This window comes from Pseudomonas sp. Irchel 3E13 (assembly GCF_900187455.1).
In the GTDB taxonomy this organism is placed as follows: domain Bacteria; phylum Pseudomonadota; class Gammaproteobacteria; order Pseudomonadales; family Pseudomonadaceae; genus Aquipseudomonas.
Map to the genome: position 1 here is coordinate 228869 of NZ_FYDX01000004.1, position 56199 is coordinate 285067.

At 65.5% G+C, this 56199-nt stretch carries 51 protein-coding genes (2 of these 51 only partly in view); 16 read left to right on the forward strand and 35 right to left on the reverse strand.

What is annotated here, in order from left to right; genetic code table 11:
- Together CKW37_RS07955 and CKW37_RS07960 are read left to right on the forward strand one after the other, a co-directional pair.
- Positions 1 to 940, forward strand: partial view of an ammonium transporter gene (locus tag CKW37_RS07955; RefSeq protein WP_095155139.1) — the 3' portion only. The gene continues 422 nt to the left of window position 1, outside the view; the window shows 940 of its 1362 coding nt (coding positions 423-1362); its start codon lies beyond the left edge, outside the window; its stop codon occupies positions 938 to 940.
- Positions 941 to 951: 11 nt separating this feature from the next.
- Complete coding sequence (locus tag CKW37_RS07960) at positions 952 to 1131, forward strand: hypothetical protein (RefSeq protein WP_095155140.1); 180 nt, start codon at positions 952 to 954, stop codon at positions 1129 to 1131.
- Between the two features lie 115 nt (positions 1132 to 1246).
- On the opposite strand, the gene CKW37_RS07965 is transcribed toward CKW37_RS07960, so the two are convergent.
- Together CKW37_RS07965 and CKW37_RS07970 are read right to left on the reverse strand one after the other, a co-directional pair.
- The gene (locus tag CKW37_RS07965) at positions 1247 to 1588 is read right to left on the reverse strand and encodes a multidrug efflux SMR transporter (RefSeq protein WP_095155141.1); all 342 of its coding nucleotides are present in this window, start codon (positions 1586 to 1588) and stop codon (positions 1247 to 1249) included.
- A gap of 66 nt (positions 1589 to 1654) precedes the next feature.
- Positions 1655 to 2974, reverse strand: a complete 1320-nt coding sequence (locus tag CKW37_RS07970) for an ammonium transporter (RefSeq protein WP_095155142.1) — start codon at positions 2972 to 2974, stop codon at positions 1655 to 1657.
- A 403-nt stretch (positions 2975 to 3377) separates the two neighbouring features.
- On the opposite strand from CKW37_RS07970, the gene CKW37_RS07975 reads away from it, so the two are divergent.
- Entirely contained in the window at positions 3378 to 4031 is a 654-nt protein-coding gene (locus tag CKW37_RS07975) for a hypothetical protein (RefSeq protein ID WP_095155143.1), read from the forward strand.
- Between the two features lie 214 nt (positions 4032 to 4245).
- Positions 4246 to 6378 (forward strand): TonB-dependent siderophore receptor, encoded by a 2133-nt coding sequence (locus tag CKW37_RS07980; protein ID WP_095155144.1) that lies wholly within the window; start codon positions 4246 to 4248, stop codon positions 6376 to 6378.
- Positions 6379 to 6545: 167 nt separating this feature from the next.
- Here CKW37_RS07980 and CKW37_RS07985 read toward each other — a convergent pair whose 3' ends face one another.
- Complete coding sequence (locus tag CKW37_RS07985) at positions 6546 to 8507, reverse strand: DUF262 domain-containing protein (protein ID WP_095155145.1); 1962 nt, start codon at positions 8505 to 8507, stop codon at positions 6546 to 6548.
- Positions 8500 to 9858, reverse strand: a complete 1359-nt coding sequence (locus tag CKW37_RS07990) for a DUF262 domain-containing protein (protein ID WP_095155146.1) — start codon at positions 9856 to 9858, stop codon at positions 8500 to 8502. Before CKW37_RS07990 ends, CKW37_RS07985 begins: the two co-directional genes overlap by 8 nt.
- Positions 9859 to 10006: 148 nt before the next feature.
- Between CKW37_RS07990 and CKW37_RS07995 the strand changes: the two genes are divergently transcribed.
- The gene (locus CKW37_RS07995) at positions 10007 to 10447 is read left to right on the forward strand and encodes an NADAR family protein (protein ID WP_095155147.1); all 441 of its coding nucleotides are present in this window, start codon (positions 10007 to 10009) and stop codon (positions 10445 to 10447) included.
- A 65-nt stretch (positions 10448 to 10512) separates the two neighbouring features.
- On the opposite strand, the gene CKW37_RS08000 is transcribed toward CKW37_RS07995, so the two are convergent.
- The 10 genes from CKW37_RS08000 to CKW37_RS08045 form a co-directional block, all read right to left on the reverse strand.
- Positions 10513 to 11667 (reverse strand): iron-containing alcohol dehydrogenase, encoded by a 1155-nt coding sequence (locus CKW37_RS08000; protein ID WP_095155148.1) that lies wholly within the window; start codon positions 11665 to 11667, stop codon positions 10513 to 10515.
- 10 nt (positions 11668 to 11677) lie between these two features.
- Positions 11678 to 12832 carry an iron-containing alcohol dehydrogenase gene (locus tag CKW37_RS08005; protein ID WP_095155149.1) on the reverse strand — a complete coding sequence of 385 codons (1155 nt, stop codon included), beginning with the start codon at positions 12830 to 12832 and terminating at the stop codon, positions 11678 to 11680.
- Positions 12833 to 12838: 6 nt separating this feature from the next.
- Positions 12839 to 13486, reverse strand: coding sequence for an ATP-binding cassette domain-containing protein (locus CKW37_RS08010; protein WP_095155150.1), 648 nt, complete (start codon positions 13484 to 13486; stop codon positions 12839 to 12841).
- Entirely contained in the window at positions 13483 to 14253 is a 771-nt protein-coding gene (locus tag CKW37_RS08015) for an ABC transporter ATP-binding protein (protein ID WP_095155151.1), read from the reverse strand. Before CKW37_RS08015 ends, CKW37_RS08010 begins: the two co-directional genes overlap by 4 nt.
- Complete coding sequence (locus tag CKW37_RS08020) at positions 14250 to 15209, reverse strand: branched-chain amino acid ABC transporter permease (protein WP_095155152.1); 960 nt, start codon at positions 15207 to 15209, stop codon at positions 14250 to 14252. Before CKW37_RS08020 ends, CKW37_RS08015 begins: the two co-directional genes overlap by 4 nt.
- Positions 15209 to 16108, reverse strand: a complete 900-nt coding sequence (locus CKW37_RS08025) for a branched-chain amino acid ABC transporter permease (RefSeq protein WP_095155153.1) — start codon at positions 16106 to 16108, stop codon at positions 15209 to 15211. The genes CKW37_RS08020 and CKW37_RS08025 overlap by 1 nt, the downstream gene beginning before the upstream one ends.
- A gap of 68 nt (positions 16109 to 16176) precedes the next feature.
- Positions 16177 to 17511 (reverse strand): ABC transporter substrate-binding protein, encoded by a 1335-nt coding sequence (locus CKW37_RS08030; protein WP_095155154.1) that lies wholly within the window; start codon positions 17509 to 17511, stop codon positions 16177 to 16179.
- Between the two features lie 27 nt (positions 17512 to 17538).
- Positions 17539 to 18861, reverse strand: a complete 1323-nt coding sequence (locus CKW37_RS08035) for an ABC transporter substrate-binding protein (RefSeq protein ID WP_095155155.1) — start codon at positions 18859 to 18861, stop codon at positions 17539 to 17541.
- Between the two features lie 250 nt (positions 18862 to 19111).
- Positions 19112 to 20440, reverse strand: a complete 1329-nt coding sequence (locus CKW37_RS08040) for a sigma-54 dependent transcriptional regulator (protein WP_095155156.1) — start codon at positions 20438 to 20440, stop codon at positions 19112 to 19114.
- Between the two features lie 7 nt (positions 20441 to 20447).
- Positions 20448 to 22175 (reverse strand): PAS domain-containing sensor histidine kinase, encoded by a 1728-nt coding sequence (locus CKW37_RS08045; protein ID WP_095155157.1) that lies wholly within the window; start codon positions 22173 to 22175, stop codon positions 20448 to 20450.
- 251 nt (positions 22176 to 22426) lie between these two features.
- On the opposite strand from CKW37_RS08045, the gene CKW37_RS08050 reads away from it, so the two are divergent.
- Positions 22427 to 24010, forward strand: a complete 1584-nt coding sequence (locus CKW37_RS08050; RefSeq protein WP_095155158.1) for an ABC transporter substrate-binding protein — start codon at positions 22427 to 22429, stop codon at positions 24008 to 24010.
- 57 nt (positions 24011 to 24067) lie between these two features.
- Here the strand turns inward: CKW37_RS08050 and CKW37_RS08055 are convergent, their stop codons facing one another.
- Positions 24068 to 26311 carry a TonB-dependent receptor gene (locus CKW37_RS08055; RefSeq protein ID WP_095155159.1) on the reverse strand — a complete coding sequence of 748 codons (2244 nt, stop codon included), beginning with the start codon at positions 26309 to 26311 and terminating at the stop codon, positions 24068 to 24070.
- Between the two features lie 253 nt (positions 26312 to 26564).
- Here CKW37_RS08055 and CKW37_RS08060 point away from each other — a divergent pair, with 253 nt between their 5' ends.
- Entirely contained in the window at positions 26565 to 27230 is a 666-nt protein-coding gene (locus CKW37_RS08060) for a hypothetical protein (RefSeq protein ID WP_095155160.1), read from the forward strand.
- Between the two features lie 42 nt (positions 27231 to 27272).
- Here CKW37_RS08060 and CKW37_RS08065 read toward each other — a convergent pair whose 3' ends face one another.
- The 10 genes from CKW37_RS08065 to CKW37_RS08110 all read right to left on the reverse strand — a co-directional run bounded on the left by CKW37_RS08065 (position 27273) and on the right by CKW37_RS08110 (position 37023).
- The gene (locus tag CKW37_RS08065) at positions 27273 to 28196 is read right to left on the reverse strand and encodes an alpha/beta hydrolase (RefSeq protein WP_095155161.1); all 924 of its coding nucleotides are present in this window, start codon (positions 28194 to 28196) and stop codon (positions 27273 to 27275) included.
- Positions 28197 to 28310: 114 nt separating this feature from the next.
- Positions 28311 to 29591 (reverse strand): OprD family porin, encoded by a 1281-nt coding sequence (locus CKW37_RS08070; protein ID WP_095155162.1) that lies wholly within the window; start codon positions 29589 to 29591, stop codon positions 28311 to 28313.
- Positions 29592 to 29639: 48 nt separating this feature from the next.
- Positions 29640 to 30509 carry a hypothetical protein gene (locus CKW37_RS08075; RefSeq protein ID WP_095155163.1) on the reverse strand — a complete coding sequence of 290 codons (870 nt, stop codon included), beginning with the start codon at positions 30507 to 30509 and terminating at the stop codon, positions 29640 to 29642.
- Between the two features lie 90 nt (positions 30510 to 30599).
- Positions 30600 to 31691, reverse strand: a complete 1092-nt coding sequence (locus tag CKW37_RS08080) for a mandelate racemase/muconate lactonizing enzyme family protein (protein WP_095155164.1) — start codon at positions 31689 to 31691, stop codon at positions 30600 to 30602.
- Positions 31688 to 32497, reverse strand: a complete 810-nt coding sequence (locus CKW37_RS08085) for an NAD(P)-dependent oxidoreductase (protein ID WP_095155165.1) — start codon at positions 32495 to 32497, stop codon at positions 31688 to 31690. The genes CKW37_RS08080 and CKW37_RS08085 overlap by 4 nt, the downstream gene beginning before the upstream one ends.
- A 165-nt stretch (positions 32498 to 32662) precedes the next feature.
- Positions 32663 to 33952 (reverse strand): MFS transporter, encoded by a 1290-nt coding sequence (locus tag CKW37_RS08090; protein ID WP_095155166.1) that lies wholly within the window; start codon positions 33950 to 33952, stop codon positions 32663 to 32665.
- Between the two features lie 85 nt (positions 33953 to 34037).
- Positions 34038 to 34331 (reverse strand): Dabb family protein, encoded by a 294-nt coding sequence (locus CKW37_RS08095; protein ID WP_095155167.1) that lies wholly within the window; start codon positions 34329 to 34331, stop codon positions 34038 to 34040.
- Between the two features lie 14 nt (positions 34332 to 34345).
- Positions 34346 to 35752 (reverse strand): aldehyde dehydrogenase (NADP(+)), encoded by a 1407-nt coding sequence (locus CKW37_RS08100; RefSeq protein ID WP_095155168.1) that lies wholly within the window; start codon positions 35750 to 35752, stop codon positions 34346 to 34348.
- Positions 35753 to 35763: 11 nt separating this feature from the next.
- Positions 35764 to 36210, reverse strand: coding sequence for a nuclear transport factor 2 family protein (locus tag CKW37_RS08105; RefSeq protein WP_095155169.1), 447 nt, complete (start codon positions 36208 to 36210; stop codon positions 35764 to 35766).
- 3 nt (positions 36211 to 36213) lie between these two features.
- Positions 36214 to 37023: a ribonuclease activity regulator RraA gene (locus tag CKW37_RS08110; protein ID WP_095155170.1), complete on the reverse strand. Its 810-nt coding sequence runs from the start codon at positions 37021 to 37023 to the stop codon at positions 36214 to 36216.
- Positions 37024 to 37199: 176 nt separating this feature from the next.
- Here CKW37_RS08110 and CKW37_RS08115 point away from each other — a divergent pair, with 176 nt between their 5' ends.
- From CKW37_RS08115 to CKW37_RS08120, 3 genes are all read left to right on the forward strand, one after another.
- Positions 37200 to 38807, forward strand: coding sequence for an IclR family transcriptional regulator C-terminal domain-containing protein (locus CKW37_RS08115; RefSeq protein WP_095155171.1), 1608 nt, complete (start codon positions 37200 to 37202; stop codon positions 38805 to 38807).
- Positions 38808 to 38937: 130 nt separating this feature from the next.
- The gene (locus CKW37_RS32950; RefSeq protein WP_175650037.1) at positions 38938 to 39102 is read left to right on the forward strand and encodes a hypothetical protein; all 165 of its coding nucleotides are present in this window, start codon (positions 38938 to 38940) and stop codon (positions 39100 to 39102) included.
- A gap of 4 nt (positions 39103 to 39106) precedes the next feature.
- Positions 39107 to 39748: a helix-turn-helix domain-containing protein gene (locus tag CKW37_RS08120; RefSeq protein ID WP_095155172.1), complete on the forward strand. Its 642-nt coding sequence runs from the start codon at positions 39107 to 39109 to the stop codon at positions 39746 to 39748.
- Positions 39749 to 39767: 19 nt separating this feature from the next.
- Here the strand turns inward: CKW37_RS08120 and CKW37_RS08125 are convergent, their stop codons facing one another.
- Complete coding sequence (locus CKW37_RS08125) at positions 39768 to 40268, reverse strand: hypothetical protein (RefSeq protein WP_095155173.1); 501 nt, start codon at positions 40266 to 40268, stop codon at positions 39768 to 39770.
- A 364-nt stretch (positions 40269 to 40632) separates the two neighbouring features.
- Here CKW37_RS08125 and CKW37_RS08130 point away from each other — a divergent pair, with 364 nt between their 5' ends.
- Complete coding sequence (locus CKW37_RS08130) at positions 40633 to 41454, forward strand: IclR family transcriptional regulator (RefSeq protein ID WP_256587709.1); 822 nt, start codon at positions 40633 to 40635, stop codon at positions 41452 to 41454.
- 134 nt (positions 41455 to 41588) lie between these two features.
- On the opposite strand, the gene CKW37_RS08135 is transcribed toward CKW37_RS08130, so the two are convergent.
- A complete protein-coding gene (locus CKW37_RS08135; protein ID WP_095155174.1) occupies positions 41589 to 43070 on the reverse strand; it encodes a class I adenylate-forming enzyme family protein in 1482 nt (493 codons plus the stop codon).
- 2 nt (positions 43071 to 43072) lie between these two features.
- Positions 43073 to 44095, reverse strand: a complete 1023-nt coding sequence (locus CKW37_RS08140; RefSeq protein WP_095155175.1) for an alcohol dehydrogenase catalytic domain-containing protein — start codon at positions 44093 to 44095, stop codon at positions 43073 to 43075.
- 148 nt (positions 44096 to 44243) lie between these two features.
- On the opposite strand from CKW37_RS08140, the gene CKW37_RS08145 reads away from it, so the two are divergent.
- From CKW37_RS08145 to CKW37_RS08165, 5 genes are all read left to right on the forward strand, one after another.
- The gene (locus tag CKW37_RS08145; protein WP_095155176.1) at positions 44244 to 44945 is read left to right on the forward strand and encodes an enoyl-CoA hydratase/isomerase family protein; all 702 of its coding nucleotides are present in this window, start codon (positions 44244 to 44246) and stop codon (positions 44943 to 44945) included.
- 91 nt (positions 44946 to 45036) lie between these two features.
- Complete coding sequence (locus CKW37_RS08150) at positions 45037 to 47544, forward strand: TonB-dependent siderophore receptor (protein WP_095155177.1); 2508 nt, start codon at positions 45037 to 45039, stop codon at positions 47542 to 47544.
- A 4-nt stretch (positions 47545 to 47548) separates the two neighbouring features.
- The gene (locus tag CKW37_RS08155; RefSeq protein ID WP_095155178.1) at positions 47549 to 48895 is read left to right on the forward strand and encodes an MFS transporter; all 1347 of its coding nucleotides are present in this window, start codon (positions 47549 to 47551) and stop codon (positions 48893 to 48895) included.
- 21 nt (positions 48896 to 48916) lie between these two features.
- The gene (locus CKW37_RS08160) at positions 48917 to 50101 is read left to right on the forward strand and encodes an acyl-CoA dehydrogenase family protein (protein WP_095155179.1); all 1185 of its coding nucleotides are present in this window, start codon (positions 48917 to 48919) and stop codon (positions 50099 to 50101) included.
- Between the two features lie 15 nt (positions 50102 to 50116).
- Entirely contained in the window at positions 50117 to 51445 is a 1329-nt protein-coding gene (locus CKW37_RS08165) for a M20 family metallopeptidase (protein WP_095155180.1), read from the forward strand.
- Between the two features lie 59 nt (positions 51446 to 51504).
- Here the strand turns inward: CKW37_RS08165 and CKW37_RS08170 are convergent, their stop codons facing one another.
- The 7 genes in view from CKW37_RS08170 to CKW37_RS08200 are tightly spaced (at most 26 nt apart) and all read right to left on the reverse strand, a layout consistent with a single transcriptional unit that may run on beyond the window.
- Positions 51505 to 52344 carry a CsgG/HfaB family protein gene (locus CKW37_RS08170; protein ID WP_095155351.1) on the reverse strand — a complete coding sequence of 280 codons (840 nt, stop codon included), beginning with the start codon at positions 52342 to 52344 and terminating at the stop codon, positions 51505 to 51507.
- 26 nt (positions 52345 to 52370) lie between these two features.
- Positions 52371 to 52784 (reverse strand): curli assembly protein CsgF, encoded by a 414-nt coding sequence (locus tag CKW37_RS08175; RefSeq protein ID WP_095155181.1) that lies wholly within the window; start codon positions 52782 to 52784, stop codon positions 52371 to 52373.
- Positions 52781 to 53176 carry a curli production assembly/transport protein CsgE gene (gene csgE, locus CKW37_RS08180; RefSeq protein WP_095155182.1) on the reverse strand — a complete coding sequence of 132 codons (396 nt, stop codon included), beginning with the start codon at positions 53174 to 53176 and terminating at the stop codon, positions 52781 to 52783. The genes CKW37_RS08175 and csgE overlap by 4 nt, the downstream gene beginning before the upstream one ends.
- Positions 53173 to 53706, reverse strand: a complete 534-nt coding sequence (locus tag CKW37_RS08185) for a type II secretion system protein (protein WP_095155183.1) — start codon at positions 53704 to 53706, stop codon at positions 53173 to 53175. The genes csgE and CKW37_RS08185 overlap by 4 nt, the downstream gene beginning before the upstream one ends.
- Positions 53681 to 54055 (reverse strand): type II secretion system protein, encoded by a 375-nt coding sequence (locus CKW37_RS08190; protein ID WP_095155184.1) that lies wholly within the window; start codon positions 54053 to 54055, stop codon positions 53681 to 53683. Before CKW37_RS08190 ends, CKW37_RS08185 begins: the two co-directional genes overlap by 26 nt.
- 5 nt (positions 54056 to 54060) lie before the next feature.
- A complete protein-coding gene (locus tag CKW37_RS08195) occupies positions 54061 to 54534 on the reverse strand; it encodes a type II secretion system protein (protein ID WP_095155185.1) in 474 nt (157 codons plus the stop codon).
- Between the two features lie 3 nt (positions 54535 to 54537).
- Positions 54538 to 56199: the 3' portion of a secretin N-terminal domain-containing protein gene (locus CKW37_RS08200; RefSeq protein WP_095155186.1), read on the reverse strand. The gene runs 171 nt beyond the window's last position; only the last 1662 of its 1833 coding nucleotides appear in the window; its start codon lies beyond the right edge, outside the window; its stop codon occupies positions 54538 to 54540.

The following is a 56199-nucleotide window of genomic DNA, read 5'->3' on the forward strand; positions in this document are numbered from 1 at the left end:
GATGAGCGCCTTCATCATCATGACCATCCTGCTCGGCTCGGTGCTGTGGCTGTTCGGCGCCGCGTGGGGCTGGCACCCGGAAGGCTGGCTGACCGTGAAGTGGGGCTACCATGACGTCGGCGCGGCGGGTGTGGTGCACATGATCGCCGGCTTCTTCGCCCTGGCGGTGGTGATCAACCTCGGCGCCCGCATCGGCCGCTTCAACCCCGACGGCAGCGCCAACGCCATCGTCGGCCACAGCATGCCGATGAGCGTGGTCGGCTTGATGCTGATCATCGTCGGCTTCTTCGGCTTCCTTGGCGGCTGCATCATCTACAGCTCGGGCGCGCAGTGGATCAACATCTACGGCGCACCCACCACCCTCTCCGCCTTCGCCTTCAACACCCTGATGGGCTTCGCCGGCGGCCTGATCGGCGCCTACCTGACCAGCCGCGAGCCGTACTGGATGATGTCCGGTGGCCTGGTCGGGATCATCTCCGTGGCCCCCGGCCTTGACCTCTACCACCCCGGCCTTGCCTACCTGATCGGCATGGGCGTGGCCGCCGTGGCGCCGCTGGTGAACAACCTGCTGCTGAAATTCCGCCTCGACGACGCCGTCGGCGCCTTCGCCGTGCATGGCTTTGGCGGCTTCGCCGGGCTGGTCATCAGCGGCATCTTCCTTGCTGGCTACCCGAACATGAACGGCATGGCGCCGATCAGCTTCTTCGGCCAACTGGGCGGCGCGGTGGTGATGGCGGCGCTCGGTTTCATCCCCGGCTACCTGGTCTCCTGGGCACTGAAGAAAGCCGGCGTGCTGCGGGTTCCGGCGCATGCCGAAGAGCGTGGCCTGGACCTCACCGAAGTCCCGGCCCAGGCCTACCCGGAATGGAGCGGGATCTATGGTGAGCCGGTCAGCAAACCCAAGGCGAACCTGATCGCCGAAAGCAAAGCCACTGTCTGAGGAGCAACGCCATGAGCATCAGTACCTACGAAGGCGCCAGCGCCGTGTTCACCTTCGCCGACAAACCGGTCGTGCTCGGCTTCATCACCCTGGTGGTGGTGGCGGCTACCCTGTATGCCCTGGTGACGACGTTTGTGCATGAGAAACACAGCTATGCGATGCCGGATGAGGAGTTGCCGAAGCTGAAGTGACGCCCGAAAAATCGCGAGCGAGCTCGCTCCTACAGGACCCTGTGGGAGCTGGCTTGCCAGCGATGGTGCCGGCCTCATCGCTGGCAAGCCAGCGCCCACAGAGCGCCTGCATCGTTCAAACAGCCTGCCCTTCTCCCACCAGCTTCAACCCGACAATCCCGCCAACAATCATCAACAGACACAACCCCTTCAGCACTCCCAGCGATTCCCCCAGAAACAGGCTGCCATACACCACCGTCCCCAGCGTGCCGATCCCCACCCATACCGCATACGCCAGGCCCAGCGGCAACTCGCGCACCGAGAGGCTCAGCAGGTAGATGCTCAGCGCCAGGAAAAACCCGCAATACAGGCTCGGCCACAGCCGGGTAAAGCCTTCGGTGCGGGGGATGATCGAGGCGTAGAACACCTCGCACACGCCCGCGAAAATCAGGTAGCCCCATCCATTCAACCCGCCCATCGCACCACTCCCTCGATCCCAATGAAAACGCCGACGCAAGGCGTCGGCGCGGGGTTTTCGCAACATTCAATTCGAGTACTTGTAGCCCACCTCGCCGTGGGCGGAGAGGTCCAGGCCATCGACCTCGGCTTCTTCATCCACACGCAGGCCACCGCACAGCGCTGCCGCCAGCTTGAAGGCGACCCAGCTTGTGACCGCGGAAACGCTGATGCTGAACAGGATCGCGCCGGCGTTGATCGACAACTGTTCCATCAGGCCACGCCCTTCGGCGAAGCCCTGGCCACCAATCGCCGTCAATGCGAACACCGGAGTCAGCAGGCCACCCAGAATGCCGGCCACGCCATGCACGCCGAACACATCGAAGGCGTCGTCCAGGCCGATCATCGGCTTGAGTTTATCCACCGACCAGACGCACACCGGACCAGCGATCAGGCCCAGCAGAATCGCGCCCATGGGCCCGACATAACCGCACGCCGGGGTGATCGCCACCAGCCCGGCGATGGCGCCGGAGATCGCGCCGAACAGGCTCGGCCGGCCGCGGTGCTGCCACTCGACGAGGATCCAGCCCAGCGCCCCGGCGCAACTGGCGAGCATGGTGTTGACCATCACCAGCATCGCGAAGCCGTTGGCCGCCAGCGCACAACCGCCGCAGAACCCCAGCCAGCCGACCCAGAGCATGCAGCCGCCGGTAAAGGTCATGGTCATGTTGTGCGGCGCCAGCGCCGAGGTGCCGAAACCGCGTCGACGCCCAAGCATCCAGGCCCCGACCAGCGCGGCGATACCGACGTTGAGGTGCACCACATTGCCGCCGGCAAAATCCTGCACGCCAAGGTTGAACACCCAGCCGCCGCCCCAGGCCATGTGCGCCATGGGGATGTAGTTGAGGGTCAGCCAGATCGCCATGAACACCAGCACCGCGCTGAACTTCATGCGTTCGGCGAAGGCGCCGACGATGATCGCCGGGGTGATCGCGGCAAACAGCAGCATGAACAGGAAGTACAGGTATTCGGGGATGGTGCCGACCACCGTGTCCTTGGTCACGCCGCTCATGAACAGCTTGTCGAGACCGCCGAGCACCGCTTGCAGCGAGCCGCCGTCGGCGAAGGTCAGGCTGTAGCCATAGACGGCGAACAACACCGCCATCAGCGACGAGGTGCAGAACACCTGCATCATGATCGACAGCACGTTCTTGCTCCGCGCCATGCCGCCATAGAACAGCGCCAGACCCGGCAGCATCATCAACAGCACCACCAGCGAGCACAACGCCACGAAGGCGGTGTCGCCACTGTTGATCGCGGGCGGCGCGTCCTCGGCCAGGGCCGCAGTCGCGCTCAACATCAGGGAAAGGCCCAAGGTACCGCGGACCACAGGTGAAAACCGGATCATTGCCCACTGCCTCCAATCGATGGGGATGCCTGCACCCCGTGCTCGGATGACGGGTCGGCATTCGGGTGCCTCGGGAAGAGCATCCTTCCGCGTGGCTGTTGAGTTGCCCCATGGACAAGGCAATTGGCCTGCCAAGTTCTTCGCTCAGCTTTCATCAAGATTCAAGCAGATGATTTAAAAGACTTTTATTTGAAATTTCGGCGGGAAGACGGTCTTTTTAGTATTTCCCTGAGGGAAAGTTAGTTTCTTTTTGTGCAACTTTTAAGTGCACTTCACCGTGAAGGTGCTTCACTCCGGACGGCCCGCTTCAGCCTCGTGCACCGCCGCTCGAATTCCCGAGGCAGCCGAAGAGGCATCACCTTGATATCATCGTCCAAAACCAAGGACTGGAGAGTCTTGAGCAATGACTACGAACGTTGATATCGCCGCCACGCTACACCGTAAATATGGCGTGCTGGTCGAGCCCTCCTCGCTGAGCGACGAGGTGGTCCAGCGGCTGGCCAAGAAGATCAACTACCCGCGAATCACGTCCTGGCAAACGCTGAAGGACTGGAGTGACCGGGTGCTCGGCGAAGGCGAGTCCGTGCGTTTTCTGCTTCCGCAGTCGCCAGGCCGCAACACCCATTTCGGCACGCTACGCTTCCTCAGCGAAGAAGCCCGGGAATTGGTCGAGCATATCGCCGAGCGTCAGGTGGACCAGGCGATCGGTCAACTGGAGGAAGCCGAAGAGGACGTCGATTTCGACGATGAAATCGAGGCCGAAGTCGCCGTCTTCGCACCCGGCGCTGCGGAAGTTGAAGCCATCACCTCGAGCGCGCAACGCGGGCTGAATACCTTGCACGCCCTGCTCGAAGAAAGTGACCGCTGGGAACCGGTGATTGCCGCACGCATCGAAGACCTGCTCAAGCAGCACCGCGGCACAGAAGAAGTGGACACGCTGAGCGTGATGAGCGCGCTGCTGGACCAACTGAACAAGCCGATCAAGGCGATCCGCGAACTGAACGAAAAGCGCTCGGCTGACGTAGCCCGTTCGATGGCGCCCACCGTAAGCAACTAAGCCAAAACGCCTCCCGCCAGGCCGGTAATCCGGCCTGGCATCTCTACGCTAGAACCGCGTAACACCCTCTATTCCAAGACATTTTTCTGTCTGACCCATCAAGTTTTCTGGCATACCATCAGTTTAAAAAGTATTTGCAAATGCGAATTATACGCAGATACTATCGCCCGCCTTTCTCGTTGTCCTATAACCTCCCGCCAGGATTTCAAACTCGATGCGTCGCACGATCGTCTCGCTGTGCCTGCTCCACGCCATTCCTTCGCTGGCTTTGGCTGCCCAGTCCCCCGAAAACGCCACCGGCAACGTCCAGCTCGACGCGGTGAACATCAACGCCGACGCCGCCGACTACGAGCGCGCCGACGGTCCGGTGCAAGGCTACAAAGCCACCCGTTCCGCCAGCGCGACACGCACCGACACGGCGCTGCACGAAACCCCGCAATCGATCAGCGTGGTGCCGCGGGATGTGCTGGAAGACACCGCGTCCACTCGCCTGCAGGACGCCCTCGACTACGCCGGCGGCGTGGGCCGGGCCAACAACTTCGGCGGCCAGGGGCTGACCACCGTGACGGTGCGCGGCTTTACCACCGGCGAGTACTACCGCAACGGCTTTCCGATGAACCGCGGCTACCCCAACGCCCCGGACGCCAACAGCGTCGAGCGCCTGGAAGTGATTCGCGGCCCGGCCACCAGCCTGTACGGCCGTGGCGATCCTGGCGGCACCTTCAACGTGGTCAGCAAGCAGCCACTGCCGGAAAGCAAAGTCACCCTCGGCAGCCAGTTCGATGACCAGGGCATGCACCGCGCCACCCTCGACGCCACAGGCCCGCTGAACCAGGACGGCAGCCTCGCCTATCGCCTGAACATCCTCGGCGAAGGCGGCGACAGTTTCCGCGACGATGTCGAGAGCGAGCGCTACGAAGTCGCGCCGGTGCTCAGCTGGCAGGTCAACGACGCCACGAAGATCATCTTCGAAGGCGACTTCATGCGGAACAACCACCCGCTGGACCGTGGCCTGACCCGCTACACCACCCAGACCGGCAGCGCCTCGCGTGACACCAACATCTGGGAAAAAGGCAGCGACAACCTGCTGCACAACGACAACGACATGGCCCAGTTGCGTTTCGAACACGCCCTGAACGACAACTGGACCCTCGGCGGTGGCTTCCAGTGGCTGGACGGCACCCTGCAAGGCAACGCCGTCGAAGCCAACGGCGCGCCGGCGGACGGCCGCACCCTGCAGCGCAACTTCAACTGGCGCAAGCTGGACTGGACCGACCGCGATTACCAACTGAACCTCACCGGCCACTTCGACACCGGCGGCTTCGCCCACACCTTGCTGACCGGCGTGGAATACGAAGACTACGACTACCAGTCGATCATCCTGCGTTCGTCCGCCGCCGTCGGCACCTACCCGATCGATATCTACAACCCGGTGCTGGGCCAGCCGCGCCCGGCCCTGACCCGCACCACCACCCACGACCAGGAAAACCTCAAGACCTGGGCCTACTTCCTGCAGGATCAGGTAGCGCTGACCGAGCGTCTCAAGGCGCTGGCGGGTGTGCGCATCGAACGCTTCGAGCACCACTACGACAACTACCTGCCGGGCACCAAGGGTTGGGAAGCTGCCGAGAACGCGGTGACACCGCGCTTCGGCCTGATCTACGACCTGACCGACAGCCTCGCGGTCTACGCCAACACCGCGCGCTCGTTCAAGCCCAACAGCGGCGCCAGCCTGCAAGGCGACGGCTTCGAGCCGGAAAAGGGCAAGTCGTATGAACTGGGAATGAAGTGGGAAGCGCTGGACCGCCAGCTCAGCGTCGACGGCGCGATCTACCACATCGTCAAGGAAAACGTGCTGACCCGCGACCCGACCGACCCGAACTACAGCATCGCCGCAGGCGAGATACGCAGCCGTGGCCTGGACCTCAACATCGCCGGCAACCTCACCCCCGAGTGGCGCGTGATCGGTGGCTACGCCTACGTCGATGCCGAAGTGAGCAAAGACAACCGCCTGCCGACCGGCACCCGCCTGGCCAACATCCCGCGCAACAGCTTCAGCCTGCTCAACACCTACGAATTCCAGGACGGCGTCGCCAAGGGTCTGGGCCTGGGTGTGGGAGTGAAATACGTCGGCGACCGCAACGGCCAGACCGAAGCCGTGACCTACACCATGGAACGCTACAGCGTGGTTGACCTGTTGAGCTTCTACAAAGTCAACGAGCACGTGCGGCTGAACCTGGATGTGAAGAACGTCTTCAACAAGGGGTATGACGAAGGCGCGTTCAACACCTACGCCTATCCGGGTGCACCGCGGACGGTGCAGGTGGGGGTTGCGTATACCTTCTGAGTAGGCTGATGGCCTCATCGCCGGCAAGGCCGGCTCCCACAAGAGGGTGGCTGACCTCGCAATAGAGGCCAGACAAAACCTGTGGGTGCTGGCTTGTCGGGCGCCGAACCGCAGCGATTGCGCCAGTCCATTCACCACCGCTATCGCTGGCGACCACGCCTTCTGAATCACCGCACCAGGCTGTTGCGCAACACCGCCAGCATCTCGTCCTCATGGTTCTCGATCGTAAGCTTCGCACCCCAGTTATCCGACACCATCATCAGGTACTGCTTGATACTGTCGATCCCTTGCTGGTGGTAGTGATCCTTCTTCGCCTTCGGCATGTAGTTACTCAGCTTCGAGTTTTTGCTGTGGCTGATCAGGCACAGGTTGCCGAAAGCGTTGACCCGGCTTTTCGGCAGCCTGAGCTGCTCTGAGAGCGGGTTCTGCGGATAGTAATGCTCCACCGAACTGCGGAAGGTGAACACGAAGTCGCGGATCTTCTGGTCGCTGCCTTTCTTCTGCTCCCACAGCAGATAGTCGAGGTAGTTGAACACCAGGTTGTTCTCGATGACGCCGTACGTCAGCCGGCTAGCGAGCACCTGGTTTTGTTCCACTCCCTCCCGACACGTTTCCTCGTTCGCGTAGATCAACGCGTAGTAACCCGCCTTGTCTTCCGGCGCCGCGAGCACCCGGTCGAACACGAATGAGCAGGCGATCATTCGCAATGCCGCCAGGTATTCACCCGCCTCCACTGGGTCTCGTTGCCGATACAGATAGCGCAACGCGGCGGTCAACCAGTACTTGTAGACCTGGCTCGGAGCGGACACATGCAGCGCGCTCGACAGCATCAGGATGCTGCGATTGATGCCGATATCCTCCTCGTCTTCACCAAAGGTGTTGACGTAGCTGATCGCACGCTTGTCCGAGTACTTGAAGCGTTTCAGGCTCCAGCCGTCCGTTGCATTGTGAAATTCGCGCTTGATCACGTAGTGGTCGTAAAGCCATTTGCAGCGCAACAGGGCAAGCACGAAACCCTTTACCCGGTCCGGGTCACTGCCTTCGAGTACATGCGCCTCGAATGCGGGCAGCAATTGCTTGTCATCCAGCGTCAACCGTACCGAACCCGATTCGCCCATCCAGACCTGCAACACCTGCAAGAGGAAGTTGGGGAAGTTGATGACCGAACTGAAACGTTCGGGCGCGCCGTCGTCTTGCTCTTCCTTGTGCTTGTCACTGGTGCTGACAGGCATTTCGAGAATGCTGGTCAGCGTCAGCCTGACGCCCTGATCGAGGGTATCGGAATGCGTGTCCGCTACCGCCAGCAAGGCGCTCAGATCATCGAAGCGCTCGACATTCAGCAGGCCACCTTCATTGATGAACAGCCGTTCTCGCACCACCGGACCGAAGCCCATTTGCACGTACTTTTCCATGTTCGCGCAGGCTTCCCAGACCTGGTGCAGGCAGGTTTGGGCAGCAGGCTCTTTCTCCAGCACCTTGAGCAACCGCGCCTTGAGCACTTCGTGTTTCTCAAGCTGCTCACCGCGGTTGTTCATGACTTCGAAGTAATGGTTCAGATCAGTACCTACGGGCACCTCGACCCGCATGATCTGCACATGGGTGAAGAGGTAATCGGCAAATGCCGACAGCTCCACCGCGTCGCCCAACAACCTTGGCACCAACTCGCGGATCAGCCGATAGCCCGCTAGGATGCCACTGTTGATTGCCTCGGCCGGCATGCCCTCGGTGCCATCGGCATCACCTTGTGCTGCGGCAATGGCGGCGAAGGTATCGGTGGAGCGCGGGCGGTTCTCGAACTCGATTCGAGGTGCATCCAGCCAGTCCAGCGCCGTCGGCAAACGCTTTTTCAGGTACAGCATCAACAGGGACAGGGTGGTCAGCCGCTGCTGGCCGTCGAGCGTCTCGAACAGCGCCGTACCGGCCCTTTCGCGGCGGTCGACCACCAGCGAGCCCAAGTAGTAGTTCTTCGTGCTACGGCCCCGGTCCTGCATGGCATCGAGGACGTCCTGAATCAGTTGCGAGATCTCCGCCTCTTCCCACGCGTAATTACGCTGGTACATGGGGATCAGGTAGTGCGCGCTGCCATCGAGCAGTTGCCGAGTGGACAGCTGGAGAATGGGCTCACTCATGGAAATTCATGTCCTTGAACAGTTGCAGCAACTCAGGTTCCTTTCTTGTGCTCACCACCATCGGCAACGGATGGGCAAGAAAATCCCGGGGCCGTGACAAGTTCTGAATCACCCGAAACAGATTGTTGGCCAGTGCATGGTTGTCCACCGTGGCCAGGTGCACCGCGTGCCGCTCCAGGCGCAGGCGATAAGCCCAGACGAACGCCTTCTCGATCGCACGGGAGATGTCCTCCAGGCCGAAGGTGTCGATGTAGTAGACAAGCAGGCAGTCGAACAACCCGCGCACATAGCGATCGCCGGTGCGGCTGCGGCCTTTGTAGGTGGCGAGGGTGGCGAGAATGGCGCGGGCCTGAGGCGCCAGCTCCGCCGTCGTTTGCAGCGCCTTCAACTGCCGCAGCGCGCCGACCTGGCGCTGGTAATGCACGGCCATTTCGAAAAAACGCCGGCCGTTGATGATGGTCTGGTCGAGGTGGAAGGGAAACGCAAGCGCATCGTCGGAGCCGGCTGGCAGCGCACGGTTCTGCTGGTCCACCCACTGGTGGGTCATGCGCAGTTGTGCCGCGTAGGGATACTGCGCCGGGTCGGCAAGGTTGACGCCCTTGAACAGGCCCACATCCTCCTTGCCGAAGTAGCGCGCGGATTCACCCTTGGCCCAGCGCCGGATCCGGTACAGGTAGTTCTCGAACAAGCGGGCCAGTTGGTCGCTGTCGTTGGCCTCCCAGCCGGCGACCACACTGGCCTTGAACGCATCATCAGCCTGATCGAATTCCCGCAGGTGATACGCCTTGAGCAGGTCATGGGGTTCGAGGTCGCGCCCACGGGCATTCTGCGAATCGAAGAACTGAAAAGCCTCGGAGATATCACCCAGGGAGAAGCACACCACCTCGCAGCGGTTCAGCAGGAAATCGATGTGCGCCTCGCTGAAGTCGCCGGACTGCACCAGGCGGCAAATCGCCTGGTAGTTGCGCTGGAGATTGCGAATCGAGGTCTGGCTGGTGAATTCGGGATTGCTCAACCCGTCCTTGAGCTGGACGAGTTGCTCGCGCAAATCGCGCGACTCCAGCTCATCCAGGCGGTGGGCTACCAGCGCACGCACAATCAGCATCAGCGTCAACGTGCGCTGTTGCCCGTCGACGATGTTCAGTTCGCCGTCATTGCGATGGAACACCAGCGTGCCGAGGCGATACGGGTGCTCGCCGGCGAAGGTGGCGAGGTCGTGGAAGAGCTGGCCGAGGTGTTTTTCGGTCCATTTGTAGGGGCGCTGGTACACGGGAATGTCCAGTTGCAGGGACAGAAGCTGCGCCACCGTGCGAACGTGCAGGTGGAGAGGCTCCGGAACGTGGGCAGTCATGGGGTCGGTCCTTGATCGTTGGTAGTGCCGCCGCAAAGGGTAAGGCAGGCGCATGCTCGCCGATACCCGCGTCAGCATATGTCGCGCTCGCGCTCACAATTGCCGCGCTGCTATCCTCTGCGCCTCCCGCCATGACGCAAGGACCGACATGCAGATCCTCTTCTACGAGACCGACAAGCCCTACGGTTGCTTCTCGAATTTCTCCCGGCATCCCATCACCCTCGACGGCATCCTCTGGCCAACAACGGAACATTATTTCCAGGCCTGCAAGTTCACCGAGCAGGTCGATATCGATGCCGTGCGCGAGGCAAAGACACCTTTCCTCGCCGCACAGATCGGCCGCGAGCGGCATCGCTCGTTCCGCAGCGACTGGGATCAGGCCCGCGATCCGGTGATGCTGGAAGCCCTGCGCGCCAAGTTCACCCAGCATGCAGACCTGCGCGAAACGCTACTGGGTACCGGGGATGCGGAACTGGTGGAACACACCAAAAACGACCGGTACTGGGCGGATGGAGGCGATGGCAGCGGGAAGAACATGCTCGGCAAGTTGCTGGAGCAGGTTCGGGCCGAGCTGAACCAGACCCATTGATACCAGATGACGCATCCCCCTGTGAGAGCCAACTCCCACAGGGTTTTGTGCCAGCCTGAAACGCTTTAGTAAATCCCGCGATAGATCGCTGCCACCTCCTCCACCGTCATATCCCGAGGATTGCTGTCGATCAAGCGCTTCAACCCCCCGACCACATCCTGCGCCATGCCCGGGATCGAGGCTTCATCGATCCCCAGTTTCGACAACCTCGTCTCCAGCCCGCTATCGCGCACCAGATCCTCGATCGCCCGGACGAACGCCTCCGCCGCTTCCGTCTCGCCGGCAAACACTTCACCCGGCAACAGATGCCCCGCCAACTCGGCATACAGCCGCTGCGCCGCGCTCAGGTTGAAGCGGATCATCGGCGCCATCACCAGTGCATTGGCATGCCCATGGGGAATGTGGAAACGCGCCCCCAACGGATAGGCCAAGCCGTGAATCGCCGCCACCGAGGCATTGACGAAGGCCATGCCGGCCATCAGCGACCCCTGCAGCATCGCTTCCCGCGCCGCGACGTCGCTGCCGTCGGCCAGCACCTTGCGCAGGTTGCCGCCGAGCAGGCGCAGTGCGGTGGTGGCCAGGCCGTCGGAAATGGGGTTCTTGCGGGTGCGGCTGGTATAGGCCTCGATGGCATGCACCATGGCATCCAGCCCCGTCGCCGCGGTGACCTGGGCCGGCAGGCCGAGGGTCAGTTGCGGGTCGAGCACGGCCACGTCCGGCATCAGTTGCGCCGAGTACACCGCCTGTTTGCGCTGCTGGGCATCGGTGATCACCGATACCCAGGTCACTTCCGAGCCGGTCCCCGCCGTGGTCGGCATCAGCACCAGCGGCAGGCGCTGGCCGCGGGCCTTGTCGGTGCCATAGAGGTCGGTCAGCGGCTGCTCGCTGTTGATCAGCAACGCCACCAGTTTGGCCGCGTCCAGCGAACTGCCGCCGCCAAGACCAAGCACGCCATCGGCCGCGAACGCGCGGCCCTGGCTGACGGCCTGTTCGACCACTGCGGCGGGCGGATCGGCCACCACCTGGTCGAACACCGCGACGGTGCAGCCCGCCGCTTCCAGCGCGGTCCGGGCCTGGTCGGCGAAGCCGAGCTTGACGATGCCGGGGTCGCACACCAGCAGCACGCGACGGACCGCGAGGCCGGCGAAGACCTCGCCGATACCCTGCAAGGCACCCGCCGCGCAGACGATACGCGGGACACTTCTGAATTCGTGGTTCATGGCGATTTCCTCACAGCACCGAGGCGTAGATGGCGCGGGCGTCTTCCCGGCTGACCGGGCGCGGGTTGTTGATCAGCAGGCGTTCGACCTTCATGGCGTCGTCGCTGAGGCGGTCGAGGTCCGCCTCGGTCACGCCCACCTCCGCCAGGCGCTGGGCGAACGGCATGCGTTGCACCAGCGCGGTCATGAAGCCGATAAACGCCTCGCAGGCCTGCGCCGGCGTGTCGAAACGCTGGCCGGGCAGCACGGTCGCCGCCAGTTCGGCGTACAGCGGCTCTGCGGCGCTGCGGTTGAAATTCAGCACCGGCACCAGCACCAGCGCGTTGCTCAAGCCATGGGGCACGTGGAAATGCCCGCCCAGCGGATAGGCCAGCGCGTGCACCGCCGCCACCGGCGCATTGGCGAACGCCATGCCGGCCAGCATCGAGCCCAGCAACATGTCCGAGCGCGCCTGCAGGTCGCCCGGCTCGGCCAGCACCCGGTCGAGGTTGCCGCCCAACAGGCGCAGGGCCTGTAAGGCGAGGCCGTCGGACAGCACGTTTTTCTTGTGCTTGCTGGTGTAGGCCTCGATGGCGTGGACCATGGCGTCGACGCCGGTCATGGCGCTCACCGCCGCCGGCAGGCCAACGGTCAGGCGGGCATCGAGCAAGGCGATGTCCGGGTAGAGCAAGGCGCTGACCACGCCTTTCTTCTCGTGGCTGGGGGTGGTGACGATGGCCACGGCGGTGACTTCCGAGCCGGTGCCGGCGGTGGTCGGCACCTGGATCAGCGGCAGGCGCGGGCCCTTGGCCAGGTTGATGCCGTAGATGTCCGTCAGCGCCTGGTCATGGCCGCAGAGCAGCGCCACCAGCTTGGCGGTGTCCAGCGAACTGCCGCCGCCCAGGCCGATCACCGCCTGGGCCCGGCAGTCGCGCCCCGCCGCCACCGCGTCGAGCACCGACGCCTCGGGCGGGTCGGCCTGGACGTCGCTGTACAGGGTCACTTCAACGCCGGCTTCGCGCAGCGCACGCATCGGCGCCTCCAGCAGGCCGGCGCGTTGCAGACCCGGGTCGCTGACCAGCAGCACGCGTTCGGCACCGAGTTCGCGGCACAGCGCGCCGAGACGCAAGGCGCCATCGACTTCGCAGATCACCCGTGGCGCGGTTTCAAAGGTAAAGGTCGACATGGTTTTTTATCCTGCTCGCACGCTGCCGCGCTCGATGCGGTAGAGCGCATCGACGAGGTCAGCGGAATGGGTGTCATCGGATTCGGAGATCAGCACGCACAGGCCTTCCTGTCCGAGCTGGGCGATCACTTCGCTGAGGCGCCGCGACAGCACCGGCGCCACGCCCTCGAACGGCTCGTCGAGGATCAGCAGGCGGTTGCCCGGCATCAGCGCCCGGGCCAGGGCCACCAGTTTCTGCTGGCCGCCGGACAACTGCATGGCGCGGCGGTCGCGGAACTGGGCGATTTCCGGGATCAGGCCGTAGACCCACTCCAGGCGCTCGGCACTGCCCGGCAGCTTGTTGGCCCACACCGGCAGCAGGATGTTTTCTTCCACCGTCAGTGCCGGGATCAGCCGGCGATCTTCGGGCAGGTAGCTGATGCCCGCCGCCGCGCGCTGGTGGCCGGGCTGGGCGCAGAGGTCGTTGCCGGCGAAGTGGATCGAGCCGGAGGTGGCGTCGAGCAGGCCCATCAGGGTGCGGATCAGCGTGGTCTTGCCGGCGCCGTTGTGGCCGATCAGGCCGACCATTTGCCCGGCGCCGACGTCCAGCGAGACGTCGTGCAGGATCGGCACCGATTCGATGGCGACGTTGAGGTTGCGAATTTCCAGGCTCATGCGGTTGCCCCCTTGTGTGCCCGCTGGCCGCCGGTGACCAGTTCCTGGACCCGGGCGTTGGCCAATACCGTTTGCGGCGGGCCGTCGGCCAGCACTTCGCCGCTGTAGAACGCGAGGATCCGCGACACGTAGCGGCGCACCACGTCCATGTCGTGCTCGACGAACAGCACGGTGACCTGATGCCGCGACACCACCTGCATCACGGTGTCCATCAACTGGGTCTTTTCCTCGGCGCTGACGCCGCTGGTGGGTTCGTCGAGCAAGAGCATCTGCGGGTCGCCGATCAGCGCCATGGCGATATCGATCAGCTTGCGCACGCCTTGCGGCACCGCGGTGACCTTGCTGTCGCGCCAGGCGAGGATGCTGAACTCGTTGAGAATCGCCTCGGCGCGGGCGATCCGCGCGTCATTGCGCAGCGGCCGCAGCAGCGATGGGAACGGCGATTCGGCGGCGGCCAGGGCGATCAGCAGGTTGTCCAGCACGGTCAGTTCGGGGAACAACTGGGCGACCTGGAACGAGCGGGCCATGCCGGCGCGGGTGATCGCCCGCGGCGTGCGGCCGATGATCGACTGGCCGTTGAAGAGGATTTCGCCGCGGCTCGGCTTGAGGTAGCCGGTGACCATGTTGATGAAGGTGGTCTTGCCGGCGCCGTTGGAGCCGATCACGCCCACCACTTCGCCCTTGCTGATGCTGACGTTGACGTCCTTGGCGGCGGTGACCGCGCCAAATTCCTTGTACAGCCCACGGGTTTCGAGAATGCAGCTCATGCCTTGGCCTCCACTGCCTTGGCCCGGCGGGCCTGACCACTGAACAGGCTCCACAGGCCCTTGGGTAGGAACACGATGATCGCCAGCAAGGTGATGCCGAGGATCATCTGCCAGCTATGCGGCACCAGCTCGATGGCGTAGGTGCGCACCACGGCGAACAGCACCGCGGCGATGATCGGCGCCGCCACGTGGGCCGTGCCGCCGAGCAAGGCGATGAAGACGAACTCGCCGGAAGTAATCCAGTAAGCCATTTCCGGGTCGATATGCCCGGCCGCCAGGGCCATGAAACCGCCGCCCAGCGCCGATACCCCGGCAGCGGCGACGTAGTTCATGTACAGCACCCAGCGCGGCGACTGGCCGAGGTACTCGACCCGCACTTCGTTCTCGCGGATCGCCTCGCACATCGCCCCGGCGCTGCTGCGGCCGTAGCGGTGCAGCAACACCGCGAGCACGGCGGACACGGCAACGATGATGACGAACAACGCCAGCGGCGCCTGCCCCGCCGCCGGGCTCCAGCCGAACAGGGTCCAGGCCTTGACGTTGAAGCCGTCGGTGCTGCCCAGGGCCGGGCTTTTCACCAGCATGCCGTAGAGGATCATCGAGAACGCCAGCGACAGCATGGCGAAGAAGATCTCGCGGTAGCGGGTCATCAGCAGGCCGAGGATCATCGCCAGCGCCACCGCGGCAGTGACGCCGATCAGCAGCAGGGTCGGCAGGTCACTGAGGTTGAGGAAATGCCCGCTCATGCCCACGGCGTAGCCACCGATGCAGAAGTACAGGCCCTGGCCAAAGGTCACCAGGCCGGCGCGCATCTGCATCACCACGCCTTGCACCACCATCGACTTGGCCAGCGCCATGGTCAGCAGGAACACCAGCCATTGCGGGGCGATCAGGCCACTCGCGGCGAGCACGGCGGCGACGCCGAGCAGAATCAGTTCGGTTTTATCCAGGCGCATCAGATTTTCCTCGCAAGCACGCGGCCGAACAGCCCCTGCGGACGCACCGCGAGGACCAGCGCCATCACGCCATAGATCACGAAAAGTTCGAATTGCGGCGCGTAGTGCACCGCCGCGGCACGGCTCAAGCCCACCAGCAAGGCGCCGAGGGCGGCCCCTTCAATGCTGCCCATGCCGCCGATCACCACCACGGCGAAGGCCAGCACGATGATTTCCACGCCGATGCCGGGGGCGACGGAAATCGCCGGGGCGGTCAGCGCGCCGGCCAGGGTGCCGAGCACCGTGCCGAGCACGAACACCAGGGTGAACACCCGGCGCACGTTGACGCCCATGGCCAGCGCCACTTCGCGGTCATGGATCACCGCGCGCAGCACCTTGCCCTGGTGGGTGCGCTCCAGCCACAGCCACAGGCCCAGGCCGAGCACCAGCGAAACGCCCACCAGCATCAGGTCGTAGTTGGAGACTTTCAGCCCGGCCAGCACGCTGCGGCCCATTTCCGCGTAAGGCTGGTAGGCGAAGTACGGGTTGACGCCCCAGATCATTTTCATGGCGTCTTCGAGGATCAGCAGCAAGGCGTAGGTGATGATCACCATCAGCACTTCATCGCGGCCATACATGAAACGCAGCAGGCCGCGCTCGATCAGCAGGCCGACCACCAGCCCGGCGGCCAGCGCGCAGCCGAGCATCATCAGGTAGCCGACCCAGACCGGCCCGACTCCGTTGTTGAAATACCAGCCCACCAGCGAGGCGGCGGCATAGGCGCCGATCGCATAGAAACTGCCATGGGCCATGTTCAGGATGCGCATGACACCGTAGATGACGGTGAGCCCCGCCGCGACCAGAAACAGCCACGAGGCATAGATGGCGCCGTCGATCAGCACCGCGTAAAGACTCAGCATAAGTGTGTCCCAGGCAAGAGTGGCGGCCAGGACCGGCCGCCACGATCAGTCAGGTGTGGGCAATGCGATCAGTTGCACTGCGCGCCAGGGAAACCGGCCTTGATCCAGTCATGGGCGGTGGTGCCGTCAGGCGGGGTCACGCACTCGCCGGAGAAGGCGATGACGTTTTGCACGCTGCCTTTCTTGGCGGCCGCATCGTAGTGGTACTCACCGTAGGCGATGCCCTGCATGGCTTGGTGACCACCGGCGCGAGCCATCTGCACGGTGCCGGAGACCGATTCAAACGTGGCGCCCTTGAACGCCTTGGCGATTTCCAGTGGCGCCGGCACCTTGCCGGCCTCGGCCTTAGCGTTTTCGGCGGCGAATTTCAGGCCGAGGATGGCCTGGGCCATCTTGCTTGCCGGATAGGTCGGCGCTGCTTTGTAGGCCGACTGATAGGCCTCGGTGAACCAATTGTTCAGCGGGTTTTCCGGGGCGAAGGCGCCGAACGGGCCACGGCCGCCGATGATCATGCCGTTGGGGGCCTGGTCCTTGTAGCGGGCCAGGGCCGACTCGCCGCAGGTCAGCACCGCGGTGGCGTCTTCCAGCAGGCCGCGGGAGTTGGCCTGGAGCACCAGGGCCTCCATGTCGCCGCCCCAGAAGCTGGAGTGGATGATTTCCGGGCGCTTGACCGACAGCGCCGAGATTTCCGCGCCGTACTGGCCCTGGAACACCTTGGGCATCTGCGATTCGACCACCTGGCTCTTCGGCATGACCTGGGCCATGGACAAGGTGAAGTCGTTCCAGCTGTCCTGGCCCCAGGCGTAGTTCTGCTGGATGCCGCCGACGCGCACGGCGTCCGGACGGGTCTTGGCCAGGTAACGGGCGGCGCCGATGTTGTCCACGGCGGCGTCAAGGCTGGTGCGGAAGACGAATTGCGGGGTCTTGTCTTCGCTGAACAGTTGCGAGGTGCCGCAATCGTAGAACACGGTCATCGCGCCCAGCTCTTCGGCCACCGGCGCAATCGCCAGGCAGTCGCCGGACGAGATGTAGCCGACCACCGCATCGACCTTCTGCCGCTGCACCAGGTTGCGGAATTCTTCGACCTGTTTGGCGGCACCACCGGCCTCATCGATCATCACGATTTCGATCTCGGCGCCATTGATGCCCAGCTTGTCGTAGGGCGCGGGCAGCTTGCCCTGGTTGAGGCCTTCCACCAGCACTTTGGCGGCGTTGGCCGACGGCTCGCCGAACGGGCCGGCCGCCGGGCCGGAAAGGAAAGTCACAACGCCGATACGGAACTTACCGTTCTCGGCGGCAACAGTTGCGCCAGTGAAGGCAGTGGCCATCCCCGCTGCGGCGATCGCCAAAGCCAGGGGCAGTGCTTTACGGTGTTGCGGGACGCTTTTCTTATAGTTGTTCATGGTCATTTCCATTACGGGTTTACAGGTCTAGGGGGCATGCCCCTCGGGATTACGGGTTTGCAGGGCTTGCCGGCGCGCGCGCACGGCCGGATCGGGCAGCAGGTCCTGGGCGGAATACACCGACCATTCGCCGAGCATCAGTTGCGCCGGCGGGTAATCGTCGTTGCGCACCGGCGTGCCGATGGCCTGGGTCTGCTGGATCTGGTGGGTCAGCGGGTCGATGCGCGAAACAAAGCCCGGTGGGTCCTCCGGCAAGGCGATTTCCAGCCCTTCGAGGGCATTGACCAGCGATTCGGTGTCGGTGGCGCCGCCGGCCTTTTTGCTGGCTTCGGCCAACACCATCACGCCGGTGTAGGCGCCTTCGGCGGCGTAGGTCGGGTAGCGCCCGGTCAGGGTGTGGAAGCGCTCGACGAACGAACGGTTGCGCGGCGTCTGCGGCCAGTTGTTGTGGTGCCGCGCGGAAAGGATCAGCCCCGGCGGCGCCTTGTCGCCGAGGGCGACGAGAAAGTCGTAGTTGCCGCCGGTATCGAAGTTGGCCAGCCGTGAGCGCTCGAACAGCCGCGTGCCGGCGGCCTGCTTGACGAAGGCGTGGAAATCGCCGCCCCACAGGGCCGAGACGATGATGTCGGGTTTGGCCTGCTCCAGCGCGGCGATATAGGCCGAGTAGTCCGGCTCGTAGAGGCGCGGCCAGAGTTCGGTGACGTCCTCGAACCGCACGCCGAGCTGGCGCAGCGCTTCGTGCAGGTCGTCCCGCGAGACATGGCCGTATTCGTAGTCGGGGCCGATGAACGCCAGGCGCTTCCAGCCGGTTTTCGCCTGCAGCGCCTTGAGGTAATGGGCGCCGGCGGCCATGGAGGTCCAGGTGTCGTTGGTGACGCGGAAGTAGTAGCGGTGGCCGTTTTCCAGGGTCATGCGCGACGAGGCGTGGTCGGTGCCGATCATCAGCACCTTCTCGTCACGGGCCAGTTGGCTCACCGCGATCGCCACCCCGGACGAGACCATGCCGCACAGCACCTGCACACCGTCCTTGCGGATGAACGCGCGGGCCAGGCTGGTGCCGTAGGAGGCTTTGGACTGGTCGTCGTCGATGATCACCCGCATCCGTGGCACCTGCTGCCCGGCTTCGCGCTGGGCCTGCAACTCACCCAAGGCGACCTGGATGCCGGCGATGCTGTCCTGGCCGTAGATCGCCGCCCGCTCGGTCATCGGGTACAGGCAGCCGAGGGTCAGGTCGGCTTGCGCGGCGGCCGCGCCCAGCTCGACGCGACCCGCCTGGGCATTGCCGGCATGGGCAAGCAGCAGGCCGCTCAGGGCGACAACGGTGGGCAGGTGGGAAAACGGCAGTTGCATAGAATCCCTTTTGGGGCGTTCGTCGACGCCCTCTTGTCGGTTTACGGAATGGGTTATCGCAAAGGCTGTGCCAGCCTTCGCGCGAACGTGCATGAGAAACCGCGAAAGCGCTCTGGAACAAGGCTTTTCGCGGTGTTGTGTGACGTATTCGATACGCCGCGGCAGGGTCTGCCACGGCGCTGGGCGGGAGAGGTTGAGCGGCTTGCGCTCAGTGCGCGCGAGCGCTTGAGCGGTTAGCGCTCATCGGGCACTACAGGCCCAGGCGCTGCAAACGGCGCTTGAGCGCATGCCGGGAAATCCCCAGCAGGTCGGCGGCCAGGCCCTTGTGGCCGGCGCTGCGGCTGAGGGCATCGTTGACCAGTTCACGCTCGGCGCGCTCGAGCTGATCGTCCAGCGCCGACAGCGAGGTGGGCGCTGGCTCGCTCGAATGCAGGTGCGCGGGAAGCTGGGCGGCGCTGATCGCCTGGCCCGGCAGCAGAATGGTCAGGCGCTCGATCAGGTTCTTCAGTTCACGCACATTGCCCGGCCAGCGATGGCGTACCAGCGCGGCGGCGGCATCGGCCTGGAGTTCGATGGGCGCGGCCTTTTCCTCCTGGGCCTGGCGCGCGGCGAAGTGCCGGGCCAGCAGCAGGATGTCGTCGCCGCGCTCGCGCAGCGCCGGGATGTCGATGGTGATGACGTTGAGGCGGTAGAACAGGTCTTCGCGGAAACGGCCTTGGCGCACATCGTCGGCGAGGTCGCGGTTGGTCGCCGCCACCACGCGCACATCGGCGCTGCTGGCCTGGCTGGCACCGACAGCGCGGTAGCTGCCGTTCTCCAGAAAGTGCAGCAGCTTGGCCTGCAGGGCCAGCGGCAACTCGCCGATCTCGTCAAGAAACAGCGTGCCGTTGTGGGCCTGGGTGACCAGACCGACGCGCTTCTGATGGGCGCCGGTGTACGAGCCCTTCTCCGAGCCGAACAGTTCGGCTTCGATCAGTTGCTCCGGCAGCGCCGCGCAGTTGACCTCGATGAACGGGTGCGCGGACCGCGCGCTGTTGGCGTGCAGCGCCTGGGCCACCAGGGTTTTGCCGGTGCCGGACTCGCCCAGCAGCAGGATACGCGTGGCCGAGCTATTGGCGATCCGTTGCACCGCCGCTTGCAGGCCGCGCATCGCCGGGCTCTGCCCGAGCAAGGCGCCCTGCTCCGCGACCGCCACCTCGTCACTGGGCGGCACCGCAAGGGTGTTGTGGATGGTCGCCAGCAGATCGTCCAGCTCGAACGGCTTGGTCAGGTAGTCCGTGGCACCGCCCTTCACCGCCTGCACCGCGGCGCGGGTGTCGCCGTGGGCGGAAATCATGATCACCGGCAGGTCCGGCCGGCATTTGCGCAGGCCTTCGAGGGTGGCGATGCCATCCATCCCCGGCAGGCCCAGGTCGAGCAGGACGATATCGACGCCCACCGTGCTGTCGGCCAGCAACTCCAGCGCCGCCTCGCCGCTGTAGACCGCGCGGGGCAGCATGCCTTCGCCGCGCAGGGCGTAGCTCAGGGAGCGCACCAGCGCCTCTTCGTCATCGACGATCAGTACATGTATTTCAGACATCGGTCGCTCACTTCAGATAAGTCACTGCGGGCGTGGGGAAATCCAGGGTCACCACAGTGCCCTCGCCCGGGTTGCTCGCGAGCTCCATTCGCGATGCGTTGGCTTCCAGCAGTTGTTGGCAGATGCTCAGACCCAGCCCGGTGCCGCGGGCTTTCAGGGTGAAAAATGGTTGGCGCACCTGTTGCAGCGCGGCCTCGGGAATGCCGCAGCCTTGATCCACCACGGTCACGCAGACCCGCTCGCCCCAGGCCTGGCCGTCGATGGCCACGCCCTGCCCCGGCGCGCTGGCTTCCACGGCGTTGAGGCAGAGATTGAGCAAAATCTGCTGGGCCTGGTCCGGATCGACCCACAGCCGCAGACCGGTTTTGCAGGTGGCCGAAAAGGCGATGCCCTTGGTGTCGGCCGCGGGCGCGATCAACCGCGCCGTGCGCTCGAACAGCGCGGCCAGGTCCACCACCTGTGGGTTGGCCGGGTGTGGCCGGCCGTATTCGAGCAGGTCGCTGGTGACGTGGGACAGCCGATCGATTTCCTGGCACAGGTCGCTGAGCAACAGGCGCCGCTCGGTTTCCTGTTCGCGGCGCAGCAACGCCTGCACGGTGGTCTTCATGGTCGCCAGCGGGTTGCGCACCTCATGGGCCACGCCGGTGGCGAAGGTGCCGAGCACCGCGAGGTTTTCCGAGCGCACGGTGCGCTCCATGACATCGGCCAGGCGCCCGGCCATGACATTGAAGGCGCGGGTCACCCGGCCGATTTCGTCGTTGTGGGCCTGTTCCGGCAGGCGATAGCCGAGGTCACCCGACGACAGTTGGTGCGCCCCGTCCACCAGCGTGCCGACCCGCGCGCGCAACTGCCGCGACAGGGTGAAGAACACGACCAAGATAAAGCTGATAAACCCGACCGCCGCCAGGTACAGCCACCAGCGGGCATCGTCCAGCGGCTTGAGCACGGCGCCGGGCTGCACACTGAAAACCACCTGCCAGCCGGGCAGGATCACCGGGCCTTCGCGCCAGTCGGCGGGGGCCTCGACCTGACGCCCGGTGGCATCGATAAAGGCGCCGCCGGGCACCCGCAGCAGCGGCGTTACCACCCCGCCCAGGCCGGAACTGACCAACAATTCGGTGACCGAGGCCAGGCGCAGGTGCAGGCCGATGCGCACGCGGTGATCGGTACGGCCATTGCGGATGGTCTTGCGGATCAGCAGCCAGCCCGAGCGCCCGGCCTGGGGCGTTACCGGGCCGATCACCTCGATGTCGCCGACCATTTGCCGTGGCAGGCCGTCGAGCGACCAGCCCTCGCGGCCCCAGTACGGCGCGCCCGAGGCGGCCTGCCCGGGCATGACCTTGAGCAGGCGCTCGTTCTCGTCGAAAAACAGCACGCCGTAGAGAAACGGCAGCTCGCCCTCGAGCTTGAGCAAGGCATCGACATCGCCGGCCGGGTGCGCCTGGTCGGCGATGAAATCCGGCATGTTGGGGTGATTGGACAGGGCCGAGAGCTGGTAGAAACGGTCGTCGAGAAACGACGACAGCCGGTTCGCCGTGGACAGCGCCTGGGCATCGAGGCGTTCGCCGGTCAGGCGGTTGAGCAGGTCCTTGGCGAGTTGCTCATAGAGCACGGCCAGGGCGATCAGCGCGACGCTCATCACCACGATGGACAACAAGGTATAGCGCGCCACCAGGCTGCGCCGCGGGCGAGCAAGCCGTCGCCAAAAGGCGCTGGCGGGGAATTCGATATCCATGGGATTTGTAATTGTTTTTCATGTGATGGCGGGGAGGATAAGGAGCGCGGGTCGGGGTTGTCCATTGATTCAGAGACAAAGCGCCCACCCCGCTGAACTGTTGATGTGTTGCTCCAACAGCAACACCGCACTGCTTGCGTGGCAGCAATCGCCAGCCGCCTCCGGCCTGAACACCGCGCCACGCCGGCCTTTGCGCCACATGGCGCGAAACCTGCTCTGACCCGTCGATTGGACAGTCAAAAGGCCCCCTCATGAGTTACGACAACGCCCCCTTCTCCCGCCGTCGGTTTATCGGCAACAGCCTCGCGCTCGGCGGCCTGGCCCTCGGTGGCAGCCTGCTCGCCGGTTGCGGCGACGACAGCCAGTCCGCCGCCGACGGCCTCAGCAGCAGCGGCCCGCGCCAGGGCGGCCGCCTGCGCCTGGGCATTCTCGACGGTAGCAAAAGCGGCAACCTCGACGCCCACAAGCCGACGGGCAGCGGCATCGTTCGCGGCTTCGCGCTGTACAGCAAACTCTGGGAATGGGACGAGAACATGCTGCCGCGCCTGGCCCTGGCCGAGGAAGCCGAGGTCAGCCCGGACGGCAAGGTCTGGACCCTGCGCCTGCACAAGGACCTTGAGTTCCACCACGGCAAGACCATCGATGCCGACGACCTGATCTTCTCGATCCGCCGCCTCACCGACCCGCAACTCGCCTCGCCCTACGCCGCGCTGCTGCACTGGATCGACCGCGACCACCTGGAGAAACTCGACAACCGCACGATCCGCGTACGCTTCAAGGACGGCGCCGGCTTCGTGCCGCTGCCGGAAACCTGGGTCAACTTCGGCGGCATCGTGCCGGTGGATTACCACCCCATCAGCAACCCGGTCGGTGCCGGCCCGTACAAGCTGAAGAGCTTCAACCCCGGCCAGCGCTCGCTGTTCACCCGTTTCGAGAACTACTACAAGCCCGGCCGGCCGTATGCCGACGAGCTGGAAATCATCGAGTTCAAAGACCAGACCACGCGCCTGGCGGCCTTGCAGGCCGGGCAGATCGACATGGCCAATGCCCTGGCCAACGAGCACCTGAAAGTGATCGAAAGCGACCCGCGCCTGCAATTGATCAGTTCGGTCACCGGCAACTGGCTGAGCCTGGACATGAACACGCAGAAAGCGCCGTTCAACGACCCGCGAGTGCGCCAGGCCTTCCGCCTGCTGGCCGACCGCGACGAGTTGGTGAAGCGCGTGCTCAATGGCCAGGGCCGGGTGGCCAACGACCTTTACGCACCGAACGATCCGACCTTCGACCACAGCATCCCGCCGCGCAAACAGGACCTGGAACAGGCCCGGACCCTGCTGCGCGAAGCGGGTCAGGAACAGCTCAAACTGGAACTGGTGGCCGAGCAGAACAACGTCGCCCTCGCCTCCGCGCTGGTCTACGCCGAGCAGGCGCGCCGCGCCGGGGTCGAGATCACCGTGCGCCAGGTCGACAGCGCCACATTCAACGGCCCGCAGCACACCGAGTGGACCTTCAGCACCGGCGGCAGCATCGGCGCGCCATTCCTGACCTGCGCCCTGCATGCGGACGCGCCGGTGTCGGTGGCGAACAAAACCCACTTCGACGACCCGCGCTTCTCCGAACTGTTCCTCAAAGCGCTGGCCGAACCCGACCTGGAAAAACGCAAACCGCTGGTGCATGAAGCGCAACGCATCCAGTACGACCATGGCGGCCTGCTGGTGTGGGGCTACGCCAACCTGCTGGATGGCTTCTCGCAACGCGTCGGTGGTGCGGCGGCGGAGAAGACACTGTTTCCGACGTGGCGGTTTGATCAGTTGTGGTTGAAAGGCGGGGTTTGAGTTTCAGGCCCCATCGCTGGCAAGCCACGCGCCGCAAAGCGCGTGGCCCTTCCCCAATCAGAAGTGCGTCGTCACCGACACCCCATACGTCCGCCGATCGCCCCGAGCATCCCAGGCGATATCGAACGGCAGCGGCACGCTGTCGGTCTTGTAGCGCTTGTCGGTGAGGTTGTTGACGTAGCCGCTGACGTCCAGGTCATTACGCCCGCCGAAGTGGTAGGTCAGGCTGGCATTGCCCAGGGTGTAACCGCCCTGCGAAACGCTGTGGTCTTCCTGCGCGGTCGGCAGGAAGAAGATCCGGCTCTGGTAGCGCCAGCTATTGTCGAGGGTCAGCGCGTCGCCACCTGACAGCGGAATGCGGTAGCTCGCGCCCACCGACAGCGTGCGCGACGGCGAACGGGCGATGCGGTTGCCGGAGTAGTCCGGGCCGCCTTCGGAGGCGAAGTCCTTCAGCTCGGTGTGCAGCAGGCCGAGGGAGCCGCGCACTTGCAGGTTCTGGATCGGCAAGGCCTGCAGCTCGAATTCGGCACCGCGAATCACCCCGCTGCCGCTGTTGGTCAGCAGCGACACCACTTCGCCGTTGCTCACCATGACGTTGTTCACCTGGATATCGGCGTAGTCGTAGTAGAAGACGTTGGCGTTGGCGATCAGGCGCTCGTCGAACCACTCGCTCTTGATCCCCAGTTCGTAGGCATCGACGTTCTCCGGCGCCACCACCGAGGTTTCCGCCTGCACCGTCGCGCCGCCGTTGAAGCCACCGGAACGGAAGCCCTTGGCGTAGCGGAAGTAGACGCGGGCGTTGTCGTTCAACTGGTACTCGGGGGTGAAATCGTAGGTCAGCTTGCTCCAGGTGCGGTTCTCGTCCTGCACGGCCACGGTGGCCAAGTCGCCGGTGTAGTTCTTCCACCAGTGCTCGCTGCTGCCGAAGGCGACGACGTTGGCGCCCGGCGCGGCGACGCGGTGCAGGTCAATGTCCTTGGTTTCGCGGGTCCAGCGCAGGCCCAGGGTCAGGCTCAGATCGTCGGTGGCCTGCCAGGTGCTGCTGCCGAACAGCGCGTAGCTGGTGGTGGTCTGGTCGAGGTCGGTACGTCCATAGCTGGCCACCCCGAACGGCGCGTTGTAGGCGGTCGGCAGGATGGCGCTGCTGCTGGCGCTGTCCAGGCTTTCGTGGAACAGGTGGGTGCCGACGATCCAGCTCACCGGCTGGTTCTTCGGCGAGGACAGGCGCAATTCCTGCGACACCTGACGCCAGTGGTCGTCGGCATAGGAGCGGCCGAATTCGTAGATGCCCATGTTCGGTCCCTGGGCCTTTTCGTGGACATCGTCCAGAGCGGTGATCGAGTCCAGCGTCAGCTCGCCCAGTTCCCATTGCAGGTTCAGTTGCACACCGTTGTGCTCGACGCGGTCCTCGGCCTTGCCAGTGTACGCCGCTTCATCGTCCTTCAACGATGGCGCCGGGCCGAACAGCGTGGTGCCACCTGGGCCCGCGCCCCAGGCCCGGGTCGGAATGCCCTGGCCTTTGTAGTCGCGGGCGCGTATTTGCAGAGTGGCCTGCAAGGTGTCGCTCAGGCGGGCGAGGATTTGCGCGCGCACCGCCTGGTCGTGAACGTCGCCGTAGGTGTGGTCGTCCACCAGGTTCTTCAGTTGGCCGTCCTTGCTCTGATCGACGAAGGCCACCCGCGCCGCCAGCCGATCCTCCACCAGGGTCCCGCCATAGGCGCCCTCGTAGAGCCGCGAATCGTAGTTGCCGGCGTCCACCTTGAAGTAGCCATTGCCCTCTTCGAAGGCCGGCTTGCGCGAAACGAAGTTGATCGCCCCGCCGGTGGTGTTCTTGCCCCACAGCGTGCCTTGCGGACCGCGCAGAATCTCCACCCGCTCCAGGTCATAGAGCGGACCACCAGTGGCGATATGCGGGCTGATGTAGGTGTCATCGACATAGATCCCCACCGGGTAGACCGTGGTCGACGCCATGTCGCCCGAGCCCATGCCGCGGATATACCAGCGCGGCCGCTGGTTGCCGGCGAACTCCGGGGCGATGGCGTTGGGCACATCCTGCAGCGCCTTGCCGGCGGTGAAACCGCCACCGGTATTGCGGATGCTGTCGCCGGAGACCGCGGACACGGCGGAGGCCACATCCTGCAGCGATTCCTCGCGCTTCTGCGCGGTCACCGTGACCGTGGGCAACGCATCCTGATTCTTCGCCGGAGCGTCTTCGTTTTCAGCGGCCAGCAGACCCTGGACAGGCAACACCGCGGCAGCGATCAACAACGCCAGGCTTTGGCGACGGAACGGAACATTCATGTGGGCAGATCTCTTTTTTCAAGTTGCTGCCCGTATGGCAAGCCCCGTGCCAAACGCTACGCGCCAGGCAGGCCGGGGGTTTTGGCCGGGGTGGTGAAGTTGACTGCTGCGTCAGAGGCAGTGTGCCAGCAGGGTTGTGTTGCCTGGGATGCAAGTTGCCATCATCCTCTTGAGTCCACGCACGGCACGCCGTTAATCTGCGTGCTGGGCTTCACTGCGATAAAGTCCCCCTCCACTCAGCAAGGACGTTCAAATGGGTCAGCTTAATGAAGTACTTCGCGCGTTTAACGGCGATGCGTTTGCAGAGGCACGGGAGCAGGCGGCCACACTGTTTGAGCTAGGCGCGACGCGTGCCGCGCTGATGGAACTTGAACTGAACCAACACCTGAACGCCCTGCTGGCGGGCGGCGACGACAAGCAGACCATTCCCGTGTCGAACATCCTCGACGCGCACTCGGAAGTTCACGCACTGACCGCCTACACCGACCCTGGCCATATCATCGGCACGTTCAAAAACGCCCTGGCCAATTTCGTGCCGGGTGGGCGGGCCGCGGTCATCGAGAGCATCAGCATCCTGCTTTCCGGGGTTCTGAAGGCGTCCCTGCAGGATCCCAACACCCACGCCGAGGGCAAAGCCCTTTACGTGGTGCTGGCGGATGGGCAGTCGCTGGTGAGGCTGGACATCAAGATGTGGTACAGCGATGTGTCGTCGCGCGCGCTGCACAGGGCCGCGGAGAAAATCGTGGTCGTCTCCGCGGTCAAGTCGACGATCGACGTTACCCGGTTGGCGCTGAATACATTCCTCAGCGTCTATCAGCGCCAGTTGATGAGCAGCTCGGGAAGCAGGGTTGAACTCACCAGAGAAATCGAAGACATCGCCGCCTTGTTCAGGGCCTTGAAGCGGGCCCACGAAGCGTAGTGGGTGATGCTCACGATGCAGTTATCGCGAGCAAGCTCGCTCCTACAGGAGGAGGCGTGCGCGCAGCCAATCGGCAATCTCGTCCCAAAGCTGCTCCACCCGCGCCACGCCGAACGCCCGCAACCCGGAGTGCACCAACCCTTCCACCACGCGCACTTCGGCCTGCCCGCCCGCCTCGCGCAACGCCTCGCCATAGGCGACCCCGTGATCCCGTAGCGGATCGATGCCGGCCACGCCGATGAAGGCCGGGGCCAGTCCGCTGAAGTCGCTGGCTTCCAGCGGCATGGCGCAAGGATCGAGGCGCTGGTGGGCATGCGGCAGGTAGCCCGCCAGCGATTGGTTCAGGCCCGCGACGTTGAGCATCGGCGCCCGGGCGTGTTGGTGCATCGACGGCAGGTGGTCCCGCGCTGTCAGCACCGGGTAGGCCAGCAATTGACCCAGCGGCTGGGGCTGGGCATCGCGACGCAGGGCCAGGCACAGCCCCGCCGTGAGGCTGCCGCCCGCGCTGTCGCCACCGACGATCAGGCGTTCACGACTCAGTTCGGCATCGATCATTCCGCGACGCAGCCCGAGCCACGCCGCCAGGCAATCGTCCAGTGGCGCCGGGTAGCAGTGCTCCGGCGCCAGTCGGTAATCCACGGCGACGATGGCGATCTTCACTCGCGTTGCCAGGGCGTAGGCGAACCAGTCGTGGCTGTCGAGACTGCCCAGGTCCCAGCCACCGCCATGCAGGTACAGCAGCGTCGGCCAGCCGCCTTCGGGTACCGCGCCCTCCGGTTTGTAGACCCGCAGGCGCAGGCCATCGAGCGAGTGATCGGCCACCCGCAGCCCCGCCGGTTTTTCCGGTGTGCAGGCCCGGCAGGCGCGCAGGAAGGCTGCGCGGCGCGCGTCGATGTCGTTGCTGACCGGAGCGAAGCGCTGCGCGGCTTCGACGTAGGCGCGGATATCAGGATCAAGCGTGTTCATGGGTTACTCCGGGAAAGCAGTTGCACGCCGCAAGCGCTAGGCCGCCAGTAAAAGCAGCCGGTGTCGCTGCCGCTCTTTACTTGCAACTTGCCGCTTGCAACGTGGAGCTTGCCGCTAGAACAGCGGCAAGGTGTAGGCCAGGATCACCCGGTTTTCATCGCGCCGGCCGGTGGCGTCGCCTTGCAACTGGACGTTGCGCCAGCGCAGGGCGAGGTTTTTCAGCGGGCCGTTCTGCACCACGTAGGTGATGTCGATGTTGCGCTCCCACTCGCTGCCGTCCTCGCCGGCGACCTTGAAGTTGTCGCCCTTGACGTAGCGGGCGAAGGCGCTCAGGCCGGGCACGCCGAGGGACGCGAAGTCGAGGTCGTAGCGGGCCTGCCAGGAACGTTCCTGGGCGCGGTCGAAGCGCAGCACCTGGACGGCGTTGGCCACGGCCGGCAGGTCGGTGTCGTGAATGAAGGGCAAAGCGCTGTCGCCGGCGTTGTACTGGTAGCCAAGGCGGAAGGTCTGCGGGCCGAGGTTGGCGCTGAGCATGCCCGAGGTCATGCGGCTGTCCAGCTTGCCGGCCTTTTCCGCGCCGGACTCGCCGGTGTCGAGGTAGTTGAGGGTGCCGCCGAGGGTCCAGTCACCGAGCTTGCGGCTGTGGGTGACGGTGGCCAGGTTCTGCTGGTAGACGTCTTCCAGGCGCCCGCCCCACAGGCCCGCCGACCACTGCGGGGTGATGCGCCAAGTGCCGCCGAGGTAGTCGAAGCGGTCGCTGAACACACTGTAGTAGTTGCCCACCTGGATATCCCGGGCGCCTGCGAATTCCCGCTGGTTGACCTGGCGCATCTGCCCGGCGCTGAGGTCGAGGTTATCGATCTCGCGAACATCGAGCATGGCGCCTTCAAAGAACTGTGGCAGCAGCCGCGCGTCGCCGGAGCTGACCAGCGGGATTTTCGGGAACAGGCCGCCCACTTTCAGTTCGCTCCTCGAGTACTTGAACTTGATGGCGGCGGTGGCTTCGGAAAACTGATCCACCGAGCGCGGATCGGCGTTGCGCGGGCCACCGGCGCGGTCATAGGCGCCGGGCAGCAGCGCGGAACCGCTGCGCGATGGCGAAGAATCCAGCTTCAGGCCCAGGCCGGCGTAGACGTCAACACCGACGCCAATGGTGCCTTCGGTGTAGCCCGATTCGCCCTTGAGGATAAAGCCCTGCGCCCATTCTTCAATCTTGGACTGGGCCGGCGCGGTGGAGTCGCGCAGGTCGTGGTTGTAGTAGAAGTTGCGCAAGGTCAGGTTGGCCTTGGCGTCGTCGAAGAATGCCGCGTGGGCGCCCAGTGGCGCGAGACCGAGCAGCAGGCTCAGGGGTTTTGCAGTGCGAGCGAAGCCCGCCCCTTTCGAGGTGTCTTTCATTATTTTTGTTCTCGGTTGTGGTGTTGAATCAGGGTTGCGCGGCAGGTCTCAATGGCCTTGCCAGGTAAATGTCAGGGTCGCTTCCAACGACGCGCCAGGTGCCAGTTCGCGGGTGCCGGTTTCAGCCCAACTATCTCGCGGCTGGTTAAAGGCATCGGCCAGGTGCGACACCGGTTCCAGGCACAGGTACGCGGCACCGCCCGGGGCGAAGGCGACGAAGTGGCTGAGTTCAGGCGAGGCCTGGATGCTCAGCCGCCCTTGCGGGTAGTTCAGGTCAAGCTGGCCGTCCCAGCGCGACTGGTAATGAGCCCGTGCGCCGCCGTCGGCGGCGGCGATGGTCCAGGTTTTCAGGGCGTCTTCGAACGCGCCGGTCGCCAGGTATTCATCGTCGATCCGCCATTCGCGGCCCGTCCGCCAGACGGCGCGCATGCCCGCATGGCGCTGGAAGTACGGGTGCAGGCCAAGCCCGGCGGGCATCGGCGTATCACCGGCGTTGCTCAGGCGCAGCGTGACGGTCAGGCGGTTGCCGTCCAGGGCGAACGCCTGCTCGGCACGAAACGCCCAGGGCCAGTGCTCGCCCTGGTAGTCGCAGCGCATCAGCGCCTCTCCGCCCTCGGCGCTCAGCACGTGCCACGCTTGCGTGTGGCTCACGCCATGCAGGGTGTGCGGCCGCGCCGCCGGGTGCGCCGGCAACCCGTGCTCGACACCGTTGAACGCCAGCCGCGCATTGCGCAGGCGGTTGGAATACGGCATCAGCGGATAGGCGCCAGCCCGTGGCCAGTCCAGCGGATCGAAGGCGTCGCTGGCGATCGGCAGCAACAGCTCCAGCCCCTCGGCACTCAACCCGGCGATGCGCCCGCCCCAGGCGGGCAGCAGGCGCAGGTTCCAGATCGAATTGCTCAGTACAACGGCTTGCATGGGACCTCCACTGCCCGAAATCGGGCATGACAAACCCCTGCCGCCACTGAAGCCAGTGGCGGAGGTTGACGATGGAATGAAGCGTCGCGATCAGGTGCGGCGGAAGCGCTCGATCACTTGCAGGTCGATCTCCACGCCCAGGCCGGGGCCCTGCGGGATCTGCAACTGGTGGCCGCTGCGCAGCGCCTCGACCGGGTACAGCCAGTCCGCCGGCTCGACGAACAGGTACTCGATCTGCGGCACCCACGGCTGCACCGCCGCCAGGTGCAGGGTGGCGATCAGGCCGGGACCGAAATACGGACAGTGCGGCAGCACCACGGCGTCATGCTGGCGGGCCAGTTCACCGATGCGCAGCGCTTCGGAAATTCCGCCGACCTTGGTCACGCTGGGCTGCACCGAGTCCACCGCGCCGCTGACGATGGCCTGCTCGAACTGCACCGCGGTGCACCAGTTCTCCCCCGCCGACAGCGGCACGCCCTGCCCGCGCAGGCTGGCCAGGGTGGCGAAGTCTTCGGGCGGGAAGATCGGCTCTTCCAGCCAGGCCAGTTTCATCTCGCGCAACGCCGGCAGCCACTCGCGGGTGTCGCTGACGCTCCAGCCGCAGTTGACGTCGGTGGCCATCGGTACCTCGTCGCCGATAGCGCGGCGGCAGGCGGCGATTTCGTCGAGGGTGACCTCGTGCAACTTGATCTCGCGAAAGCCCATGTCCAGGGCTTTCTCGCAGATGGCCGGGGCCACTTCGTTGTCGGCGTAGCGCACCAGGCTGGCGTAGGCCGGCACCTGCTCGCGGATCGACTCGCCCAGCAGGCGGTGCAGCGGCACGCCCTGGCGGCGGGCGCTGAGGTCCCACAAGGCGATGTCGACGCCGGAAATGGCGAACATCGTCACGCCGTAGCGCCCGAACAGGTGCAGGCGCAGTTGCAGCTCGCGGTTGAACGCCGGGATATCGGTAATCTCGCGGTTCAGCAGCAGCGGCGCGATCAGGCGGTCGATCAGCGCCTTGGTCGCGTCGGCGACAAAGTAGCCGAACGCCTCGCCCCAGCCGACATTGCCGTGCTCGTCTTCAAGGCGGATCAGCACGTTTTCCAGGCTGTGCCAGGTGGTCGGGGTGATGCCCAGGCCCTTGCCGCCATCGTGGAAGGGAATCTCGACCACGTGGGTGTCGATGCGGACGATCTTCATACGCGCTCCAGCACACTGGTCAGGGCGGCGCCGGCGTAGGCTCCGCCAACATGGTCACGGCCCGCGCCCGCCGGGGCCATGGCGTCGTAAGGCTGGTAGTCGTCGGCCAGGTGCTCGCCGGCGTTGTCCTGCGGCGCGTAACCCAGTTCGCGGGCGCGGCGGTTGTGGAACAGCGGGCTGGGGCTTTCCGAGACGCCGTAGACGATCTCGTTGCGCACCTCGGGATGTTCCAGGCCGATCAGCAGCAACTGCGCCAGGTCGCGGGCGCTGGTCCACATGCGCAGGCGGCGGGCGTCGGAAACCTTGGCATCGGCATTGCCGATGCGCACGATGAAGGTCGCCAGGTCGCCGCGCAGGGAGAACGTGGCGCAGGCCGCCTCGCCGAACACCTTGCTCAGGGCGTAGTAGCTGTCCGGGGCGACCGGCATGTCATCGAAATATTCGGCCTGGTCGCCGCGGTACTGGCCGAGCACATGGTGGCTGCTGGCGAAGACGAAGCGCTTCACCGCAAAGCGCTGCGCGGCTTCGAGCAGGTAGAGGGTGGCGTGGTAATTGGGCTCGACGGTGCTCTGGAACGCGATGTCGGTGCCATGGGCGCAGGCCAGGTGGACGATGCCATCGACGCCCTCGACCGCCTGCTGCACGAAAGCCGGGTCGGTCAGGTCGCCGACCAGCGCGCTTTCGCCGCTGACCAGCCCTTCGACGGGCTTGCGGTCCAGCAGGCGCAGCGTGTAGCGCTGGCGCAGGAAGGGCCGCAGCGCGGTCCCGACGATACCGGCGGCGCCGGTGACAAGTAGCGTAGGCATGACAGATTCCTGAAGATCATGTTGCCGCCGGCTCGCAAGCCGGCCAATTACAGGGTCTGGCGGTGATCCACCGCCGTCCCTGTCACCTTGGCCGGCCCGGGTTGGGGTCGGCCTTGCGCGGCGCACCGCGCTACGGGTTCCGGCCCGAGGGCCGGTGGTCAAGTATCAGGCCGCGGCGATAACCGCGCCCTGCTTCGCCGGCTTCTGGCCGACAAAGAACGCCACGATCAGCGCACCGAGGACGCCCAGCCCGCCGGCCAGGGCAAAGCCGCTGCCGTAGGTGCCGGTGGCCTGGATGATGAAACCGGTGACGGTCGGCGCAACGATACCGGAGAGGTTGGCCAGGCCGTGCATGAAGCCGCCGGCGGTGCCCACCTGGTGATCGGGCACGGCGTCCTGGATCAGCGACCAGTAGGCCGGCGCGGTGAGCATCAGGAAGCCGATGGCGACGGTCATCACCGCCACGGTGGCGGTCACGCTCTGCACCTGGCCGGTGAGGCCGATGCACACCGCAGCGATCAGCAGGCAGGTGACCAGCACCACCTTGCGCGAGAACAGTTGCTTGCCGGTGCGCTTGAACACCCAGTCGATCAGCAGGCCGCCGCAGATGAAACCGACGGTGCCCACCAGCCACGGCAGCGCGGTGACGATGCTCATGGCTTTCAGGTCGATGCCCTTGGCGTCGATGAGATAGCTGGGGAACCAGGTCATGAAGAAATACAGGATGTAGTTGTAGCAGAACAGCGAAATACCCGTGACCAGCACCGAACGCTGCAGGATGATCTGCAACACCGGGGTGCGCGGCGCCTGCTCGGCGGTCATCACCGGCGCTTCGCGGCCTTCGTTGATCTCGGCCAGTTCTTGCGGCGATACCTGCGGATGCTCGTTGGGAGTCGAGGTCGCCAGGCGATACCAGGCAATCGCCCAGAGCACGCCGATCACCGCGATCACCACAAAGGCCACGCGCCAGCCCAGCCACAGCGCGAGGAAGCCGACGATCGGCCCGGCCAGGGCGCCGCCCAGCGGGCCGCCCGCCTGGTTGATGCCGATGGCGCGGGCGCGTTCCTTGATCGGGAACCAACTGTTGACGGTCTTGTTGGCGGTGGTGGACACCGGGCCTTCACCGATCCCGAACAGCGCCCGGACGATCAGCAGCGACCAGAAGTTGAACGCCAGCGCGGTGGAGCCGCACAGCACCGACCAGAAACTCATCGACCAGGTCAGCACGCGCTTGGGCCCGAAGCGGTCGGCCAGGTAGCCGCCGACGAAGCAGAACAGCGCATAGCCGAAGAAGAAGCTGCTGAAGATCATGCCTTTCTCGGAAGGCGTGAGGTGATATTCCTGGGTAATGAACGGCATGGCGATGGACAGCGCGGCCCGGTCGACATAGTTGATGATCATGGCGATGAACAGCATCGTCAGGATCGTCCAGCGGTAGTTCTTTTTCTTGTTCATGTACGTCTCCGTCCGGCGCCAGTGGCCACCGGATCTTGTTGTTATAGCGCCTGCCCCGAGGCAGCGGAACAGGCGCCTCTGAGGTCTAGACGCTGTAATCCACCGCCACCCACTCGAAGTACTGCTTCAAGTCCGCCACCAGGGCCTGGTGCGCGGGATGTGGCAGGTAACGCTCCACCGCGGCCGCGTCGTCGAAGCCCGCGTCGAGGATGTAGTCCCAGCAGATCGGACGCTCCAGCTCGTTGGCGGCGACTTTCCAGTCACGGATGAAATCGATCTCCCCTTCCAGCGTGCGCATGCGCTCGACCAGGCGGGTTTCCAGCTCCGGCTGCGGCGCGACGCCAGCCAGGCGGCGGAACAGCACGACATGTCGCATCATCGCCCTGCCCTCCGTCAGCCCAGCACCCAGGCCGGCGCGTCCTGCAACGCGACCGGACGCAGGAAGCGCTCCAGCGCGGCATAGCCGACCGAGGTGGTGTGCGGGGTAGTCGACGACGGCCACGGACCGCCATGCTGCTGCGCATGGCACACCGCAACGCCGGTCGGCACGCCGCCGAACAGTACGCGGCCGGAAATCGCTTCGGCGGCGCGCAGCAGTTGGCGGTTGTCCTCGCTCGGCGCCTCCGCGCCCCACAGAGTGGTGGTCAGGCTGCCGCCCACCGCCTGCAGCACGTCGATGATCTGCGCGGGCGACTGGGCACTGACCACCAGCGCGGCCGGGCCGAACATCTCTTCATGCAGGTGCGGGTTGGCGATGAACGCGACCGCCTCGGTGGCGAACAAGCGTGGCGCCGGACCGGCCCCGCCGGCCGCCGGCTCGAACACCGCGCGGGCATGGCTGGCGACCGTGGCCGCGGCGGCTTCGAAGCCCTGTTGCATGCCCGGCGTGAGCATACGGTGCGTGGCAATCGGCGCAATGGCTGTCGCCAGTTGGGCGACGAAGCGCTCGCTGAGGTCCGAGGCCAGCAGCACGATCAGGCCCGGGCTGGTGCAGAACTGACCGCAGCCGAGGGTGATCGACGCCGCCAGGGTCTTCGCCAGGCCTTCGCTGTCTTTTTCGAGGGCGGCGGGCAACGCCACCAGCGGGTTGATCGAGCCCAGCTCACCGTAGAACGGCACCGGACGCGGGCGGTCATTGGCCGCCTGCCACAGGGCCTTGCCGCCCTGGTACGAACCGGTGAACGCCACCGCGGCGATCCCCGGATGCTGGACCAGATAATTGCCGCCAGCGCGAGAGGTGCTCTCGATCAGGCTCAGCACGCCTTCCGGCAGGCCCTGTTGGCGGACCACGGCGGCGGCCAGTTCGAACACCGCGCGGGACAGGTCCGGGTGACCGGAGTGGGCCTTGACCACCACCGGGCAACCGGCGGCCAGCGCCGAGGCGGTATCGCCGCCGAGCACCGAAAAGGCGAACGGGAAGTTGCTCGCCGAGAACATGGCGACCGGGCCCAGTGCCCGTTGCACCCGCACCAGTGCCGGACGCCCGGCCGGCTGCGCGCCGGCAACCGCGGCGCTGACCACCTGGCGGTACGGCACGCCGGCCTCTACTTCGCTGGCGAACCCGCGCAACTGGAACGCCGTGCGCGCCACTTCGCCATTCAGGCGCGCTTCGCCCAGGCCGCTTTCGCGGTCGGCGATGGCCACCAGTTCAGCCTGCTGGCGTTCCAGGGCATCGGCCAGCCCACGCAGCAGGCCGGCGCGCACGGCGGCGCTGGATTCGGCCCAGAAACCGGCGGCGGCAACCGCCTTGGCGACGGTCTGGTCGATGATCGCCAGGGACGGGTCTTGATGATCGGTCATGGCAGGCTCCTTCAGCGTGCGTTCGGTTCGAGGTGATAGCCGCGGCCGGTGTAGTCGAAGGCCACCAGCTCGTTGATCGCCACCTCCTTGTCCGCCGGCGAGGCGTAGTAGGCGCGGATTTCCTTGATCAGGCCGGTGGCTTCGTCGAACACGTACCACTCGTCACCGCGCAGGGCGGTGCCTTGTTTGCTTTTCCAGTGGGTCCACTCGATCACCGCTTCAAAGCTGTCGTGGCTGACCAGGATCTTCTCGATGGTCCACTGCGAACCGAGGTTCTCCACGCACCAGACCCATTTGCGGGCGATGGTGTCGGCGCCGCGCCACGGCACTTCCGGCAGGCCGGCGGGGAAGTAATGCACGGCGTCGGGGGTGAAGCAGGACACCAGCTTGTCGTAGTCGGCCTCGTTGCAAGCATCGAAGTAGCGACGGATCAGTTGCGCGTGTTGGTGCTCGGCCACGGCTCAGCCCTCTTTCTTATCGATGATCGACGGGATCGCCGGGCGGCCGCTGGCCACCCAGGCGTGGTAGTCGGAAACCGACGTCGGGCTCGGCGGGTACACGCCCCACAGCGGTTCGCCGGAGGCGATGCGCATCGCCAGGTAGTGCTCGATGTCGTCCTGCACGGTGCAGACCTCGGCCAGTTCCTCGGCCAGGTGCGCCGGGACCACGGTCAGGCCGTCGGCGTCGCCGACGATGATGTCGCCGGGGTACACGGCAACACCGGCGCAGCCGATCGGCACTTGCAGGTCGGCAACGTGGTGGTAGGAGATGCGGGTGGTGGCGGTGATCTCGCGGGCATAGGCCGGCAGGTTCATCGCGGCGATCTCGCTGCCGTCGCGCAATGCGCCGTCGGTGACGATGGCCTTGGCGCCACGGGCCAGCAGGCGGGTCACCAGGATATTGCCGGCGGAGGCTGCGGCGGGGTCGTTGCGGCTGTCGATCACCAGCACGTCACCCGCTTGCACCTGCTCGACGCCCACCCATTGCAGGTTGTCGTCATTGGGCTTGGTGGTCATGGTCTGGTAGGTGTCGATGTCTTCGCGGGCCGGAATGAAGCGCATGGTGAAGGCACGGCCAGCGAACGGCTTGGTATCGCGGCTCATGGCGCGCAGACCGACCAGCGCCGGCTGGCGGAAGCCGCGCTTGAACAATTGGGTGGTCAGCGAACCGCTGCTGCAAGCGGCCAGTTTCGCCAGCGTCGCATCGCTGACCTCGACCTTCTTGCCCGAGGCGCTTTCGTGGGCGTCGGAATAGGTGTGGATGACGGACATTCTTATAGGTTCTCCAGGCAGGATTTCATCCGATGGGCGGCCGGCAGAAAATCCCACGATGTGGAACAAAGGCCGGCTTCAAGCCCCGCTGAGGTCGATTCTATGGGGGAAAAACTGCCCGGAAAGAGGCAGAATCGGCCCCATGACAGCCGCGTTCCAACTGATGGGAATAACCGATGAAAACAGGTGAAGGCACCGCCGCCCTCGAAAAAGCCCTCGATGTGCTCCAGGCCATTGGCGCCATGCCCTCGGGCATCACCCAGGCGCGGCTGGCCGAGCAGGTGCAACTGCCGCGCACCACGCTGTACCGGATTCTCGCGACTCTGGTGGAGCGCGGCATGATCCGCCGCGACCCGACGCGCAAGGTCTACCGGCTGGGTTTCAACTACCTGGAGATGGTCCGCAACGCCTACCTGGAACCGGACCTGGTGGCCGCCGCCAGCGCCGAGTTGCGGGCCTTGCGCGACCTCAGCGGCGAGACCTCCTACCTGGCGGTGCTGGACGGCAATCAGGTGTTGTCGCTGGAGCGCTGCGACGGCGCCCACACCTTGCGCTCGGCCGCCAGCCTCGGCCAGGGCAAGCCGGTGTATTGCACGGGGCAAGGCAAGGCGATCCTGTCCGCCCTCGCCCCGCTCGCCCGCGACGAGATTCTCAAGGGCCTGGTGCTGGAACCGCTGACGCCGCTGACCATCACCGACCGCCGTCGCCTGCTGGCCGAGTTGCAGATCACCCGCACCCGCGGCTACGCCCTCGACGACGAAGAAATCCGCCTCGGCGTGCGCTGCGTGGCGGCGCCGATCATCGACAAGCAAGGCGTGGTGCGCGGCGCCCTCAGCGTCGCCGGGCCGGCGTACCGCTTGACCCTCGAGCGCCTGACCCTGCTCGGCCCGGAACTGGCCGACGCGGCGCGGCGGGTCGGCGAGCAGTTGCGCCCGGAACCGGCGCAACGCCCGTCCGGGGCGCTCGGCGTGGTGCCGGCGCCGTGGGCATTTCATGGCGCCTTTGCGCGCTGGCATGCGCCGAGCAAGACGCTGTACTGGGCCGACACCCTGGCGCCGGCGATCCATTGCTGGGACGGACACGCCAGCCGCCTGTTGACCCGCCTCGACATGCCGGTGCGGGCGATGGAACTGCATCGCGACGGTTTGCTGGTGGCCCAGGCCGGTGGCTGGTCATTGATCGACTGGCAGGGTCAAGAGCACCCGATGCAGGACCTGCTCGGCAGCCGCCTGCTGGCGTTGGCCAGCCATCCCGGCGGCGGACTCTGGGCCTGCGCGCGGACGGCCGGCGGTTGTCAGATCGGCGAAATGAGCGCCGAAGGCGACCTGCGCCACGGCTGGAACCTGAGCGAGCAGATCAGTAGCTTCCGCTGGGACGCCAGCGGCAGCGCGGTCTTCGCCATCGCTCCCGAGACCGGCGACATCCTGCGCCTGCAACCGGGCAGCAACGCCGTGCGCCGCCTGGCCTCGCTGCCCCGCGGCGGCGGCAGCCTCAGCGGCCTGGCGCTGGATGCGCAAGGCGGCGTCTGGACCACCCAACGCGACGGCTGGAGCCTGGCGCGCTTCGACGCCGAGGGCAATCTGGAGCGCATGATCGGCCTGCCGGTGCCCTGCCCGACCGACCTGTGTTTTGGCGGCGAGGACCTGCGCACGTTGTTCATTACCAGCGCCCGGCAGGAGTTGAAGCTGGAGGCGCTGGGCAGTGCGCCGGATTCCGGGTGCGTGTTGCAGGTGCAGACCGAAGTGGGTGGGCAGCCGGGGGTGGCGGTCAGCGGGGTGTTTTAAACCGCAGCGATGAAGCGCTAAAGATCAATTCCATAAAGCTATTAATAAATACGAATTCATTATTTCTGGTTCTAACCGGAAATCCGTAGTCTGCGCTCATGGCCCCACGCTTCAGACCAAGGAATTCTCCATGAGCCACGCCGCCAACATCGTCGACTTCACCCTCTACCGCAAACGCAAGCACGCGCAACAAACCGGTCGTCTGCTGTGGGCGATGTACGCGCAACAGGCCGGCTTCGCCGCGCAACCAGGGAGCGTCGCGGTATCCGCATCGAAAGCCCCGCGCCAGGCGTGAGGCGATGAATACACCCAACCGTTTTCTGGTGACCTCGGACGAGCCACCCCTGACCCTGCCGGAAGTTCCCGGCCAGGATGACGACGGCGTCGGTTTGCGTGTCGCGCGCAACCTGCAACGGCTGCGCAGCAAGCGTCAGTTGTCGCTGGATGCGCTGGCCAGGGCCAGCGGCGTGAGCCGGGCGATGCTGGCGCAGATCGAATCCGGGCGCAGCGTGCCGTCCATCCGTGTCCTGTGCAAGATCGCCCACGGGCTGAAAGTCTCGGTCGCGGCCTTTCTCGAACAACGGGAATGCGAGGGGGTGACGCTGTTGCCAGCGCGGGACAGCAAGCGCCTGGTCAGCGCCAGCGGCGCGTTCGTCAGCCGCGCGCTGTTTCCCTACGATGCCGCGCACCAGACCGAATTCTACGAGTTGCGGATCAGTCCGCTGGGAGAAGAGCACTCCGACGGGCATGGACCCGGGGTGCGAGAGAACCTGGTGGTGGCCCAGGGCGCGCTGGAGATCAGCGTCAACGAAGAGCGCTTTCTGCTCTCCACGGGGGATTCGATCGTGTTCTACGCCGACCAGCCCCACCGCTACCGCAATCCGGTAGACAGTGAGGCCGTGGCTTACCTGGTGGTGACCCACCCCGAACGCCGCGACTGAACCGCGCGGCGCTGCTGCATCAGCAGGTGCAGCACATCATCGGCATGCCGTTGCAGCTCATCATCATCGGCATGCTGCATTCGTTCATCATCTTCATCATCAGCATGCAGCAGTTGTTCATCATTTCCATGCTCATGCCGGCCATCGGCATCATCTTGCAGGTCATGCAGTCGGCCATCAGGGTGCATTCCATCATGCACTTCATCATCGGCATGCCGTTCATTGGCATCATGCCCATCATCGGCATCATCATGCCCATCGCGGCCTGAGACATCCCCATCATCGACAGGTTGCCGCACTGCATCATCATCGGCATGCCGCAGTTCATCATCATCTGCATCATTTCCGCGCTGTTGCGGAACATCGCCATGTCCATGCCGGCGGCAGGTTTCATGGTGCACATCATGCCGTCATCGACCATCTTGCAGGTCATGGTCGCCATCATCATCGGCATGCCCATCATTGGCATCATCGGCATGTTGGCGCTCATCGGCATCTGCATCTGCATTGCGTTCATCATGGTGAAATCCTCTTCAAATTCGACGATAGGGTGTGGAGTTGATGGCGCCGATTCTAAGCCGGCGCGGCGGCGCGACAAGATGACGGCCCAGCAGCGCCGGACGCTGCCGGAACGACCCCGAGCAAGCGATCACGACCCCACAAGACGCAATGACCGCGCTATCGAAGCGATAACAGACAGATGCTCCCGTTTCATGACGAAAGCGACGCGATGGATATCGCCAATGCTTCCATGCTCATAACCCAGATGCATATTTGATCTAAGCCTCTGCAAAAAAATCTCCGATCGCGGCGCAGCTCCCGTACTACGCGCCTCTTCACCCCGCCACGGATCACGGCTAACCTTGGCGACCGGCCAGGACGGCATGTCGCGCCGACCGTTCACCCAGCTTTCGGAAACCACTGTCACGATGGAAATTTCTTCGACTCAACCCGCGCACAGCAGCAAGGACAGCGGCGGGCGCGTTCAGGTCATCGACCGCTCGATCGTGCTGCTACGCACCCTCGCCGGCCTCAAGCACGGCGCCAGCGCGCTGGACCTGGCGCGGCTGACCGGCATCGAGCGCTCCACCATCCATCGTCTGCTCAAGACCCTGACCTACTGGAGCCTGATCGAGTCCCGTGGCGCCACCTACCATATCGGTCCGGAAAGCCTGATCTACTCGGCCGCCTACCTGAACCGCCTGAACCTGCGCCGGCTCGCCCTGCCCTACGCCATTGAACTGCAACGGGTGATCGGCGAAAGCCCGGCGATCGTCTCGCTGTCGGTGCCGGTGGGCGACCAGGTGGTGTTGATCGAACGCATGTGGACCCCGGCAACGCCGCTGAACGTGATTGTCGACCTGGCGGACCAATTCCCCATCGAAGGCAGCCCCAGCGGCCGTGCGGTGCTAGCCACCTACACTGAGGCGACCGCGCTGGCGGTGCTGGGTGAAGAACGTTATGCCAAGGCGCTGCCGGCGCTGGAACTGATCCGCAGCCAGCAGGATTTCGCCTTTGGCCATGGAGAGTTCAAGCCTGGGTTGTCGTCGGTGGCGTTTCCGATCCGCGTCGAAACCGGCCAGGCGCTGGGTGCCGTGGTGGTGGCGGGCTTGGGCATGGAAGAAGAAACCCACCCGGCTTCGTCCCTGGCTGCTCATGTGCGGCGGGCGTGCGAGGGGATTGCGGCGCAGTTGGGGAATTTGTGATTCGACGGCGCCTGGGTTGAGGTTTGCGGCGTTCTCGAGATCGAGCGCCGCCTGTGCGGCGCTCGATCTTGAAAGCGCTACAGTTTCCCCGCCAAGCGCTTGAACACATCCGAATCTCTAGACCCTGTACGGATTCAAACCCCCAACACCTCCAGCAACCGCTTCTTCTGCACCTTCCCATAATGCGAACGCGGCAGTTCTTCGATGAACCACAGCCGCCGCGGGACCTTGTAGCGGGACAGCAATTCGCGGCAATGCTCGACCAACAGTTCCACCGACGCCGACGCCCCACCTTCCAGCACCACCGCCGCGCACACCTGCTCGCCCCACTCCAGATCCGCCAGGCCGAACACATGAGCCTCGCGCACGGCGGCGTGGCTGAGCAGGGCCTGTTCGACTTCGCCGGGCTGCACTGATTTGCCGCCGCTGCGGATGATGTCCTTGCAGCGGCCGAGGACTTCGAGCTGGCCGTCAGCGCGCAGGCGGCCGAGGTCGCCGCTGCGCAGCCAGCCGTCCACCAGCACGTCGCCGGTGAGGCCGGGCTGTTGCCAATAGCCCGCCATCAGTTGCGGGCCCGCCAGGAGGATTTCGCCAATGCCGTTGGCATCGGCGCGGTCGATGCGCGCGGCGGCGGCGAACAATGAGCGCCCCACCACGCCTTCGGCGCTCTCGCCGGCCTGACGCAAGGCCTTCATCTGCGCGGCGGCCAGGTAGCAACTCCACGGTGCCTCGGTCATGCCATAGAGCACGGCGATGCGCCCGTCGAACAGGCTGAAGGCGCCCTCCAGTACTTCGCCGGTCAGCGCCGCCGCGCCGACGTCCAGGCTCTTGAACGACGGCAGGTCCGCCGGCGCGTTGCCTGTTTCACGCAGCAGGCGCAGCAATTGCGTCGGCACCAGCGAGCTGAAGGCCACGCGCTGCTGCGCCAGTTGAGCGAGGAAGGTTTTGCTGTCGAAGCGCCCGCCCAGCACCACCTGCCCACCGCTGAGCAGATGGGCGAGCACCGCCACCGCGGCGATCGGCCAGAGCGGGCGGACATTCAGCAGCACGTCCCCCAACACCGCGCCGCGGGCCATGACGATGTTCTGCAACACCGCGCACAGGCTGGCATGGCGGTGCATCACCGCCTTGGGCACGCCAGTGGTGCCCCCGGTGTAGTTCAGCGAAGCCAGCGACTGCGGCGGCCGCGCCGGGCGGTCGGGCAACGCCACGTCCGCAGCCACGGTCAGTTCTTCCAGCGCACGGCAGCGAATACCTTCGCCGCGCAGACCCTCGGCGACATCGGCGTGCTGCGGCGAAAACAAACACAGCGCCGCGCCGGCATCACGCAACTGGGCCAGCAGTTCGACCGGGGACAAGGTCGGGTCCAGCGGCACCCGCACCCGGCCGTTGGCCATGCAGCCATAGTCGGCGATCAGGTAGTCGATGCCGGCATCGGCCAGCAGCGCGACCCGCTCGCCCTCGCCCACATCGAGCCGCTCCAGCGCCTGGCCGAAAGCGGTCAGCGCCTGGTCCAGTTGCCGGAACGTCAGGTGGCGATCCCGCGCGGGCTCGCTGAGGGCCGGGGCCTGCGGCCATTTGCAGGCGGCCTGGCCCAGCAGGGTACTGATATCCATGCTTACCACCCGCTCAGGACGATACGTCCGCTGACCTGACGCGATTCCAGCAGCGCATGAGCCTCGGCCACTTGAGGGAACGGCAGCACGCGGTCGATCAATGGCCGCACCTGCCCGCCATGGATCAGCGCCAGCGCGGTGCGCAGTTGCTCAAGCGTGGCACTGCCCGAGCCCTGGACCTTGAGCCGGCGACCGATCAGCAAGCCCGGATTCACCGCCACGCTGCCCGGCTGCACATTGCCCAGCACTACCACGCGACCGCCGAGGGTCATGCTGCGTAAGGTGTCTTCGAGGGTGTGGCCGAGGTTTTCCATAGCCACATCGACGCCGCGCTTGCCGGTGAGTTTCCACACCTCGGCGCTGTAGCCTTCGCTGGCCACCACCACGTCATGGGCACCGAGTTGCTGGAGGAACTCGCGCTTGTCGGCGCTGCCGGTGACCGCGATCACCCGCGCGCCCAGCGCCCGGGCCAACTGGATCTGGTGCGCGCCGAGGCCGCCACTGGCGCCGTTGATCAAGACCGTCTCGCCGGGTTGCAACCCGGCCTCGCCGTACAGCGCACGCACGCTGGTGGCTATCGGGCAGGACGCCAGCGCCGCCAGGGTGTAGTCCAGGCCGTCGGGCAGTTCCACCGCCGAGATTGCCGGGATTCGCAGGTATTCGGCGTAGGCGCCCTCGGTGTCCACCGACGGCAGGCCCAGCGCCCGGCACAGGTCCTGGCGACCGCGCAGGCAGTCGCGGCACTGCCCGCAGAAGCGCCGCTGATACACCACCACTCGCGCGCCAACCTTCAGTTGCAACACGCCGGCCCCCACCTCGACCACTTCGCCGGCCACTTCATGACCGAGCACGACCCCGGTATGCGCGCCCGGCAAATGGCCGGCGCGGTGCAGCAGGTCGTGGTGGCAAACGCCCGCGGCGTGCACGCGAACCAGTACTTCACCCGGACCGGCCGTCGGCGTAGGGACCTCTTCCACCTGCAATTGCTCCGGCCCGCCGAAGGCTTTTAGTACTATCGCTTTCATTTTTTATAACCATTTTCTAATTGCTAAGAAGATGTTCATATAACAAACATGTTGTTTGCATTGTGAACATCAATTAAGTTTTCCCCACTTTGACGCCGACCTGCAAGAGGCAAAGCGTCTTTCTTTCACTCTTAGCGAAAACGAAGTCATGACAGTCGAGTATCAACACCTGGGTGACGGGGTTCTGCAGGTCACGCTGAACCGCCCCGAGCGCCTGAATGCGCTGGATGGCCAGGCCAAGCGCGAGCTGGCCGAGGCCTGGGCCAGCGCCGCGGACGATGACGCCGTGCGCGCCATCGTCCTGCGCGGCGCCGGCGAACGCGCCTTCTGCGCCGGATCGGACCTCAAGGAAATCGAAGCCACCGGCGAAGCCGTCGCCAGCGACCTGCTGGCCCGCGCCCTGCCCGGCGTCGGCCTGGAGCTGAACAAACCGGTGGTCGCCGCCTTGCACGGCCACACCCTCGGGCTGGGCATCAGCCTGGCGATCCACTGCGATTTCCGCATCGCCCGTCCCGACACCCGCTTCAGCTTCCCGGAAGTGCGCCACGGCATGCTCTCCGGTTTCAGCGCGATCACCCTGCCGACGCTGATTGGCGAGGCAGCCGCACTGGACATCATGCTCAGCGCCCGCAGCTTCGACGCCGAAGAAGCGCTGCGCTTCGGGCTGATCAACCGCATCGCTGAAGACCCGCACACCGCAGCGCTAGAGCTGGCGGCGCAACTGGCCGGACATTCGGCCAAGGCCATGGAATGGACCAAGGCCCTGCTCCTGGCGCAACGCAAGCGCCATCTGACACACCACATGGCTCTGGTCGACCAGGCCCGCCAGGACGTCATGCGTTACCGATAACCAGAAACTGCCAACACAACATCGCCTCGCCAGTACTGTCAGGAACACCCACCACCAGGAATGGAAAGCGGCACCTCACCGGAGCCTCACCATGTCTCGCCCCAACACTTTCCATCCCAGGCTCAACCTGCTGACCGCGGGCATCCTCGGACTGTGCGTCACCCCACTGGGCCTGGCCGCCGAAACCCCGAGCAGCGACACCGCGCTGCAAACCGTGGTCGTCACCGGTGCCCGCGACAGCGGCCGTACCGTGGCCAAGAGCCTGGCGCCGATCGACGTGATCAGCGCCGATGACCTGGCGCGCTCGGGCAAGCAGAACCTGCGCGACGCCCTCGCCGCCAGCGTGCCCTCCTACACCAACGCAGCCGGTTTCACCGGCGGCACCGGGCTGTCGGTGAAATCCGCGACCCTGCGCGGCCTCGGCGGCAACCATGTACTGGTGCTGGTCAACGGCAAGCGCCGCCACAACACGTCGCTGATCTTCGTGCAGACCGCCGCCACCTCCAGCGGCCAGTCGCCGGCCGACCTCGACCTGATCCCGGTCAGCGCCGTCGACCACATCGAAGTGCTGCGCGACGGCGCCGCCGCGCAGTACGGCTCGGACGCCATCGCCGGGGTGATCAACATCATCCTCAAGAAGAACGATTCCGGCGGCAGCGCCAGCGCGCTGTACGGCCAGTACGAGAACCGCATCGGCGGCAAGGGCAACTTCGGCGCCCGCGGCCAGGGCCAGATCAACCAGGGCTTCGCCCTGCCCAACGACGGTTTCTTCAGCCTCAGCGCCGATATCGGCATCCAGGAAAGCTCCAACGTCGCCGGCGCGGTGCCGGACCGCACGCGCATCTATTTCCCGGTCAACGGCGCCGCCGACCCGCGCGAGAACAGCGAAAGCCGCTACCGCCAACAGCTCGGCCAGCCGCGTTCGCAGACCTACAACTTCGGCTACAACGCCGAGCTGCCGCTGAACGACACCGTCAGCCTGTATTCCTTCTCGACCCTCAGCCACCGCAACTCCACCAGTTGGGGCACCTACCGCACCGCCAACTCGCCGCAGAACATCGTCTCGGTGTACCCGGAAGGTTTCTCGCCGCGCTTCGTGGTGGAAGAAGATGACTTCCAGACCGTGGTCGGCCTGCGCAATGACGATGTGGCGGGCTGGAAACTCGACCTGAGCACCAGCTACGGCCGCAACGACGCCAACACCCGCAACGAGAAGTCGCTGAACCCGTCCCTCGGCCCGGACAGCCCGCGCGACATGGACGGCGGCCATCTGATCGCCAGCCAGTGGACCAACAACCTCGACCTGACCCGCGCCTTCGACACCGGCCTGTTCGCCAAGCCGCTGAACGTGTCCACCGGCCTGGAATTCCGCCGCGACGGCTTCGAAATCCAGGACGGCGACTACGCCTCCTATGCCGATGGCGGCTACGTGTTCCCGGTCGGCCACCCGCTCGCCGGCCAGCGCCCGAACCCCGGCGCGCCAGGCCTGGTGGGCTTCACCCCGGCCGACGCACACAACTATTCGCGGACCAACACCGCCGGCTACATCGACCTCAGCCAGAGCCTCACCGAGCAGTGGGACGTCAGCCTCGCCGGGCGTTTCGAGCACTACAGCGACTTCGGCGACACCGGCAGCGGCAAGCTCTCCACCCGCTACGCCTTCACCCCGGCGTTCGCCGTGCGCGGCACCATCAGCAACGGCTTCCGCGCGCCGTCGCTGCAGCAGCAGTACTACTCGTCGTCGCTCACCGCCTGGCGCACCAGCCCGCTGACCGGCGTACTGGAACAGGCCACCACCCGCTACGTCACCGTCGACGACGCGGCCGGCAAAGCGCTCGGCGCCAAGCAGCTCAAGCCCGAGAAATCGCTGAACTACAGCCTCGGTTTCGTCGCCACGCCGACCGACAACCTCAACGTCACCGTCGACCTGTACCAGATCGACATCAAGGACCGCGTCCTGCAGACCAGCAACCTGCAAGGCACCGCCGTGTCCAACGTGCTGGCGGCCAACGGCCTGGACCCGAACCAGATCGTCTCCTACTTCGGCAACCTGGCCGACACCCGCACCCGCGGCATCGACCTGGTGGCGGACTATCGCTACGACCTCGGCGAGTACGGCAAGACCAAGTGGACCCTGCTGAGCAACCAGAGCCTGCAGACCATCGAGAAGATCAAGGAACCCGACGCACTGGCCGGCACCGGCGTCAGCGCCGTGGGCCGCGACCGCCAGGGCAACCTGACCAGCGCCTACCCGAAAAACGTCACCTCGCTGACCGCCGCCTGGCAACTGGGCGACTTCGACGTCACGCTCAAGGGCACCCGCTACTCCCGGGTCACCGGCCGCAACCAGATCTCCGCCAGCCGCGACGAGGAAATCCGCGCCGCCTTCATCACCGACCTGAGCCTGGGCTACTGGATCAGCGACGCGGTGAAAGTGACCGTCGGCGGCGAGAACATCTTCGACCGCCGTCCGCAGCAGCTCAACGACGAAGCCAAGCGCTTCTACTTCTTCCCCACCGACGACCCGACCTATAGCTGGTACTCGCCGTACGGGCTGGAAGGCGCGTACTTCTTCGGCAAAGTCGACGTGAGCTGGTAATCCGATGAGCACTCCCGGCAGCCTGTCCGCAACCTCGTCCGCCGCCCCCGCGGCGGACGCCACCGCCTTCGACCAGCGCCTGTACCGCAAGCTGGCGTGGCGCATCATGCCGTTCCTGTTCCTGTGCTTCGTGCTGAACTGGCTCGACCGGGTCAACATCAGCTTCGCCCACTTGCAGTTCAAGGCCGACCTGAACATCAGCGATGCCACCTTCGGCATCATCGTCGGGGTGTTCTCCATCGGCTACCTGCTGTTCGAAATCCCCAGCAACCTGTTGCTGGAGAAGTTCGGCGCGAAGAAGACCATGACCCGCATCATGATCCTCTGGGGATTGGTGACCATCGCCACCGCGTTCGCCCAGACGCCGGGGCAGTTCTACGTGTTGCGGATATTGCTGGGCGCCGCCGAGGCCGGCTTCTTCCCCGGCGTGATCCTGTACCTGACCTACTGGTTTCCGGCCGCGTACCGGGCGCGGATCACCTCGCGCTTCATCATGGCCATCGCCGTCTGCGGCATCGTCGGCGGGCCGCTGTCCACCTGGATCATGGGCCACTTCGCCGGGTTTGCCGGGTTCAGCGGCTGGCAGTGGCTGTTCGTGATCACCGGCATCCCGCCGGTGCTGGCCGGGCTGTTCGCCTGGTACTGGCTGGACGACAAACCGGCCAACGCCAAGTGGCTCAGCGAGGACGAAAAACGCGCCATCGAAGGCGCCCTGGCCCATGAACGGGCGAGCCGCAAACCCGGCGGTCACCAGCGTTTCGTCGAAGCGCTGAAAGACCGCAAGGTCTGGTTCATCACCCTCGCCTACTGCCTGACCATCATGTGCACCGGCAACGTCACCAACATCTGGGCACCGTCGATCATCCGCGACGCCGGGGTCAGCAACCTCGGCCAGCTCGGCCTGTTCTCGGCGCTGCCCTATGTGGTCGGCGTGGGGGTGATGCTCTGGGCCTGCCGTCACTCCGACCTGCACCAGGAGCGCCGCTGGCACTTCGCGCTGGGCGGTCTGACGGCAGCGCTGGCGATGACCCTGCTGCCCAACCTGATCGCCGGGCCCTGGTCGGCCATCGCCCTGCTGACCCTGATGACCAGCGGTTACCTGGTGGCGACGGCGGTGTTCTGGACCATTCCCACCTATTACCTGTCCGACCGCGCCCGCGCCGCCGGCCTGGCGCTGGTCAACTGCTGCGGGCAGATCAGCAGCCTGCTGACGCCGATCATGATCGGCACGATCAAGACCAACACAGGCGAAATCAGCCTGGCGCTGTACATCGTCGCCGCCCTCGTGGCGTGCGGCACCCTGATCCTGTTGTTCGGCGTTCCGCGCCAGGCCTTGCGCGATGCACCCTGATTTCCTTTTCGAGACTGACTCATGACCGATTACCTGGCACTGGCCACTGAACTGGCCACCCACATCCAGCCTGGCGCCGCCGAACGCGACGCGCAGCGCATCCTGCCCCACGCGCAACTGGACCTGATCCGCGAATCCGGCCTCGGCGCCGCGCGGGTCCCGGTCGAACTGGGCGGCGGCGATGTCAGCCAACTGGACGTGGCGCGGATTTTCATCACCCTGGCCAAGGCCGACCCGAGCGTGGCCCAGGCGCTGTTCCCGCACTTCGCCACCGTCGAGCACCTGCGCCTGATCGCCCATGAAGACCAGCAACGGCGTTACCTCGGCGCCTTCGCCGAGCGGCAACTGTCCTCCGGCGCCATCGCCGAACGCAGCGGCAAATTCCGCGGTGAAATCCACACCCGCCTGGAACGCCAGGGCGAGCGGCTGGTGCTCAACGGCAGCAAGTTCTACAGCACCGGCTGCCTGTTCGCCGACCTGCTGAAGATCCAGGCGGTGGACGAGGACGGCAACGCGGTCTACGTCATGCTGCCGGCGAACACCCCCGGCATCACCCTGCTCGACGACTGGGACGGCATGGGCCAGCGCATCACCGCCAGCGGCACCACCTTGCTGGAAAACGTCACGGTGCTGCCGGAGCAGGTGATTCCCCTGGCCGAGTGGTACCAGCGGCGCAACTACATCGGCGCCAGCGCGCAACTGATCCACTGCGCCATCGATATCGGCATCGGCCTGGCGGCGCTGGACGATGCCGTGGCGTGGTCGCGCACCGGCGCCCGTCCGGTGCGTGAAAGCGGTGTCGATCAGGCGCGCAACGACCCGTACATCCTGCACACCGTGGGCGATCTTTCCGCGGCGATCCACGGCGCCGAAGCGCTGGTGGAAAAGGCCGCGCTGACCGTCGACCTCGCCGCCCGCAGCCAGTTGCAGGGCCTGCTGGCCGGAGAAGAACTGGACGCCTTGCTGGCCCGTTCGTCGATCGCCGTGGCCGAAGCCAAGATCGCCTCGACCCGCGCCGCGCTGCATGTCTGCGAGCGTCTCTATGAAGTCGGCGGCGCCGCCACCACCCAGTCGCGCTACAACTTCGACCGCCACTGGCGCAACGCCCGCACCCACACCACCCACGACGCCGTGGCCTACAAGTACAAGGCCATCGGCGACTACCTGGTGAACGGCAACTACCCGCCGATCGCTTTCACTTACTGAGCACGGAACGTCCCCATGCCGCCGTACCGTAAAACGCTGGTTGCCTTGTTCCTCGGCCTGCTCGCGGGGCCGATCAGCGCCGCGCCGACGGCGCACTGGGGCGACCTCGATGCACGCATCGCCAAGGCCCTGCCCGGCGTGATCGCGCTTCGTCACGAAATCCACCAACACCCGGAACTGGGCAACCGCGAGGTCGAGACCGCCAAGCGCATCACCAAACGCCTGCGCGAGCTGGGCCTGGAGGTGCAGACCGGCGTCGCCCACACCGGCGTGGTCGGCATCTTGCGCGGCGGCAAGCCGGGGCCGGTGGTGGCGATCCGCGCCGAGCTGGACGCCCTGCCCCTGACCGAACAGACCGGCCTGCCCTTCGCCTCCACCGTCCGCGTCCCGGACCCGAGCGGTGACCTGCGCACCCGCGGCAAGGAAGTTGGCGTGATGCACGCCTGCGGCCACGACGCGCACATGGCCATGGCCCTCGGCGTGGCCGAAGTGCTGGCGGCGCGGCGCGACGAGCTGCCCGGCACCCTCAAGCTGATCTTCCAGCCCGCCGAAGAAGGCCCGCCGCTGGGCGAAGCTGGTGGCGCGAAACTGATGATCGAACAAGGCGTGCTGCAAAACCCGGCGCCGGCGGTGATCTTCGGCATCCACGTCACCGCCGGCACGGCCGGCACCTTCACCCTGAGCCGCACCCGCACCACCGCGGCGGCGGACACCTTCGTCGCCCGGATCAAGGGTCGCCAGACCCACGCCGCGTTCCCCTGGACCGGCATCGATCCGGTGCCCGTGGCGGCCCAGACCATTCTCGCCTGGCAGACCATTCCCAGCCGCCAGTCCAACCTCAGCGTGCTGCCGGCGCCAGTGATTTCGGTCGGCCGCATCGAAGCGGGCGACCGCCACAACATCATCCCGGCCGAAGTGCGCCTTGAAGGGTCGATCCGCACCGTCAGCGACGAACAGCGCGAAGACGTCCTCCAGCGCATGCGCCGCACCGCCGAAAAGATCGCCGAAGCTTCCGGCGCCAGCGCCGAGGTCGACTACCTGCCCGGCAACTACCGCGCCGGCCACAACGACACCGCCTTGGTGGACAGCCTGCTGCCGGTGCTGGAGCAGGTCTCCACCACTCCGGTGAAGCTCGATAACGGGACTTATGGCGCGGACGACTTCGCCGAATATGCCCGGGAGATTCCTGGCATCTTCATGCGCATGGGCGTTACCCCGCCGGCCTTGGCGGACAAACCGGTGTGGCCGACTCATTCGCCGGGGTTCCAGGTGGATGACCCGAGCCTGGCGGTGGGGATCCGGGCGTTGAGTCGGATGACGTTGAGTTATATGCAACGGCAGTGAGCCTAGAGGCCGCTATCGCTGGCTTGCCAGCGATGCGCCGCGCAAAGCGGCGCTCGATCTCAAGGGCGCTGATACTGCCCCAAATACCGCTCCAGCACCGCCTTGTCGCCACTGCCATCCCCCGCCACCTGCCAAAGCCGCCGTTCGATGCCCTGGGCCAGCAAATGCCCCACCGCCGCTTCGATCGCCGACAGCACGCAAAGCTGCGCCGGCTCGTTGGTGGTGTAGCCCACTTCCGCTTCCAGCAGTTTCTTGAATTCGATGAACTTGAACACCCCGGCGCTGCGCCCCACGGAGTAGATGGTCTTGCTGGTCATGACGTTGGCCAGCACCTGGCCGCTGCGCACGTCCACCGCCCGCAGGTTGACGGTGACTTGGTCCACCCGGTACTCGCGGGAGATGTCGATGCCGAGATAGCGAGCCCCTTCGCCGCCACTGCGCACGTTGGTGTCGTAGGCGATGATTCCGCCTTCGAGCATCAGGTTGGCCGCCTGCAACGGCGGCAGTTCGGCCTGGATGTTCAGCGGCGTATCCGGCTTTTTCTGCGAGGCGCGGATGATCTTGCGCTCGGTCAGCAGGTTCTGCAGCCCTTCACGCTCCAGCACCATGAACCAGCCGCTGGCCTGCAAGGCATCCATCAACATGCTCGCCGCGCCTTGGGTGACGCTGGTGGAAAAGGAGCTGGCCGGGTTCGGTTTGTACTGCCCGGTCTGGTCGCGAAAGCCATACACCACCGCCATCAGCCGACCCTTGGGGCGCGGCATGTTGAGCAGGTCATAGTAGGTCGAGGCGCGCGGGGTCAGGGTCGGGGTCTCGGTGTCATCGGCCGACATCGGTTCGCGCAGTCCGCAGCCTTGCAAGGCGGCCAAAATCAGCAGGGTGCCCAGTAGACATTTCATGTTCATCACTCCCCTTTCGGCCCGGCTCAAGGATTCAGCCCGTTGACCTGGATTTCCGACACTTCGCCCGTCGCCCGGTCGGTCACCTGAATGCTCAAGGCCCCGGAATCGTCGATCACGTTGATGATGAAGGAGTCGGTGGACATGCTGCCGCTGTTGCCATTGGCGATGTTGTCCAGCAACTGCGAGAGCATTCGCGACTCCAATTGGTTGCTGAAGCGCTCCAGGGCGGTGGTGCCGGTGTAGGCCGAGCGGCCGCCGATGGACGGGTCGTCATGGTCGTTCTGCGCCTGGGCGTTGTTCAGCAGCCAGGTGCCATTCAGCGGGTTGCCGCCGAACGACGGGTTGATCGGCGTGTGCACCAGTTCGGTGGCCGACGCCTGGGCGCAGGCCGCGAGGAATACGGCGCAGGCCAGACGGTGGGCGATGGTGGTGTTCATAGCTCGTCCCTCTCCAGATCGGTGGTGTCCTGCAGCAGCGACTCCAGCTTGCGCTGGATGACCTGCGCCTTGACCAGATCGGCGGCCTCATAGGCCGCGTCTTTGAGTTCTACGGTGTTGGGTGGCAGGAACCGCCGGTACACCACCCGTTGCTGATACTCGACCGACACCAGGCTGCCCCAGCGCGGATCCGGCTTTTCCCGTACCACCAGGTTGAAATCCAGGCGGCTGGTGGCACGCAGGCGCTCGGCGAAGCTGTAATAGAAGTCGTGGCCGATGTGGCTGATGGTGGAATCGACGATGAACCCCATCATCTCGTCCTCCTCGCCGCCCCGCGCTTGCGCCCCGAGCAGGGCCAGCGACAGCACGGCGACACACCGCCAGCGGTTCATCGCGCCGCCCCTGCTGCCACTCCGGCCGCCGCACGCCGGGGCGTCTCGCCGGTGAACGCCTGCTCGGCGACGAACTGCCAGTCGGCGTAATGCCCCAGTCCCTCGAAATCCGCCCACTGCGCGGCAAATCCGGACTGCTTGCGCGGCACACCCTGCGAGCGGCTATAGACCCCGGTGATGCGCCCGTCGATGGAACGCACCAGGCCCCAGTCGTCGCTGCCGGTGATCGGGTCCGGGTAAAGCCGGCGGAGGTGCCGCTTGAGGTTGGGAAAGCGCGAATCCTCCAGCAGTTCGTCCAGCGCCTGCGGGTACTGGGCCAGCCCCGGCGAGGCGCGGTAGTAGCTGCGCAGGGCCTGGGCGTACTGGCTGCCGACCCACAGCAGTTCCTGCTCGCGTTCGCGCAGCGCCTGGATCGACCAGAGTTGCCCGGCGGCGCCCATGGCCATGCCGCTGACGGCGATCAGCAAGAGCACGCCCAGGTAGGTAAAGCCGGCCTCGGCCGCCTTACCACTCGGCATAAAGGCTGCCATCGCGCGCCCTCCCGGTTGCACCGCTCTTGATATCGCCCACCGCGCCGGCCACGCCGTCGGGTGGCGGCAGCACCTGCCAGAGATCGCGGCGCTGGGTGATCGGGTCCAGCGGCGCGGCGCGCAGGTAGCGCTGCTCCACCAGTTGCTCCAGCGACTCGGGGTAATGCCCGGTGTCGCCGTAGTAGTGATCGAGCGATTCACGCAACACCGCCAGGCTCTGGCGCAGGGTGGTTTCCTTCGACTGCTCCAGGCTGCTGAAGTAACGCGGCATGGCGATGGTCACCAGGGTGGCGATGATCGCCATCACCACCAGCAACTCGATCAGGGTAAAGCCCTTGCTCTGGCGCATTGTCGTCACCACTGGCTGTAGGCGATGCCGTTGAGGCCCTTGCCGGGGGCCTGGGAATACACGTCGAACACGTCCTCGCCGGGGCGCGGGTTGTCCGCCCCGCTGTCGTAGCCACGCAGGCCCCAACCGCTGTCGTCGTCGCGCCCGACCGGGCGCAGCGGGTCATGGGGGATGCGCCGCAAGAAGTAGAACTTCGCGCCCTTGGCGCTGCGCACGTCGCGCACCCCGTCCACCAGCACCTCGAGGTTCGGCGGATAGCCGCTGGCGTTGAGGTTTTTCTCGATATAGCCGGCATCCCAGGCGCGCTTGTAGGCGTCGATGGCATCACGCAACTGGTAGAGCGCGGTCTTCAGTTCCTGCTCCTTGCCGCGCCGGATCACGGTTTCCGTCAGCGGCGCGGCGATGGCCGCCAGCAGGCCGATCAGGGCCAGGGTGATGACCACTTCGATCAGGGTGAACCCGCTTTGCGCGCGTTTCATGGCTCAGGGTCTCCCGGCGATCGAGGTGTCGCTCACCGCCGCATCCGGCGCCGGCTCGGCCATGTCGCCGGCACGGTTGAGGTTGCGGATCTGCAGGCTGGTTTCGGTGCCGGTGGCGAACTCCATGTCCGACGGGCTCTGGTACGGCAGGTTGCGCACGATGCGCGGGGTGATCGACAGCACCAGTTCGGACTTGCCGACATTGTCCTTGTTGCTGCCGAACAGCCGGCCCAGGCCGGGGATGTCGCCAAGGCCGGGAATCTTGTTGCCGCTGGCGCCGTGGTCATTGCGCACCAGCCCGGCGAGGATCTGCGTTTCGCCATCGTGCAGGCGCAGGCTGGTCTGGGCGTTGCGGGTATCGACCTGGACCGGGATGGTGCCCTGACGGGTCGGTTCCAGCGGCGTGGCGTTGCTGACTTCGAGCGCAATCTTGATCGCCACTTCATTGTTCAGGTGCACCACCGGGGTCACTTCGAGTTTCAGACCGACATCCAGGTAGGTGACGCTTTCGGTGATCACCGGGCCCTGGGTCGACGGCACCGAGGTAGCGCTGATGATCGGCACCCGCTGGCCGATGTGGATGCGCGCCTGCTCGCGGTTGCTGACGCGGATCACCGGGCTGGCCAGGGTGTTGATGTCGTTGTCCTGGGCGTTGATCTTCAGTTGCGGCGACGGCGCGATGGAAATCCGCGAAGAATTGATGCCGCGCAACTGGTTGAGCAGGCCCACGCCGGTGCCGTCGCTGTTGACCACGCCGAAGGTGTTGGGCCATTGCAGGCCGAGGTCGAGGATCCGCGAGCGGGCCACTTCCATCACCTCCACTTCCAGCACCACTTCCGGGTTGGACTGGTCCTGGGACTGCAACAACTTCTCGGCCATGCGCACGGCGTCGGGGGTGTCGCGCATGGTCAGGGTGTTCAAACGCTCGTCGACGAACACGTCGCGGGTCTTGAGCATGGTCTTGACCATGTTCAGCGCGGTGTTGGCGTCGATGCTGGTGAGGTAGAAGGTGCGCATCACCAGTTCCTGGTAATCCTTGGTTTTCTGCGGCGAGTCCGGGTAGATCAGCAGGGTGTTTTCATTCACCACTTTCTGGTGCAACTGGTTCTGCTCCAGCAGCAGCGCCACCGCGTCTTCGATACGCACCTCGCGGACGAAGATGGTCGCCTTCATGTCCGGGCGCAGGTCCTTGTCGAAGATGAAATTGAGCCCGGCGACCTGGGACAGCACCTCGAAAATGGTCTTCAGGTTGGCGTCGCGAAACTCCAGGGTCACCGGCCGTTCCAGCTTGCCGCGCAGTTGCGGGTTGGGCTGGGCGGTGCGCGCCTGCACCTGTTCGATGTCCTTGCGCAGGGCCAGGCCGCCCTGGTTCTGCGGGTCGAGCAGGAGCACCTCACGCATGTGCCGCTCGGCACCGAACAGGTCACCACGGCGCAGCGCCGCCTGGCCGAGGGCGGTGCGTTCGTCGATGTTGCGCAGTTGTTCGATCTCGCGCACCGCATCCTGGGCACGGCGGTTGTTCGGCTCCAGGGTCAGCACCCGGCCGTAGGCCATCCGCGCCCCGGCGAAATCGTGACGCGAGCGGTCGCTGTCGCCCTGGGTCAGCAGCGCTTCCACCGCCTTGGCCCGGCCCTGGGCCAGGGCGATATTCAGCTCGGTATCCCG

Excerpts from the sequence above, each read along its gene's own strand:
- CKW37_RS08025 (WP_095155153.1), bottom strand. The coding sequence starts at position 16,108 with ATGCTGAGTCTTTACGCGGTGCTGATCGACGGCGCCATCTATGCCTCG.
- CKW37_RS08020 (WP_095155152.1), bottom strand. The coding sequence starts at position 15,209 with ATGCGCCTGGATAAAACCGAACTGATTCTGCTCGGCGTCGCCGCCGTG.
- CKW37_RS08045 (WP_095155157.1), bottom strand. The coding sequence starts at position 22,175 with ATGGATATCGAATTCCCCGCCAGCGCCTTTTGGCGACGGCTTGCTCGC.
- CKW37_RS08155 (WP_095155178.1), top strand. The coding sequence starts at position 47,549 with ATGAGCACTCCCGGCAGCCTGTCCGCAACCTCGTCCGCCGCCCCCGCG.
- CKW37_RS08195 (WP_095155185.1), bottom strand. The coding sequence starts at position 54,534 with ATGAAACGCGCGCAAAGCGGGTTCACCCTGATCGAAGTGGTCATCACC.
- CKW37_RS07990 (WP_095155146.1), bottom strand. The coding sequence starts at position 9,858 with ATGACTGCCCACGTTCCGGAGCCTCTCCACCTGCACGTTCGCACGGTG.
- CKW37_RS08185 (WP_095155183.1), bottom strand. The coding sequence starts at position 53,706 with ATGGCAGCCTTTATGCCGAGTGGTAAGGCGGCCGAGGCCGGCTTTACC.
- CKW37_RS08090 (WP_095155166.1), bottom strand. The coding sequence starts at position 33,952 with ATGAACAAGAAAAAGAACTACCGCTGGACGATCCTGACGATGCTGTTC.
- CKW37_RS08035 (WP_095155155.1), bottom strand. The coding sequence starts at position 18,861 with ATGCAACTGCCGTTTTCCCACCTGCCCACCGTTGTCGCCCTGAGCGGC.
- CKW37_RS08190 (WP_095155184.1), bottom strand. The coding sequence starts at position 54,055 with ATGCGCCAGAGCAAGGGCTTTACCCTGATCGAGTTGCTGGTGGTGATG.
- CKW37_RS08040 (WP_095155156.1), bottom strand. The coding sequence starts at position 20,440 with ATGTCTGAAATACATGTACTGATCGTCGATGACGAAGAGGCGCTGGTG.
- CKW37_RS08005 (WP_095155149.1), bottom strand. The coding sequence starts at position 12,832 with ATGTCGACCTTTACCTTTGAAACCGCGCCACGGGTGATCTGCGAAGTC.
- CKW37_RS08135 (WP_095155174.1), bottom strand. The coding sequence starts at position 43,070 with ATGGATATCAGTACCCTGCTGGGCCAGGCCGCCTGCAAATGGCCGCAG.
- CKW37_RS07995 (WP_095155147.1), top strand. The coding sequence starts at position 10,007 with ATGCAGATCCTCTTCTACGAGACCGACAAGCCCTACGGTTGCTTCTCG.
- CKW37_RS08085 (WP_095155165.1), bottom strand. The coding sequence starts at position 32,497 with ATGCCTACGCTACTTGTCACCGGCGCCGCCGGTATCGTCGGGACCGCG.
- CKW37_RS07980 (WP_095155144.1), top strand. The coding sequence starts at position 4,246 with ATGCGTCGCACGATCGTCTCGCTGTGCCTGCTCCACGCCATTCCTTCG.
- CKW37_RS32950 (WP_175650037.1), top strand. The coding sequence starts at position 38,938 with ATGAGCCACGCCGCCAACATCGTCGACTTCACCCTCTACCGCAAACGC.
- CKW37_RS08065 (WP_095155161.1), bottom strand. The coding sequence starts at position 28,196 with ATGAACACGCTTGATCCTGATATCCGCGCCTACGTCGAAGCCGCGCAG.
- CKW37_RS07965 (WP_095155141.1), bottom strand. The coding sequence starts at position 1,588 with ATGGGCGGGTTGAATGGATGGGGCTACCTGATTTTCGCGGGCGTGTGC.
- CKW37_RS08075 (WP_095155163.1), bottom strand. The coding sequence starts at position 30,509 with ATGCAAGCCGTTGTACTGAGCAATTCGATCTGGAACCTGCGCCTGCTG.
- csgE (WP_095155182.1), bottom strand. The coding sequence starts at position 53,176 with ATGAACCGCTGGCGGTGTGTCGCCGTGCTGTCGCTGGCCCTGCTCGGG.
- CKW37_RS08160 (WP_095155179.1), top strand. The coding sequence starts at position 48,917 with ATGACCGATTACCTGGCACTGGCCACTGAACTGGCCACCCACATCCAG.
- CKW37_RS07970 (WP_095155142.1), bottom strand. The coding sequence starts at position 2,974 with ATGATCCGGTTTTCACCTGTGGTCCGCGGTACCTTGGGCCTTTCCCTG.
- CKW37_RS08030 (WP_095155154.1), bottom strand. The coding sequence starts at position 17,511 with ATGAACAACTATAAGAAAAGCGTCCCGCAACACCGTAAAGCACTGCCC.
- CKW37_RS08060 (WP_095155160.1), top strand. The coding sequence starts at position 26,565 with ATGGGTCAGCTTAATGAAGTACTTCGCGCGTTTAACGGCGATGCGTTT.
- CKW37_RS07975 (WP_095155143.1), top strand. The coding sequence starts at position 3,378 with ATGACTACGAACGTTGATATCGCCGCCACGCTACACCGTAAATATGGC.
- CKW37_RS08125 (WP_095155173.1), bottom strand. The coding sequence starts at position 40,268 with ATGATGAACGCAATGCAGATGCAGATGCCGATGAGCGCCAACATGCCG.
- CKW37_RS08080 (WP_095155164.1), bottom strand. The coding sequence starts at position 31,691 with ATGAAGATCGTCCGCATCGACACCCACGTGGTCGAGATTCCCTTCCAC.
- CKW37_RS08165 (WP_095155180.1), top strand. The coding sequence starts at position 50,117 with ATGCCGCCGTACCGTAAAACGCTGGTTGCCTTGTTCCTCGGCCTGCTC.
- CKW37_RS08115 (WP_095155171.1), top strand. The coding sequence starts at position 37,200 with ATGAAAACAGGTGAAGGCACCGCCGCCCTCGAAAAAGCCCTCGATGTG.
- CKW37_RS08095 (WP_095155167.1), bottom strand. The coding sequence starts at position 34,331 with ATGATGCGACATGTCGTGCTGTTCCGCCGCCTGGCTGGCGTCGCGCCG.
- CKW37_RS08055 (WP_095155159.1), bottom strand. The coding sequence starts at position 26,311 with ATGAATGTTCCGTTCCGTCGCCAAAGCCTGGCGTTGTTGATCGCTGCC.
- CKW37_RS08070 (WP_095155162.1), bottom strand. The coding sequence starts at position 29,591 with ATGAAAGACACCTCGAAAGGGGCGGGCTTCGCTCGCACTGCAAAACCC.
- CKW37_RS08170 (WP_095155351.1), bottom strand. The coding sequence starts at position 52,344 with ATGAAATGTCTACTGGGCACCCTGCTGATTTTGGCCGCCTTGCAAGGC.
- CKW37_RS08000 (WP_095155148.1), bottom strand. The coding sequence starts at position 11,667 with ATGAACCACGAATTCAGAAGTGTCCCGCGTATCGTCTGCGCGGCGGGT.
- CKW37_RS08110 (WP_095155170.1), bottom strand. The coding sequence starts at position 37,023 with ATGTCCGTCATCCACACCTATTCCGACGCCCACGAAAGCGCCTCGGGC.
- CKW37_RS08120 (WP_095155172.1), top strand. The coding sequence starts at position 39,107 with ATGAATACACCCAACCGTTTTCTGGTGACCTCGGACGAGCCACCCCTG.
- CKW37_RS08050 (WP_095155158.1), top strand. The coding sequence starts at position 22,427 with ATGAGTTACGACAACGCCCCCTTCTCCCGCCGTCGGTTTATCGGCAAC.
- CKW37_RS08140 (WP_095155175.1), bottom strand. The coding sequence starts at position 44,095 with ATGAAAGCGATAGTACTAAAAGCCTTCGGCGGGCCGGAGCAATTGCAG.
- CKW37_RS08150 (WP_095155177.1), top strand. The coding sequence starts at position 45,037 with ATGTCTCGCCCCAACACTTTCCATCCCAGGCTCAACCTGCTGACCGCG.
- CKW37_RS08145 (WP_095155176.1), top strand. The coding sequence starts at position 44,244 with ATGACAGTCGAGTATCAACACCTGGGTGACGGGGTTCTGCAGGTCACG.
- CKW37_RS08130 (WP_256587709.1), top strand. The coding sequence starts at position 40,633 with ATGTCGCGCCGACCGTTCACCCAGCTTTCGGAAACCACTGTCACGATG.
- CKW37_RS08010 (WP_095155150.1), bottom strand. The coding sequence starts at position 13,486 with ATGAGCCTGGAAATTCGCAACCTCAACGTCGCCATCGAATCGGTGCCG.
- CKW37_RS08175 (WP_095155181.1), bottom strand. The coding sequence starts at position 52,784 with ATGAACACCACCATCGCCCACCGTCTGGCCTGCGCCGTATTCCTCGCG.
- CKW37_RS07985 (WP_095155145.1), bottom strand. The coding sequence starts at position 8,507 with ATGAGTGAGCCCATTCTCCAGCTGTCCACTCGGCAACTGCTCGATGGC.
- CKW37_RS08015 (WP_095155151.1), bottom strand. The coding sequence starts at position 14,253 with ATGAGCTGCATTCTCGAAACCCGTGGGCTGTACAAGGAATTTGGCGCG.
- CKW37_RS08100 (WP_095155168.1), bottom strand. The coding sequence starts at position 35,752 with ATGACCGATCATCAAGACCCGTCCCTGGCGATCATCGACCAGACCGTC.
- CKW37_RS07960 (WP_095155140.1), top strand. The coding sequence starts at position 952 with ATGAGCATCAGTACCTACGAAGGCGCCAGCGCCGTGTTCACCTTCGCC.